Here is a 56,617-nt window from a genome sequence, read left to right on the forward strand (position 1 = left end):
CGCGGTGATCACGATGTACTTCATGCCGGCGTTCTTGGCCAGTTCGGCGATGGTGGCGGCGTTGAACTGGGTCGGGTTGAAGTTCGCGGTGACCTGCGTCTGGTAGTCCGACTTGCTCCACTGCTGGCTGTCGAACGCCCACTCGCCCTGGCCGCGGTACGAGTACGACCCGAAGTGGATGAACATCCCGAACCTGGCCTGGTACCACCAGTCCATCTTCGAGGGGACGGTGTACGCCTCGGCGACGGAGGGCCAGAGGACCTGCGGCAGCCCGAAGGCCGCCACTCCTCCGGCGAGGGCGGCGGCCTTCATCAAAGAGCGTCTGCTGAGGGAGGCAGAGGACACGGTGCGGCTCCATGTGTCGAGAGTCGGGATGACAGGACGTCAGGAACGGCACGTCGACGTGATCGGCCGTGCTTCCCGTCGCCCTGAACTAGACATCGGATGGATTTATAGGAGCCTGAAGGTGGTTGCGTCTATAGCTGGGACGAGATTCAACCAAAACAGCACAGTAAACGGACGTTTCTAGAGGGGAGTCGAGCCTAGAAGGTCACCTTCCAAATCAGACGCCTGCTATACATCGGATCTATCGGTAGCTCACTGCCCCGTGACCCCCGCCTGGAGGGCGGCTTCGACGAACGCCGAAGCGAGCGGGTGACGGGAGCGGCCGTCACTGACCGCCAACGGCCCGTCCGCGCCGTGGAAATCGTCCGCGCCTCGTCGTTCCCTTCGGCACGGAGGAAGTACGGCAGGACGTCGGCGTACGACCAGCCGTGCGGCCCGGCGGCGGCCCAGCCGTCGTAATCGGCCTGGCTGCCACGGATGTACACCATCGCGTTGATGGAACTGGAACCACTGCCCCTGGCCGCCCGCACATACCGCCTCGCCCCGCCACACCCGAGACGGACAGGATCCTCCCCACTTCCAGCTCCTGACCCGCACGGCATGAAGGGCCGCAGCTGTGATCGACAGCGGCGGCCCTTCCCCATCTGGCCTGCTCCGTGGGCCGTGAGCAGCAGCAGGGAGCGAGCACTCGGCTCGCCCTCAGTCGGAGCCCGCGGAAGGGCTGGAGGTAGAGCCGCCGGACTCGACGTGCTCCCGCAACCACCGTTCGGTACTGCTGACGTGCAGCAGTGCGGCCGCCTGGCTGAGCGAGGCGTCGCGGACGGCCAGGGCCTCGAAGATCGCCTCGTGCTCCGTGATGGTCCTGACCGCGGCCCAGCCGTCGACCTGGCCCCGCCAGATCCGGGCCCGCAGCGTGCGGCCCGAGACACCTTCGAGCAAGGCCAAGAGGGACTCGTTGCCCGTGGCCGCGACTACGGCGCGATGGAACGCCGCGTCGTGTGCGTTGAGCAGTTCGACGTCGTCCCTGGCCTCCCTCATCGCGTCGAGGTGGTGCCTGACCTCGGCGAGCTGCTCGTCGGTGATACGGGTCGCGGCGAGCCCGGTGGCGACGGGTTCGAGCAGCCGCCGCACCTCCATCAGGTCCAGCAGCGCGCCGGCGTCGGCCTGGAGCAGTTCCACGGCACCGCCCAGGCCCTCCAGCAGAACACTCGCCTGCAGGCTGGTGACATACGTGCCGTCACCGCGCTTGACCTCCAGCACACGGGCGACCGCCAGCGCCTTGACCGCCTCGCGCGCCAGATTGCGGGACAGTCCCAGCTGGGCCGCCAGCTCCGATTCCGGCGGCAGCTTCGAACCGGGAGCCAGGGCGCCGGTCCGGATCAGCTCACGGATCTGCTCGATGGCCTTGTCCGTCAGGGACACCGTGCCCCCTCTTCATACGTGTGCGTTTCAGGCACGTCCGGTCTGATGAGCCCCCGGGCACGCAGATCGGCCCAGAGACCACCGGGAACGGGCCGACTGTGAAGTCCGGCGTTCCGCGCGACCTGGTCCCCGTCGCGCATGCCAAGGGTGACGTTGATGATACGGGGATGCGTGAAGGGGAAAGCGATCGCCGCCGCGGGCAGGGTCGTACCGTGCTCCTCACACACGTCCGCGATGGCCCGCGCCCGCGCGACGAGGTCGACCGGAGCGTCCTGGTAGTCGTACTTCATGCCCTCGGCCGGTCGGTCGCGGGAGAGCAGTCCCGAGTTGAACACGCCGACCGCGACGACGCTCTTGCCGTGCTCCGTCGCCGCCGGCAGGACGTCGTCCAGTGCCGACTGGTCGAGGAGGCTGTACCTCCCGGCCAGCATGACCACGTCGGCGGCGGTCTCGCGCAGGAACCGGGCCGGCATGGCCGACTGGTTCATGCCGGCCCCGATGGCCCCGACGACTCCTTGGTCCCGCAGGTCCGCCAGGGCGGGCATGGCCTCCTCAGCGGCCTGCTGCCAGTGGTCGTCGGCATCGTGCAGGTACACGACGTCCAGCCGGTCCAGCCCGGTGCGCTCGAGAGTGTCCTCGATGGACCGGAGTACTCCGTCCCGGCTGAAGTCCCACTCCCGCCGCAGATCGTCCCGTACGACGAAGCCCTCGCTGTCGACGCCCTGCGGCCGCTCGTTGGGGACCAGGAGACGCCCGACCTTCGAGGAGATGACGTACTCGTCGCGAGGACGGTCTCGCAGGGCCATCCCCAGTCGGCGCTCGGAGAGACCGAGGCCGTAGTGGGGGGCGGTGTCGAAGTACCGGATGCCCGAGTCCCAGGCGGCGTCGACGGCGGCCCTCGCGTCGTGGGCCGGGGTGACCCGGTAGAGGTTGCCGACGACTGCGGCCCCGAAACCGAGCTCGGTGAGCTCGACGGGCGTGTCGGCGATCTTCCTGCGGTGCAAGGTGCCCTCCTCGGGACGTCGGTGGCGTGTTGGTGATGTGTTGCCGGTCAGCGGCGGACGTGGGCGGAGCCGCCGCCCACCAGTGCCTCGACCTCGGCGAGGGACGCCATGGAGACGTCGCCGGGGGTGGTCATGGTGAGCGCGCCGTGGGCGGTGCCGTAGGCGAGGGCACGCTCAAGGCCGGTCCCGGTGTGCAGGCCGTAGATCAGGCCGGCGGCGAACCCGTCACCGGATCCGATGCGGTCCAGCACGTGCAGGCCGGGCATCTCGGGGCCCGCGACGAACCCTGTCCGCGCCGACCAGGCCGCCGAGGCCCAGTCGTTGACCCCGGCCGAGGGCACGCCCCGCAGGGTCGTCGCCAGCACGCTCACCTCGGGCAGCCGGGCAGCCACCTCGGACAGCACCTCTGAGACCTCGTCGGCACCGACACGTACCGCTCCGGGATGTTCGCCCGCCAGACCCAGCGCGCCCACCACGACGTCGGCGTGCCGGGCCAGTCGGAGGTCGACCTCGCGTGCCCGCTGCGGGCCGCCCCGGCCGGACCACAGGCTCGGGCGGTAGTTGGGGTCGTAGGAGACGGTCACACCGTGCCGGCGGGCGGCGGTCATCGCCTCCTCGGCGGCCGTGACCGTGGTGTCCGACAGCCCCGCGAAGATGCCGCCGGTGTGGAACCAGCGCGCGCCCGTGGAGAAGACGGAGTCCCAGTCAATGTCGCCCGGCCGCAGCTGGGACACCGCGGTGTTCGCGCGGTCGCTGACTCCGAGGGCTCCCCGGATACCGAAGCCGCGTTTCACGAAGTTGAGGCCGTTGCGGGCGGTGCGGCCGATGCCGTCGGCGGGAACCCAGCGGATGAGTGAGTTGTCGACCCCGCCCTGCAGGACGAGGTCCTCGGTGAGGCGGCCCACCTCGTTGTCCACGAGAGCGGTGACGACTGCCGTCCGCAGTCCGAAGCAGCGGCGCAGGCCACGTACGACGTTGTACTCGCCGCCTCCCTCCCAGACCTGGAAGGTGCGGGCGGTGCGGATCCGGCCCTCACCCGGGTCGAAGCGCAGCATCACCTCGCCGAGGGCGACCACCTCGGGTCCCCGCCCGGTCATGCCGCGCTCCTGTCCACGGCCTCTGCCGTCAGCCTCTGGATCTCCGCGTAGTTGCCGCGCTCCAGGTGGCCGGCGGCGGCCATCCAGCTGCCGCCGACCGCGAGGACCGCCGGATGGGAGAGGTACCGGGGCAGGTGCTCGGGCCCGATACCACCCGTCGGCACGAACCGGGCCTGTGGGAACGGCGCCGCGAGAGCCTGGAGCAGCCTGGTGCCGCCCAGAGGTTCGGCCGGGAACAGCTTCACGGTGGTGAGTCCGGCGCGCAGGGCCCGCATCAGTTCCGTGGCGGTGGCGATACCCGGCACGACCGGAACACCCAGCTCCCGGCAGGTGTCCACGACTTCGGCGTCGAAGCCCGGCGACAGCACGAATCGGGCACCGGCCGCGACCGCCCGCTTCGCCTGCTCGGAGGTGAGGACCGTGCCGGCGCCCACGGTGAGCCCACCGTGGGCCGCCATCGCCCGCAGCGCCTGTTCGGCGTCCGGGGTGCGGAAGGTGACCTCGGCGCACCGGGCGCCGCCCGCGGCGAGCGCCTCGGCCAGCGGAGCCGCCGTGGCGACGTCGGGCACAGTCAGCACGGGCAGGATCCGGGCGCCGGACAGGACCTCGGTCGCATCGGTGCTCATCTGCCGAGCCATCCGCCGTCGACGGGCAGGACGGTGCCGTGGACATAGGCGGCGGCGTCCGAGGCGAGGAAGACGGTGGCGCCCGCCAGATCGTCCGCGCTTCCCCACCGGCCGGCCGGGATGCGGTCCAGGATCGCCCCGCTGCGCTGCGGATCGTCGCGCAGGGCCTGGGTGTTGTCGGTGGCGATGTAGCCCGGCGCGATGGCGTTGACGTTGACGCCGTGCGGGGCCCACTCGTTGGCGAGCGCCTTGGTCAGCCCGGCGATCCCGTGCTTGGCGGCGGTGTAGCCGGGCACGGTGATCCCGCCCTGGAAGCTGAGCAGCGACGCGGTGAAGACGACCTTTCCCCTGCCCCGGGCCACCATCGCCGCGCCGACGGCCCGCGTCAGCGCGAACTGCGCGCTGAGGTTGACCTGGAGGACCAGGTCCCAGTCGGCGTCGGGGTGTTCGGCGGCCGGGGCGCGACGGATGGTGCCCGCGTTGTTGACCAGGATGTCGACCGGGCGTTCCCGTCCGGCCAGGTCGGCGCCCAGGGCGCGGACGGCGTCGGGGTCGGCGAAGTCGGTGCGGATGGCCTCGAAGGTACGGCCCGTGGCGACGACGTCCTTCTCGACGTCGCTGCCGGACTCCTCCAGCGAGGCGCTGACGCCGATGACGTCGGCGCCTGCCTCGGCGAGCGCGCGGGCCATGGCCCTTCCGATGCCGCGCCGGGCGCCGGTGACGACGGCGAGTCTGCCGGTCAGGTCGAAGGTCTTCACGCCTGGGCTCCCTCGGTGCCGTTGCCGCAGTCGACGAGTATCTTCATGACGTCTCCGCCGCCCTCCAGGGCCGTGAACGCCGAAGGCGCCTCGGTGAGAGGTACGACCTTGCTGATCAGCCGGTCGGCGGGGATGGTGCCGTCCGCGACCAGGGTCACCGCCCGCTCGAAGTCGGAGCGGTCGTACAACCGGGCGCCGACGAGCGTGAGTTCACGCCAGAAGAAGCGGTGCAGGTTGATCTCGCGGGGCCGGGGGTGGATGGCGACCAGGCACAGTCGGCCCCGCACGCCGAGCACGTCGACGGCGGTGTCCACCCCGCCCGCCGCGCCGGACACCTCGAACGCGACGTCGGCGCCGGCGTCGTCGGTCCACTGCCGGACGAGGTCGGGCACGTCGACGGCGGCCGGGTCCCAGGCGGTCAGCCCCAACTCCTCGGCGAGCAGCCGTCGGTGGGCGCTGAGCTCGACCACTCGGACATCGGCACCCGCGGCCTGCGCGACCAGGGCGATGAGGACGCCCACCGGTCCGCCGCCGACGACCACGACCCGTTCGCCGCCGCGCACTTCGGCCCGGCCCACGTCGTGCACGGCGACCGCCGTCGGTTCGACGAGTGCGGCCCGGTCAAGGGCGACCGAGTCCGGCAGCCGCAGGAGGGTGGCGGCGGGTACGGTCCAGCGCTGCTGCATAGCGCCGGGTGAGTCGATGCCGATGAAGTCGAGGTGCTGGCAGATGTGCCGATGGCCGGCTCGGCAAGCGGGACAGCTGTCGTCCCAGCGCAGCGGCATCACGGTCACCGCGTCGCCGGGCTGCCAGCCCTCGACCTCGGGTCCCACTCGTACGATCCGGCCGGACATCTCGTGTCCGAGGACGGCCGGCGCCTGGACCCGTGCGTCCATGTCGCCGTGGAAGATGTGCAGGTCGGTGCCGCAGATGCCGACGTAGGCGGGGGCCACTTCGACCTCGCCGGGGCCGGGCGGCGAACTCTCCGTGGGGGCCGTGTCCAGGGTGCGGGCCGCGGTGTAGCGGACTGCGAGTGTCATCGTCGTGAAGGTCCTTTCGGCGCGGGTGCCGGTGAGGGGCGGGCTACGACTGCGGGGCGGGGCGTGTCCGGTCCGTTGCCGGACGGTGTGCTCAGCCGGGCCGTAGCCGGTAGAAGTCGGTCGCGGTGTCGGCGAGGATCGCCTGGGTCTCGCTCGCGGAGCAGTCGGCGAGAAGTTCCTCGACGGTGGCGGCCCAGAGATTCCAGCCGCCCGCGAGCACGCAGACCGGCCAGTCGGAGCCGAACATGAGCCGCTGCGGGCCGAAGGCGGAGAGCAGCACGTCCCACACCGGCCGGATGTCGGCGATGGTCCACTTCTCGTGGTCGGCCTCGGTGACGAGGCCTGACAACTTGCAACGCACCTGCGGATGTCCGGCCAGGCGGCGGATCTGCCGTTCCCAGTCGGTCAGGTCGCCGCCGGCCAGGGGTGGTTTCCCGGCGTGGTCGAGGACGATCGGCAGGTCGGGGATCTGCTCGGCGAGCCGGATCGCCTGGGGCAGCTGGTGGCTTCGGATCAGGACGTCGTACCCGAGCCCGTGGTCGCGCACCGCACGCAGCCCGGCCTCCACGACGGGGCGCTGCAGCCAGTCGGGGTCCGGCTCCGCCTGCACGATGTGCCGGACGGCTCGCAGGCGGGTGCCGCCGGGACCAGTGCGCAGCCCGTCGAGGATGTCGTTGATGGCGAGGCAGGTCAGATCCACCCACCCGACGACCGCGCCGATCAGCGGATCGACGTCGGCCAGGGCCAGCAGCTCACGGGTCTCGGGCGCGGAGGCCAGGCACTGGACGACCACGGTCTGCTCCAGAGCGCGTCCCACGATCGTCCGGGTGGCGGTCCTGCGCAGGTTCCCGGTGCCGAAGGAGCGGCGGATCGGTGCGTGCCCCAGGTCGTCCAGCCAGGGCTGACGGCGTCGGTCGAGGTTCCACACGTGGTGATGGGCATCGACGAGACCGGGGCGCACGGTGTCAGACACGGGCCGCCCAGACGGGGCCGTCGGGGTAGGTGTACTCCTTGAGCGACTCGGGGTGCATCTGCGCGCTCAGTCCCGGGAGGGTGGGCGCGAGGTAGTGGCCGTCGGCGATGCGGACCGGGTCGACGAAGTGCTCGTGCAGGTGGTCGACGTACTCGATGACCCGGTCCTCGGTGGTGCCGGAGACGGCGACGTAGTCGAACATCGACAGGTGTTGCACCATCTCGCACAGGCCGACGCCGCCGGCGTGCGGGCAGACCGGGACGCCGAACTTCGCGGCGAGCAGCAGGATGGCGATGTTCTCGTTGACGCCGCCGACGCGCGCGGAGTCGATCTGCACGATGTCCACCGCGCCCGCCTGCAACAGCTGCTTGAAGACGACCCGGTTGGCGATGTGCTCGCCGGTGGCGACCTTGATGGGGCTGACGGCCTTGCGGACGGCGGCGTGGCCGAGGATGTCGTCGGGGGAGGTGGGCTCCTCGATCCAGTACGGCTGGTAGGGGGCGAGCTCGCGCATCCAGTCGATGGCGGGCTGGACGTCCCATCTCTGGTTGGCGTCGACGGCGATGCGGATGCCGTCTCCGACGGTCTCGCGGGCGGTGCGCATCCGCCGTACGTCGTCCTCCAGGGACGCGCCGACCTTCAGTTTGATCTGGGTGAAGCCGTCCGCGACGGCCTCGCGGGCGAGGCGGGCGAGCTTGTCGTCGGAGTATCCGAGCCAGCCGGGAGTGGTGGTGTAGGCCGGGTACCCGCGCTCCAGCAGACGGGCGATCCGCTCCTCGCGGCCCGGCTCCGCGCGCTTGAAGATCTCCAGAGCCTCGTCGGGGGTCAGCGCGTCGCTCAGCCAACGGAAGTCGACCTGGGCGACGAGTTCATCGGGCGACATCTCGGCCAGGAAGCGCCAGACGGGCTTGCCCGCCCGCTTGGCGGCGAGGTCCCAGGCGGCGTTGACGACGGCGCCGGTCGCCATGTGGATGGCGCCCTTCTCCGGTCCCAGCCAGCGCAGTTGGGGGTCGTGGACCAGGGTGCGCGCGAAGGTGCCGAGGTTCGCGCAGACCTCCTCGACGGACAGACCGACCACGTGCGGGGCGAGCGTCGCGATGGCGGCTGCCTGCGCGTCGTTGCCGCGCCCGGTGGTGAAGGCCAGGGCGTGGCCCTCCAGACCGTCGCCGGCGTCGGTGCGCAGGACGACATAGGCGGCCGAGTAGTCGGGCTCGGGGTTCATGGCGTCCGACCCGTCCAGGTGCTCGGACGTCGGGAAACGGACGTCCAGGACGTCCAAGGCGGTGATGCGGGGAGGTGAGGATGCGGCGGACGACATGACAGCAACTCCTGTGAAGGGGCGAGCGGGAACGAAGACCGTCTGTGGGGCGAGCGGCGGCGGACGGTGTCCAGTCGGCATGACACTAGATCGAGAGACATCCTATGTCTAGGCGCTTATCTGCTGAGATTCGGGTAAATTTGCCAGGATTCTCACGCTAGAGATTGGATGTCTATGGGTGCGCTCGGCGCATGGAGAGGCGAGCTACCCGTACGACGGGCTCACAACTGCCAGACCACGGGGAGCGAGGCATCGGCGCCGTCCGCCGAATAGTCGTGCGCGACGGCCAGCAGCTCGCCCATCCGTGCCTGCCAGGCGATGTTGACCGGAAGCTTCTCCAACTCGGCGATCATCGCCCCGTAGTCAGGAACCTCCAGCACGTGGAAGAGGTCCGTGCCGCTGCGCCAGATCGTCCACTCGCTCACCCCTGCGGCCCGGATGGCGTCGGTCAGCTCCTCCGGGACTTCACGGTGCGCGGCCTCGTACTCCTCGATGCGGTCGGGGCGCACCGTGGTGTGCAGGGCGATTCTCATGTGGGCTCCTTCTTCGGCATACATGGGATGACTGATGCCACGGGCGACTGTAGGCACCCAGCCCTGCATCTGGCAATGCATTGCTGGGATGTATGAGACCCAAGACCTGACCTATATGTGCGATTTCTAGTGACTCATGCTGATATTGCAAGACGTCTTGATGGCCAGAACATCTACTTCCTCAGGCAGGTCATGGGATCGATCTGATGCTTTTTGTCAATGGCGTTGCCGAATCGTAAGACGCTCCCGCTGACATCCCAGCGGCTGCCGATTCCCCTAAACAGGCAGGTCAGGCGGGTGTACCCGCGCCTCTGCACGCCGTTGGGGACGCTCGTCTGCCGCCCCGCCGACCTATATCGCGTGAATCACTGCGAAAGGACTCTTGTCATCGTCGGCAACAGCGCCGTAACGTCCTCACCGCTCGGGAGACATAGGAGCAATCCGCAGCGCCCGATACCCCAGCGCGTTCATGAATCCGTTGCGGCGACCTGCAGGCGCTCCGCCTGGAAGGCGAGAGCCGTCTCCCACCACCTCCCCGCCCCTCCCCCGGCTCGCGCCCCCGGCGAAGAAGAGAGATCCAGGCCATGAAGCTTCCCTCTACCCGTGCCACCGCCACCGCCACCACCGTTCTCGCCCTGCTGGCCCTCTCCACCGCCTGCAACCGGGAGAGCGGCGACTCCACCTCGGCGGCCGGCAACGACAAGCCCGCCATCGGTATCGACCTGCCCCGGTCGGACACCGACTTCTGGAACTCCTACGCCCAGTACCTCAAGAAGGACATCAAGACCGACGGCCTCAACGCCCTGCCGATCAGCAACTCGCAGAACGACGTCACCAAGCTGGTGGCCAACGTCCAGGTGTTTGAGAACACCGGGGCCAAGGCTGTCGTCATGGCCCCGCAGGACACCGGCGCCATCGTGTCCACCCTCGACGCCCTCGCGGCGAAGAAGATCCCCGTGGTCAGCGTCGACACCCGCCCCGACAAGGGCGACGTCTACATGGTCGTGCGCGCCGACAACCGGGCCTACGGCACGAAGGCCTGCGAGTTCCTGGGCAAGCAGCTCGGCGGCAAGGGCAAGGTCGCGGAGTTCCAGGGCGCGCTGGACTCGATCAACGGCCGCGACCGCTCCGAGGCCTTCGCGGACTGCATGAAGACGAAGTTCCCCAAGATCAAGATTTTCGAGCTGCCCACCGACTGGAAGGGCGACGTGGCCTCCGCCAAGCTGCAGAGCCTCCTCGCCCAGCACCCGGACCTGAACGGCATCTACATGCAGGCCGGCGGGGCGTTCCTGCAGCCCACCCTGGCCCTGCTGGAGCAGAAGGGCCTGCTCAAGCCGGCCGGCGAGAAGGGCCACATCTCGATCGTCTCCAACGACGGCATCCCGCAGGAGTTCGACGCCATCCGCAAGGGCCAGATCGACGCCACCGTCTCCCAGCCCGCCGACCTCTACGCCAAGTACGCGCTCTACTACGCCCAGGCCGCCGCCGAGGGCAAGACGTTCAAGCCGGGCCCGACCGACCACGACTCCACCATCATCAAGCTCCCCAACGGCCTGGAGGACCAGCTGGCGGCGCCGCTGGTCACCAAGGAGAACGTGGACGACAAGACCCTGTGGGGCAACAGCGTCAGCCAGTGACCGAGCGGTCGCCAGACGCGCGGCGGCCCGGGGACGGCCCGTCCTTCCCGCCGCGCGCGCCCTCCCCCTTCCGCACGCAAAGGACGGTACCCACCATGGCGGACACCGCGGCCGCCCCGGCGAACGACGCCCCAGGCCCGGCCCCAGTGGCCGAGGCGATCGGCGTCTCCAAGCAATTCGGCGCGACCGTGGCGCTGCGCGACGCCCGCATCTCCATCGCGGCGGGCGAGTCACACGCCCTGGTCGGACGCAACGGCGCCGGCAAGTCCACGCTCGTCTCCATCCTGACCGGGATCCAGCAGGCCGACACCGGAACACTCACGTTCTCCGGAGAAGGGGCCCCGGCGTTCGGCGACATCGACGCCTGGCGCTCCCGCGTCGCCTGTGTCTACCAGCGCTCCACGATCATCGGTGACCTGACCGTCGCCGAGAACCTCTTCCTCAACCGGCAGAGCCCGACCGCCCTGAGCCCCATCCGCTGGAAGAACCTGCGCCGCAGGGCCGAGGAACTGCTCGGCGAGTACGGCGTGGACGTCGACGCCGCGGCCGCCGCCAAAGACCTCACGGTCGAGCAGCGCCAGTTCGTCGAGATCGCGCGTGCCCTGTCCTTCGGAGCCCGGTTCATCATCCTGGACGAGCCGACCGCGAAGCTCGACGCGCGCGGCATCGACCGGCTCTTCGACAAGCTCCGCGACCTCCAACGCCAGGGCGTCGCCTTCCTCTTCATCTCCCACCACCTGCAGGAGGTCTACGACCTCTGCACCACCGTCACCGTCTACCGCGACGCCACCCACATCCTCACCGCTCCCGTCGCCGAACTCGGCCATCAGGCGCTCGTCGAGGCCATGACCGGCGAGTCCGTGACCGGCACCGTGGCGACCCCGTCCGACCGGGCCGCCGCGGCCGGTACGGGCGAGGAGCTGCTGGCGGTCGAAGAGCTGAACCTGCCGGGCAGCATCGAGAGCCTGTCCCTCTCGGTCCGCGCCGGGGAGGTGGTCGGGCTCGCCGGAGCCGCCGCCAGCGGCAACGTCCAGGTCGGCGAGACGCTGGCCGGCCTGCACCGCCCGCAGAGCGGGACCGTCACCATCGGTGGCCGGCCCTTGCGCACCGGCAGCGTCCCGGCGGCGCTCGCCGCGGGCATCGGCTTCGTGCCCGAGGACCGCCACCTCCAGGGGCTGGTGGCCGACCGCAGCGTCGCCGAGAACGCGACGCTCACCGTCACCGACCAGCTCGGCCCGTACGGCACCGTCCTTCCCTCCCGCACGAAAACCTTCGCCGGACGGATGATCCACAACCTGGACATCAAGACGCCCGGCCCGTCCACCCCGGTCTCGGCCCTGTCCGGCGGCAACCAGCAGAAGGTCGTCATCGCCCGGGCCCTGGCCACCGACCCGCACGTCCTCGTGGCCATCCGGCCCACCAACGGTGTCGACGTCAAGTCCAAGGAGTTCCTGCTCGGCACGATCCGGCACGTCGCCGATGGCGGCAAGGCCGCCGTGATCGTCTCCGACGAGCTCGACGACCTCAAGGTGTGCGACCGGGTGGTCGTCATGTTCCACGGACGCGCGGTCGCCGAGTTCGATCGCGGCTGGAGCGACCAGGACGTGGTCGCCGCCATGGAGGGCGTCTCGAAGTCGTCGCCGACATCCCCCACCGAACAGACCGAAGAGCACGGAAGGTAGTCATGTCCGCCACTACAGAAGTCACCGACACCGCAGTGACAGCGGCGGAGGCACCGGCCGGCAAAGCCCGCCGTGGCCTCGATATGGGCCGCTTCCGTGACCTGTCCCTGATCCCCGCCATCCTCGTGCTCGGCGTGATCGGCTTCATCGTCTCGCCGGCCTTCCTCACCGCCGACAACCTCATCGGGGTGGCACAGCAGTCCACCGAGCTCAGCCTGCTCGTCCTGGCCACCACCCTGATCCTCGTCGCCGGCCGGATGGACCTGTCGCTCGAGTCGACCATCGGCGTGGCCCCCGTCATCGCCGTCTGGCTCGTCCTGCCCACCAGCGGCGGCCGGTTCAACGGCCTCGGTCTGTTCCCCGAGTGGGCGGCCGTGCCCCTCTGCCTGGCCGTCGGAGCGGTCATCGGCCTCGTCAACGGCTTCCTCATCCTGAAGCTGCGGCTCAACGGATTCATCGTCACGCTCGGCGCCCTCACCATGCTGCGCGGTCTGCAGGTCGCCCTCTCCGAGGGTCAGTCCATCGTCGAACTGCCCTCCTCCTTCACCTACCTGGGCCGCGCGTCCTGGCTCGGCATGCCGGCGGCGATCTGGATCTGCGCGATGCTCTTCACGCTCGGCGGCGGGGCGCTGGCCTGGCTGCGGCACGGCCGCGCGCTGTACGCGATCGGCGGCAACTCCGAGGCCGCCCGCACCGCGGGGATCCGCGTCGACCGCATCGTCTGGATCGTCCTCGTCCTCGGCAGCCTGCTCGCCGCGTTCGCCGGCATCCTCTACAGCGGTCACTACGGCTCGATCTCCGCCACCCAGGGCAGCGGCTGGATCTTCCAGGTCTTCGCCGCAACCGTCATCGGCGGGGTCAGCCTCAACGGCGGCAAGGGTTCCGTCTTCGGCGCGCTCACCGGCGTCCTCACCCTGCAACTGGTGGTCAACGTGATGACGCTGGCCGGCGTTCCCCCGCTGTGGAACCAGTTCCTCAACGGTCTCATCATCATCGTCGCCCTGATCATCTCCCGCTTCGCCTCCGGCGAGAAGCAGGAGTAGGCAGCGGACGGCAGTACACCGCGCGGCTCACGCGCTGCTCACGGTCAATCATCGGAACACTTCAGCTGCCTTGGAGGCCTCTCAATGTCGAGAGCGATCAACAGACGACAGTTCCTGGCCGGTTCCACGGCCATAGCGGCGGCCGCGGTCGCCGGCGGACTCTTCGGTGCGAGCCCCGCCCTGGCCGCCGGTCCGGCCATCTACACACCCACCTGGAACTCGGTCAACCAGCACCCGGCGTCTCCCGAGTGGTTCATGGACGCCAAATTCGGAATCTACTTCCACTGGGGTGTCTTCAGCGTCCCCGCCTACGACAGCGAGTGGTACCCGCGGAACATGTACTTCGGCGGCAGCAAGGTGAATCAGCACCACGTCGCCACGTACGGCGACCCCTCGGTGTGGCCGTACCACAACTTCATCAACGGGGCGAACGACAAGGCGGGCAACTTCACCCAGTTCAAGCCCAAGCTGAAGTCCGCCGGCGGCAACTTCGACCCCGACGAGTGGGCGCAGCTGTTCGTGGACGCCGGGGCGCGGTTCGCCGGGCCGGTCGCCGAGCACCACGACGGCTTCTCCATGTGGGACAGCCAGGTCAACGAGTGGAACTCGGTCGACAAGGGCCCACAGCTGAACCTGCTGAAGCTGTTCACCGACGCGGTCCGTGCGAAGAACCTCAAGCTGCTGGTGTCGATGCACCACGCCTACAACTACCTCGGCTACTTCCAGGGCGTACCGGCGCAGTCGGACCCCAGTCTGAAGAAGCTCTACGGGCAGCTGGACAAGGCCACCGAGGACCAGCTCTGGTACGACAAGCTCAAGGAGGTCATCGACCTGGCCGAGCCGGACATCGTCTACCAGGACGTCCACCTGGACGAGATCGCCGAGCCGCAGCTGCTGAACTTCCTCTCCTACTACTACAACCAGGCCAACTCCTGGGGCCGTGAGGTCGTCGCCACCTACAAGGACGCCTTCAACGGCCACGGCGAGGTCTTCGACTACGAGCGCGGCGGCCCGGCCGACATCACCTCCCCCTACTGGCTGACCGACGACAGCGTCTCCAGCTCGAGCTGGTGCTACACCGAGGGCATCGGTTACTACACGGCCCAGTTGCTGCTGCACGCCATGATCGACCGGATCAGCAAGAACGGAACCGTCCTGCTCAACATCGCGCCGAAGGCCGACGGCACCATCCCCCAGGGCCAGCGCGACATCCTGCTCGGTATCGGCGACTACCTGAAGCGCTTCGGTGAGTCGGTGTACTCGACCCGTGCCTGGACCGAGTACGGGGAAGGGCCGACCAAGATGGGCGGCGGCACCTTCATGAACCCCAGCGCCGGCACCGCACAGGACATCCGCTTCACCCGCAACAAGGCGAACACCGTCCTGTACGCCACGGTGCTCGGCTACCCCGGCAGTTCGCTGACCGTCAAGACGCTCAGTTCCAGCCGTATCAACCTGGGCTCGCTGACCTCGGTGAAGCTCCTGGACAGTACGGCCGGTACCTACATCGATCTCCCGAACCGCACCCAGGACGCGTCCGGCCTCAAGGTGACCCTGCCGTCGTCGGCGCCGTACTCCGCGCCCATGTACGTGCTGAAGCTGACCTTCTCCGGCCAGATCCCCACGCTGCGGCCGGTCGACGGCGCCCTGGTCTTCACGGACGTCAACTACAGCGGTACCTCCGCCGCGCTCGGCCTGGGCGACTACACCGCCGACCAGTTGGACCTGCACGGGATGCCCGCGCTCTCCATCTCCTCGCTGAAGCTCGCACCGGGCCAGCAGATCGTCGCCTACTCCGGCGACAACTTCACCGGCACCCAGTGGACCTTCACCGCCGACAACACCGACCTGCGGGTCACCGGCCAGAACGACAAGATCACCTCACTGAAGGTGCAGTTCAACCCCACGACCTACCTCAAGGTCATCAACTACACGGACGGGCTGGCCCTGGACAGCGGCGGCAACGTCGCCGACGGATCCGCCCTCAAGCAGTGGCACTGGTTCGACAGCGCCAACCTCCAGTGGCAGGCGGTCGAGGTCGGAGGCGGCTACTACAAGCTGGTCAACAGGGCCAACGGCATGGTCGCCGACAGCTGGGGCGCCACCACCAACGGCGCCGCCTGCAAGCAACTGGCCTGGAACGGCCACACCAACCAGCAGTGGAAGATCACGCACCGCGGCGACGGCCAGTACAACATCGTCAACCGCACCACGGGCAAGCTCCTGGACGGCGGCGGAAACGTGTCCGAGGGCTCCGTCACCAAGATGTGGGCCTGGGGCAACAGCACCAACATGCAGTGGACCATCAGCCCCGTCTGATCCCTCCCCCTCATGACTCGGCGCGGCGTCGAACTCCGGCCCGCGCCGAAGGCAGACGACCCCATGACAAGTGAACAGGGATACCTCCATGACCATGAGACAACCACTGCGCGGACTCAGCGCTCAGGCCGTCGCACTGACGCTGGCCGTCACGGGCGGGGTGGCGGTCCTCGCCGCGTCGCCCGCGCAGGCCGCGAGCAGCACGATCGGCGTGACCCTGACGACGTCCGACCTGAGCCAGGCACTGACTCCGCAACCGGGCATCGCCCTCGGCCCGGTGTCGTCGGGCAGTGTGAACCTGAAGGTGGACGACACCCAGTCGTTCCAGACCATCGACGGCTTCGGCGCCGCCTTCACCGACACCTCCGCGTACCTCCTGCAGAACAAGCTCAACGCCACCACCCGCGACCGGGTGATGCGTGATCTGTTCACCCGCGGCTCCGGCATCGGCCTGTCCCTCATGCGGACACCGATGGGCTCCTCCGACTACACGGCCACACCCGCGAGCAGCCCCGGCACCTACTCCTACGACGACAACGGCGGCGTGGCCGACCCGACTCTGGCGAACTTCTCCACCGCGCACGACGACGCCTACGTCATCCCCATCATCAAGCAGGCCCAGGCGCTCAACCCGTCGATGAAGCTCTTCGCCAACAACTGGAGCCCGCCGGCCTGGATGAAGACCACGAACACGATGCTCGGCCAGGGCAACGGCACCCTGCGCTCGGACATGTACGGCCCGCTCGCGCAGTACTACGTGAAGTTCCTCCAGGAGTACAAGGCCAAGGGCGTCGACGTCTGGGGCATCACCCCGCAGAACGAGCCGACGATCTCACCGTCCACGTACTCGGCGATGCTGTGGTCCGCGAGCAACGAGGCGACCTTCATCGCCGACAACCTCGCCCCGGCACTCCAGCAGGCCGGCTTCGCAGACACCAAGATCCTCGGTGGGGACGCCGACCACGTGGACACCAACTACGCCAACACGCTGATGGGCAACCAGGCGGCCCGCAACGCGATGTACGGCACCGCGTGGCACTGCTACCAGAACGACCTCGGCAAGATGACCACCATCCACAACTCCTACCCGGACAAGCGGCTCTACGAGAGCGAGTGCTCCACCGGCCCCGGCATCGCGCCGATGAACGCCGCCCAGCTCGCCCTGGAATCCACCTTCAACTGGGCCAACGGCGCCCTGCTGTGGAACCTGGCCCTCGACACCGACGGCGGCCCGAAGATGGGCGTCGGCTGCACCAACTGCACCGGACTGGTCACCGTCGACCAGGCCACCGGCAAGGCCACGTACACCGACAACTACTACCAGCTCGGCCAGTTCTCGAAGTTCGTCGTCCCCGGCGCGACCCGGATCGGCTACAGCGACGGCGGCGGCGTCTGGGCGCAGGCCTACAAGAACCCCGACGGCGGCGAGGTGCTGGTCGCCTACAACAACAACTCCTCCGCCACCACGTTCACCACCACCTGGAACAACGCCGGATCGTTCTCCTACACGCTGCCCTCGCACGCCACCGTCACCTTCACCCGGGGCGCGCAGACGGCCGCCGGCCAGATCGTCGGCCAGGGCTCGAACCGGTGCCTGGACGACACCGGCAACCCGGCCAACGGCATCCAGCAGTACATCTGGGACTGCACGTCGGGCAGCGCCAACCAGCAGTACACGTACTCGGCGAGCCGTGAGCTCCAGGTCGCCGGCAAGTGCCTCGGCGCGAACGGCAACGGCACCACCAACGGCACCAAGGTCATCACCTGGGACTGCAACGGCGGCGCCAGCCAGAAGTGGACCTTCCACGCGGACGGCAGCGTCACCAACGACCTCTCCGGCCTCTGCCTCGACGTGACCGGCACGGCCACGGCGAACGGCTCCAAGGTCCAACTGTGGACCTGCACCGGCGCCTCCAACCAGAAGTGGTCGTCCTCCAGCGGAGGCTGACAGCACCGGCCGACCCCTCACTCGCCGCCCTGGCAGTCAGTAGAACTACGCAATCCATTAAGGGCTTTCACCCAACGGGGTAGGCAGTGCATGCGTGCGTCAATCGGTGTGTGTGACCCTGTGGCGGGCGGCAAGGTCGACGCAAGCGGGGGAACTCATGGGCAGGGCACGCACGTTCTTCGTACCGGCCGCGGCCGTAGCAGCGCTGCTCACCGTCTCGGGGTGTTCGGAGGACCAGCCGGCTGCCCAGGCGACTCGAACCGCTTCCCCGTCCGAGCTGGCTCGCTACACGGCCGCTCCCGACCTGGCCACTCCGGAGCAGAGCCCGACGTCATCCGCGCCTGCGGAGTGTGTGAAGACCACCGCCATGAGCCTCGAGAAGCTGACCGGCTATCTCAAGGAACTACCCAGCAGCAGTGGCGCATACAAGTCCAGGGGCTTGACCCTGGACTCCTCCGGCGTGAAGTTCGCCCCGGAGGCGATCCAGAGGCCGTGCAAGGCAGTCAAGGTCAAGCTCGCCCGCTACTGGGTCGAGGTCGAGAAGACGAGGGAGGAGACTGCCGTCAGCCCAGCCTCCTACGAGTACGAGTACAAGCGGATCAGCGTCACCTCCCACAAGGTCGGCCCGCAGGACGGCACAGTCCCCGATACCGCGCCCCCGGGCGGTTCCGACTGCCAGGGCTCCCTTTCGGTGCTCTACGTCGGCGAAGACATTCCGCTGCGGTACCTCCCCTCCAACCTGGAGCTGATCGATACGACAGCCCCCGCCCCGGTCGAGGTGGCCGGGGACGGGGTGCTGTCCGCGCTCTACGTCTCGCCCATCAGCGTCGTGTCCTGCTGACACCGTCGGCCACTGCCCATTGCGGCACCTTGATCGTCCGACGGCGGCGTGAAGGCGACGTCCAAGCGGGTGAGCCCGCGGAAGTTGAGGCTGCGCTGCCACTGCGGGGCGGCGCCGTCGAGCCGTAGGCCGGGGAGCCGGGTCAGGAGTGTCTCCAGGACGATCGCGCCTTCCAGCCGGGCCAGGGCCGCGCCGAGGCAGAAGTGCGGGCCGTGCCCGAACGCCATGTGCCGTCCTCCGGGCCGCTCGAAATCCAGCACGTGAGGGTCGGGGAACACGGCCGGATCGCGGTTGGCAGCGCCACCCACCAGGAGCACCGTCTGGCCTTCGGAGATGGTGCGACCCGCCAGCTCCAGATCACGACGTGCCCGGCGCAGCATCAGCTGTACCGGGGCGTCGTAGCGCAGGAGTTCCTCGACCGCGGCGGGCATCAGATCGGCCCGGCCGCGCAGTTGGTCGGCCGCGTGCGGGTGGCGGAGCAGCGCGAGGGTGGCGTTGCCGATGAAGTGGGTGGTGGTCTCGTGGCCGGCGATCAGGAGCAGGGCGCAGTTGGCGAGGAGCTCGTCGAGGTCCTGGTCGGTGTTCTCGGCCTGTGCGCTCACCAGGGCGCGCAGCGTGTGGGGGGCCGGCGGGGTGTCGCGGCGGGTGAGGAGTTCGCGGAAGTAGGCGAGCATGTCCGTCATGCTCTGCGAAGCCTCGCGGTTGCGGTCGTCATCCAGCCGGGAGTTGCCGATGGCTTCGGCGATCGGCTCGGACCAGGCCGCGAGGGCGGGGCGGTCCTGCTCCGGTACGTCGAGGAGGTCGCAGATGATGGTGAGAGGCAGAGGGCGCGCGAGGTCCGCGACGATGTCCATCCGCCCGGTCGGCGCCGCGTGGGTGATGATCCGGTCGACGGCCTCGACGATCCGGCCGCGCAGTGTCCGCACTGCGCGGGGAGTGAAGGCCTTGCTGATCAGTGCCCGTAGCCGGGGGTGGTCGGGGGCGTCGTTGTAGAGCATCTGCCTGCTCAGAACCTCGGCCAGCGGCCGCAGTTCCTCGGGGACGTCCTCCATGTCGGGATAGCGCACCGAGGACAGGCCCGGGTCGTCCACCGCTTCGCTGACCACTGCGTGCCCGGTCGCGACCCACGCGCGCAGGGTGCGGTCCCAGAACAGGTCGTCGGCGCTCCGCAGCTCATCGTAGAAGTCGTAGAGACGCTCTTGGACTTGAGGCCGAAAGGCCCGCAACAGCGAGGGGGGAGTGCTCATCGGCCCAGGCTAGACGGTCTGCGGATCCCGACCGCGGCCAAGGAGTCTCCCGCTCACGAGTTGGGTAGGCGATGTCGTCAGGAGGGTGACGTCGATCGGCATGCCGTCTTCAGGCGTTCTCCGAGGTGGGCCCGGTAGCCCCGGTGGTCCCGGTCGTGGCGTCGTTCAGTTCGAGCCTGGTCTGGAGGACGGCGAGGGCGGCTCTCGAAGTGACTCCGGTCTTGCGGTAGATGCGGCTGAGATGGGATTCGACCGTGCGGGGGCTGAGGAAGAGACGGGCGGCGATGGCCGGGGTGGTCAGGCCGGCGGCGACCAGGGCGGTGATCTCGCGTTCGCGGGCGGAGAGGCCCGGGACCGGCACCGGAGGCTGGGCCGGGGGCGGCGCGGTGTGGACGAGGGAGTGGATCGCGTCGGCCAGGCCTGTCAGTTGATGCGCGCCGCCGGCCACGGCGAGCTGCCGGGCGCGCGTCCACATGGCGCGGCCGCGGTCCGGGTCGCCGACGGCGACCAGGGGTGCGCCGAGCAGCAGACTGAACGCTTCCCACAGCACCGCTCCCCCACGGGCCGTCCTGTCCACGGCCTCCTCGAAGAGCTCAGCGGCCGCTGCCGTGTCGCCACCGGCGGACAGACAGTGGGCGGTGCTGCGCAGCGCTGAGGCCTGCTGCGAAGGCAGGTCCAGCTGTTCCGCTTCCTTACGGGCCCGCTCCGCCCACGTCGCGGCGGCAGGCGTGTCCCCGGTCAGGATGGCGGAGTTGACGAGGATCTCCAGGATGAGCGGACGCATGGACGGGTGAAGTCCGTTCAGGTCGTCGCCTCCGCCACGCAGGACCGCGGCCCGGGCACGCTGCGCATCGCCTGCGTGCATCGCCGCCTGAGCGAGCACGCACCAGGCGATGGACGCCCACCAGTTGGTACGCGAACCTGCCGCGGCGACGGCCTCCTCGGCCACCGTCAGTGCGGCCTTGTCGCCGGGCGGGAAGGCGAACATCTGGGCATACGCCTTGTTGGTGAGGACGAAGGCCAGCAGTTCGTCGCTGCCGATGCCGCGCGCGATCGTCTCGGCCTCGTCCGCGAGTTCCATCGCCGAGTGCAGTCGCAGGGTCTGGTGATGGACGTAGGACTTGCACAGCAACAGGTGGGGCAGGACGTAGAGTTGGCCGCCGCGCCGGGCGATGGCCAGGCCTCGGTCGGCGTGCCGTTCGGCATCGGCGTACCGTTCCAGGAACGCCGCGGCCCAGCCGAGCCGGGCCAGCGGCTCGCACAGACCCGCGAGGTCGTGATCGGTCAGGGCGTCGACCAGCGCGGCGGCCCGGTCGGTGGCCTCCCGCGCGGCGCCCATGTTGCCTTCGTACGTCTCCCCGAGGGCCGCGATCGAAAGGGCGCCCGCCTGAGCGACCTCGTCGCCCAGCGACCGGGCGAGGTCGAGGGTCGCGGCCACGTCGGCACGCAGCTGAGGGTAGGCGGTGGCGTGCGGCGCGGACGAGCCCAGCTCCAGGCCGAGTTCCACCCTGTCGGCGTCGGACGGGCCCGGTGTCCGGGAGAGTTCGCGGCGCAGCAGAGCAACTGCCTCGGTGTACCGCCCGAGGTGACGCTCCATCACCGCGCACAGTGTCACGGCGGCCGCCCGCACGCTTCGCTCCGACCCCCTCTCGTCGGGCGGCGACATGGCGATCACCTCGTGCAGCAGGTCGCGGCTCTCCTGCAGTCCTCCGCACACGCCCAGGGCTCGCGCCCGTCGCAGCATCAGATCGCGGCGTAGCGTGGCGTGTTGTGGCTCGTCGGGCAGGTGGGTCAGTGCGACACCCAGCCAATGCGCGCTGCTCGCGGGAGCGGTGGAGACGGAGCGCTCGGCCGCTTCTGACAATACGGCGACGGCCTGCGGGTCCCAGCCGGTCAGCGATTGCTCGACGTGGTGGGCGCGTTCGCCGGCGGGAGCACCTGCGTCAGCCAGTGCGGCGGCGGCGAGGCGGTGCATCCGTGCGCGTTCCAGAGGGTGGGTGCTCTCGTGCACGACAGCTCGTAGCACCGGATGGCGCAGTGCCCACCGCCCGGCCGGCCCGGGACGCAGGAGATCACGGTCGGCCAGTGCCCCGAGGTCCGCGTCGACTTCGGCCTCCTCCCGGCCGGTCACCACTGCCAGCAGGGCAGCGCTGCCCCGCTCCCCCAGGACGGCCACCGCCTCGGCGGTACGGCGCTGCGCCATGGTCAGCGGGGTCAGTTCGTCCAGGAGGACGGAGCCGAGGCCGACTGAGTGCGGCTGTGTGTTCTGTCCGGCATTCTGCTCGGCGTTCCACCCGGCTTTCTGCCCGGCGTTGCGTCCTGTCTGTCCGGCCTGAAGGAGGGCGAGGAAGTACAGCGGATTGCCGTCGCTGGCGGCGTACAGCTCGGCGACCTGGCCAGGATGCATGTGGGGTGCCAGCTCGGGGGCCAGGACCTCGACGCACGCCTGCTCGGCGAGGGGTCCGAGGTTCAGCCGCAGCACCGTCCCCATGTCGATGCCCCGGGTGAGCGCGGCGTCCAGGGAGGTCGTGGTCTGACGGTCGCGTCGGGCCACGACGATCACGACGGGGGCGTTCGGGGGGTGGCGGACGATGTGGTCGAGGAGTTCCAGGGACGCCGGGTCCGCCCAGTGCAGATCGTCCAACGCCACGACGAGCCCGGTTCCGGGGCTGCTCCGGGCGATCCGCACGAGCAGCTTCGCGATGGAGCGCTGCAGCCCGAACCGGTCGCCGCGCACGTCCGTGACGCCCTGACCCGTCAACTCCACGTCATGGTCGGCGAGGGCGTCGCTGAACGGCTGGTAGGGGATGTGCTGTTCGTACTCGGTGGCCCGGCCGCGCAGTACCGTCATCCCCCGGGCCTGCGCCCGTCGGCAGAACTCGGCCAGCAGACGGCTCTTGCCGATTCCCGCGGCCCCGGCGAGGTCCACGACGGAGCAACCGCCGTGCTCCCCGAGCGTCCGGTCGAGCACCGCGTCCAGAAGTTCCAGCTCTGTCGCCCGGCTCACCAGCGGAGTCACATCGCCACCTAACTGCCCATGGCCGCGCGGCCGTCGGGGACAATTCCCTGACGATCTTACGTATGCCTTGCCCGGCTCGGCTTTCGTGTTTGATCGTTTCCCGCTCTACCAGGGGTCGTGCCGGTGCGTGACACAGGTAACAGGAACTCCTCCCGTGTCGCGGAGAGAAGTGGTCGTGAGGGACTCAGAGAACGATGTGCGTCGCCGTGTGCGCGAGGGGGACCGAGAGGCGTTCGCCCTGCTGTACGAGCAGTTCGCCGGCGCCGTCTACAACCACGGGCTGCGATTGACGGGCGACTGGTCGACAGCCGAAGAGATCATGTCCGAAACGTTCCTGACCGCGTGGCGGACTCGCGCGCGCGTGCAGGAGGACGGCGGCTCCCTGCTGCCCTGGCTGCTGGGCATCGCCACCCACAAGGCGGACAACGCCCGTCGGGGAGTACGCAGACGGCAGTTGTTCCTGGCGCGTCAGCCCAGGCCACGCGTGGAGGAGGACTTCGCGCCCCGGACGATCGGGCGCATCGACGACGCACGGTACTTGCGTGCCGTGCAGACCGCGTTGGGGCGGCTGCGGCGCCATGAGCGGGAGGTTCTGGCCCTGTGCGTGTGGTCCGGCCTGGACTACCAGCAGACGGCCGAAGCGCTGGGCATCGCCGTCGGAACCGTACGGTCCCGCCTTTCACGTGCCCGCAAGAAGCTCGCTCACCTCGCGGAAGAGGACCGGGAACCACCCACCGCCCGCGGAGAGATGACAAGTGCGGCCGCGATCGCGGCCCTGCCCGTACGGGAGGAGCTCACATGAACGACAGCGCAACCGGCGCTTCCCCTGAGCGGCACGGCGATCGCGAGGAGATCGCCCGTCTGCTCCCGGCCCCGGCCGACTGGGACCTTCCGCGCGAGCAGCACCTTCGTCACAAGGATCTTCTGATGCACCACATCGACCACGACCAGGTCGCCCGTACCCGGCCGGCCCGCCGGCTGCTGCGACCCGCGGTCCTGGCGCCGGCGACCGCTCTCGCCCTGGCCTGCGCGGTGACCGCGGGTATCACGCTGACCGGCGGTGACCGGGCGCCCGCCGGTACCGCCTCGCACGGCGCGGCCACGGACATGCAGCCCGCCGCCGCGCTTCTGGACCGGATCTCCGACGCCACGGAGACGCGCGCCGACCTCAAGGTGCGCGACGACCAGTTCGTCTACACCAGGGAGAAGACCCGCGGGGCTGACCTGACCAGCGGGAAGGCAGTCCTCAGCCCGCTGATGGACCGTGAGGTGTGGGCCGCGCAGGAGCCGGGGCCCCAGCGCAAGCTCGGCCTGATCCGGGAGGACGGCGAGACGTTCCCCATCAACGCCGAACTCGGTGACACCGAAGGCACACCGGCCGGTATCAACCGGCCCACCTACGGCTGGCTCAGCTCGCTGCCCACCGACCCCGACAAGTTGCTGACGTATCTGTACGCCAAGACCCCGCAGGCCGACGGACGGGAACGTGACCAGGCTGTGTTCGAGCAGATCGGATCTTTGCTCGGCGGGGTGATGCCGCCCCGTACCGCCGCCGCCCTCTACCGGGCCGCGGCGAAGATCCCGGGTGTCACCCCGGCGCCTCAGGCCCGCGACGCGATCGGTCGCAAGGGCCTCGGTATCGCCCGCGACGACACGCGGTACGGCATCCGGACCGAGTGGGTCTTCGACAAGCAGGACTACGCCTTCCTGGGCTCCCGCAGCTATCTGACCAAGGACGCCCCGTACGGAAAGGCCGGGACCCTGCTGTCCGGCGTGGCCGAGCTGGAACACGCCATCGTCGACGAAGCCGGCCGACAGCCCACCGACACGCAGCGAACACAGACCACGCGCCAGAGCTGACCGGCGGGGGTGGTGCTGCGGCCCAGGGCGCGCGCCGCAGAACCACCCCAGGTCGATCAGGTCGACATCACTTCATCGACTCCAGAATGCGGTCGAGCGTCTGGCGCCCCATTGCACTCATCGTCGGATTGCTCTCGGCGTAGTACCAGACAACACCCACCGCCTGTTCGAACGCCCATGCCTTGCCGCGCTCCCACTCCAGATCATCACAGTCCAGTGCGCGCCGGAGCACTTCGCGGGGACCTGGCTGCAAGAGGTGCCAGGCGCTGACCAGATCCAGCGCGGGGTCGGCCGGGCCGAAGCCGCCGGTGTCGAGTACGCCGCTGAGCCGGTCGCCCATGACCAGTACGTTGCCGGGGATCAAGTCACCGTGACTCATCACATCGGCGCCCGTGCGGGGCAACTCCCTGAAGTGGCTCCACAGTTGACGCAGCCGGGGCACGTCGAGCAGCCCCTCGCTCTCCTGGAAGCACTCCGCCATCCAGTCGTCGTGGCGGTCGAGAACACCACCGCGATTGTCGCCGTTGAAAATCCGCCCCCGCGTGTCGACCGCCCGCAGAGCCGCGATGAAGGCCGCGAGATCCTCGGCGAAGACATCCGACCCACTCGGGTCTGCGTCGAAGACGACCGTTCCCGGCAGCCATGTCTGGACCGACCACGGCATGGGGTAACCCGCTCCGGGCACTCCCAAGGCGACAGGTTCCGGGACAGGGATCCGAGACACCTGTGCCAGTTCCGCGCTCGCTCGAGCTTCCCGTTCCAGAACCGCCAGCGCCTCGTCGGCGTCGGTCAGACGCAGCGGGAAACGCGCCGAAAGGTCCTCGCCGATACGGAAGATGGCGTTGACCGTCCCGGTCGACGCCAGGGGTCGGATCGCCTTGCCGCTCCACTGAGGGAACTGTTCCCGGATCAAAGCCGCAACGATTTCGGCGGTCACATCCACCTGGTCATCGTGCATGGTCATTCTCGAGAGCCCTTCCACTTCCACCAGTCCAATTCCGAACAATCGAGGCTGGTATCCCTCCGTGCACGCACTGTGGCGCTGCACCCCCTCGGGGCGCAGCGCCGCAGCTGTCGTGCAGAGCCTCGCGAGGTCAGCCGTACAGCGCCACGCGCGGCTGGACGGTACCCGTGGCGCCCGGAGTGATCGCGGAGACCCGGTACCGCTCCGTGAGCGTCTCGCCCGGACGGAGGGTGCGCTGCGCGGCCACGAGATCGGTGAACAGCGTGCCCGTCTGGCTCGCGACGGGTACCACCTCACGGGCACCGTCGGCGTCGCGCCGCTCGACCCGTATGTCAGCAGCCGCCAGGAAGGGCCCTGCGTCAGGGGATTCGACCAGGATCTGCGGGGCCACGACCTGGTCCGCGGACGAGTTGTTGCGGTAGGACACGACGAACGTGTGCGACTCCCCGGCCGCCGGGAGAGCCCTCGTGGGGAGGTTCACGAAGTCGACAGGAAACAGGGCTGCCCCCGTCTCGTCGACCGTCGCGGCGCTTGCCGCCGTGGCTGTGCTCGCCATGGCGGTGCCCGCACCGGCCACACCCACAAGCGCGGTGGTGAGGGCCAAGGCTGCCGCCGCCAGGCGGTAGTTGGTCAATGACACGCAATGCTCCTCTTGCTACAAAGCGTTGGATTGCTGTTCCGCCGAAGAGGCTTACCAGAAAGCGCTCTCAGCGATATTGCACATGCTACGCCCATATCCCCTTCCGCCCTTCCCTGTTCGAAGCCTGACATTCCCGATGGAAAGCCATGACACCCAACACCACTGCGCCTTGACGCATTCCAAGAGGAAATGGTTGAGCAAGAATTCGGAAACTTCATGTGAAGAAACGGTGCTCGACCGTAGGATGGAAGAACCCCCCGAAGACAGATCGAGGACCAGCGAATGAGTGGTGGCATACCCCCGCTGCGGGACCGTCGCCTGGCCGCGGGCTTCATCGTCGTCATGTACCTGTTGCTCGGAGCTCTGTTGGCCGGTCTGGCGGTGGCAGGATTCTCGGGCAGCGACGCGGGTGTGGGCGTGGCAGCCGGCGCGGGCGCGGTCCTGGGGGCCGTTTTCGGCGGTTGGCGCATCCACCGCACCCCCGAGGGTGAGCGCGCTGACGACAACACTCCCTAGCGCAGCCATCGGCAACCCAGTCGTGCTCTTGTCGGCAACCGGCCCTCACATTGCCCGGGCCTGGTCACCGCTTCGCAACGGACGGCGCCGGGGTGATCAAAAGCGCCGCGGTGTGGCTGAATATGGTCTCTCCAGCTCACGCGGTTACGCAGGTAGCCGCTGCCACCACCTTGGGGGACTCATCATGACGATCACGCGTCGCCGCAGACAGATCGCGTTCCGGACGCTCGCCGTGAGCGCCTGCGCGGCCGGTGTCCTGGCGCTCACCGCCTGCTCCGCCACCTCCTCGGATTCGGACACCACGGCGGCGGCCGTCACCCCCTCGCCGGCCAAGGACGAGAACGGCACCAAGGGGACGGCGCCCGCCGAGGCGCTGCCCGCCGGGAAGGTCTCGCCGTCGCCCGACGGCAAGGTGGCCTCTCCCCCGGAGTCCACGAAGGCACCGGCGGCGTCGGCCGAGGGCTCCCCGGCCGCAGCCGGGTCCGGCGGCGAGGACGACGGCTGCGACCACAAGATGCCCATCTCACCGGACGAGATCGCCGTCTACCGCTACACGCCCGAGGGCGGGTCCCTCAGCCTGATCTTCCGGCACGGCAACTGGGGCTGTGGCACACCGGATTCCGACGGCGCACCGTTCGAGACAGTCGGCAAGGAAACCTATCTGCCGCTGGACCAGGCCGCGTACATCACCGTCACCAACCCCATCGTGACCAGCACCGAGAACCAGCCCATCGGTGTCCAGGAGTTCCTCGACTGGCTGGAAGCACACCCCGACAGCGGCCTCGTCTTCCAGTACCACCGAGGCGCGGACGGAGCCATCGACCGCCTCGAGCAGATCTTCACTCCCTGACACATACACACAGCACCGCAAGTCGGTCAGGAAGGAGTGTCGGCTCCACTCCGGCCGCCCACAGGGTCAGTGAACGCGACGCCACCCGTTCTGTTGCAGCAGGGACGCTCCCAGGGGTGTCAGGGCATGCAGCACGGTGTTGGCGTGGCGGTGGCTGGTGATCAGGCCGGCGTCGCGCAGGACCGTCGTGTGGTGGCTCGCGGTCGTGGGGGTGACGCCGGCGTGCCGGGCGGCCTCGGTGGTGGTGGCGCCGGTGGCCGCGGCCCGCAGGATGTCGGTGCGGGTGGTGCCGAGCAGGGCGTGCAGCGGTGCGTGGGCGCCGGTCTGCTGGGTGGCTGCGGGCGAGTGGTGCAGGGGATAGAGCAGTACGGGTGGCAGGTCGGGGTCGGCCAGTGAGACCGGGGTGTTCCAGCAGAAGTACGACGGGATGAGGAGCAGCCCGCGGCCGTTGAGGTGGATGTCGCACTCGGTCGGGTACTTGCCGAGTTCCAGCACGGGAGGGCGCCACCGGATGGAGGGCGCCAGGGTGTTCAGGACGCCTTCGATTCCGGTGCCGCACAGCGTGCGGGTCTGGCGGGTGCGCTCGGCGTGCAGACGTCCGTGGATGCGTTCCTCGAACGGAGCGATCACGGCGTGGTGGTAGGCGCGTAACGCACGGACGAGCTGTTCCCGCATGCCGCCGTCGGTGAGCTTGCGGGTCCAGGCAGGAGCGCCGACGATCTCCCGGAGCTTGGTGACCTCCCGGGCGACCTGTCGTTCCGGTGCCGCCAGGATGGATTCGAGTCCGGCGTCGAGGCCTACGGCGCCGTCCGCCGGGGTGAGGAAGTCGGGAAAGTAGCTCGCCCGCGGAAAGAGGGGCAGCAGCACGGTCCGTACCGTGCGTTCGAGTCCGGTGCTGCACAGCGTGGAGCGGGCGGTGCGGTACCAGGGCGCGTAGGCCCACCGCCCTTCATGGGTCTGGAAACGGTGCAGGCTCGCTGCGATCTCCCACAGCGGGTGCGGTGCGGTGGCGATCCTGAGTCTGGTCAGGTCCTCAGGCGTGAAATGAAAGCGGAGCAACGCGGTCCCCCCTGTCATCAGGTCTCTCATCTGCGATGTTTCAGCAGGGTCGCATGAGCATGACAGGAGCGGTTGTGGCCCGGGAACATGAGTTCGCGCCAACCGGGACGTGTGCCACAGGGCCACGTCCGGCTCTGGCCTCCAGCAAGGAGGAGAAGTGATGGGACGAATTCTCGCGGGCAAACGGCTTTCGAAGGTGGCGGCGACCGGAGTCCTCGCCATCCTGCTCTCGACCCTCGCGGCGCCGTCCGCGGAGGCACTCGGCAACAACCGGGCGGTGAACCGCTCCTGTGGGACGAACTACGTCTCGAGCGGGTTCACCGGCAGCTACAACTGGGCCCAGACCCGCAAGCAGAGCGGCGACTGCAGCGGCCGGCTGAGCTCGGCCATCGAGTACGGCACCGGCTGGTGGACGCCTCGCGCCTACGGGTCGAGCGAGAACGCCTACACCTCGCACACGTCCACCACCAGGGCCGCCAACGGGCTGCACTGGGGCTGCGACTCGTGCAACGTGACCAGGAGCTGACGGGTGCGCTTCCGCCTCCTCGCCACCGCGCTGCTGACGGCAGTCGCGGTGGCGGCCTGCTCCCCCGGCACCACCGACAGCGGTGCGCAAGGGGCGAACGAAGACGTGCCCCTTCCGGGCCAGCAGTGGGCACTGCGGGACCACCGGGTGACGGCGGCCGAGTACCGCACCGCGATCAAGCGCTTCCTCGCCTGCATCGAGGACAGCGGCTACCGCACCGGCGATCCGGTGATCAGCCCGATCGACGGACTGAGCCTGCTGTACGACATCACGCCGTCGGGAGACCCTGCGACGTACAACGACCGGGTCCAGCGCTGCAACCTCGGCCATCTGTCGATGATCGAGCCCACGTACGTGGAGTCGCACCGCAAGGTCATGGACCGGCCGCTGAGACGAGCCGTCGGCGCGTGCCTCGAGGGCCGCGGGGTGCATGTGTCGGGCACCGAGCACAACGCCACGGACTTCGCCGCCACCGCCCGCGACGAGCCGGTCGTCGTGGAGTGTGTGACCGAGACCAGGCAGCAGCTCTACCCCGACCTGCCCGACTTCGCCGTCGTACGCATCTGAGCCCGGCCGGCGTCCCGAGCCCGGTGTCGTTTCTGTCCAAGACGTCTGTCCGGCCTCGATCTAGCCTGATCCCAGGAGCTCGGCCTGGGATGAGGAGACAGCAGATGCGAAACTTGGTCTACACCGGATTCATGTCGCTCGACGGTGTTCTGGACTCGCCCGGCGGGCCCGAGGAAGGGCATCGCAGTGGTGGCTGGGTGGTGCGGGACCTGGAGTTCGTCCCGGAGGCCTGGTCGCTGAAGGGCGAGGAGCTTTCCGACACGACGGCGCTGATGTTCGGCCGCCGCAGTTACGAGGCCTTCGCATCGGTCTGGCCCGCCTCGGAGGATCACGCCTCCTACAAGGAGCTGCCCAAGTACGTGGTGTCGAGCACTCTGTCGGACGACGCCCTCGTCGACGGGTGGGGGCCGACGACGATCCTGCGCACGACGGAGGACATCGCGAAGCTCAAGGAGAGCGAGGGCGGCTCCATCTACATCCACGGAAGCGCGGAGCTGGCACGGCGGCTGTCGGAGGCGGGCCTGATCGACCAGTACAACCTGCTCGTCTTCCCCGTCCTGCTCGGTGCCGGCAAGAGCCTGTTCCACCGGGCCGACAGTGACAAGCAGATGCTGTCGCTGCGGGAGTCGGAGAGCTACTCCAACGGGATCCTGAAGCTGATCTACGACGTCAAGCGCTGATCCAGGTCGAGCGCGATCGCGCCGCCCGTGGCTTCCCGCAGTTGCCCGACGGTACGTCCCACGTACGTGCGCAACGCCCGGGCGAGGTGCGGCTCGTCGAAGTACTCGAGCTTGGCTACGACGTCCACGGCCGTGTCTCCGGCCGCCAGCAGCTCCGCCGCCGTGCGGGCCCTCTCGATCTGCCGGACGGCGCCCCGCGTCAGGCCGGTGGCGGCTCGGAAACGGCGTTCGACGGTCCGCCCCGACACGGCCGGGTCATGGCCTCGCAGGACCTCGGCGACGAGCGGGTCACGCACCACGATCCCGGCCTGGACCAGTCGCTCCACCAGAGCCTCGGCGTCATCGGAGCCCGGGGTCTGCCAGCGCGCACCGTCCAGCCGGAACGTCCGGCGCGTGGTGTCGGGGAGCTCGACGCCGCCGTCGACCAGCTCCGGTGTGGGCAGGGCCCGCAGCGAGGTGCCCACGGCGAAGTCGATGCCGGTGAAGACAGCGCCCTCCGGGACCGGTGCCGTGCTCGTCCGGGTCTCGGGGCCGGTGACGGCCGCGTAGGACCGGCCGTCCTGCTCCCAGAACACCAGGCCCCAGCGCACCGCCGCGACGGACGTCATCGTCGTGACCTGCTCGCTGGTGCAGGTCCACACGCTGTCGACCCACGGCGAGTCTGACCGGCGTATCTCGAAGCGCAGCTGCACGAGCGCAGGATACGCCGCGCGAGGCCGTGGGCACCGGCGTGCTCGACGGCATCGGCGTCAGCGCCTGCGGCCGCCGCGCGACCAGCCGCTGCCGATGCCCGCGAGGTGCAGGGCGAGCGCGGTCAGTCCGAGAAGCATCACGTTGGTCGAGCTGAAGGTGTCGTTGGTCGAGATGTCAGCGGCATTGATCAGGAAAGCGATGAAGAACAGGACTGCGGAGACGATGGCCAACATAGGGAGTTTCCCTTCGGGTCAGGGCTCGTCGCCCGTGTTCTGTGCGAATGCCCCCCAGCCGCCGCAACACGCCCGACCCTTGTCGAAAGGTCGGCTGTGCCGGCCTGCCGGAGGGCGCCGCTTCCGGTCAGGCGAGGTTCTTGGTGAAGAACTCGTCGAGCTTGCCGAAGGGGATGATGTCCTTGCGGTCGTACAGGTCGACGTGGTCCGCGCCGGGGACGACCAGGAGGTCGATGGTGCCGGGCGCCATCTTCTGGACGTCCTCGGAGTAGTAGCGGGAGTGCGCCTCGGAACCGGTCACCAGAAGGGCCTTGCGGGGCGCGAGCAGGTCGATGTTCGTCATCTGCTGGAAGGCGAAGAACGACATCGGCGTGGTCCCGGTCCATGCGGTGGTGGAATTGACCGAGCGCGGGTGGTAACCGCGCCTGGTGCGGTAGTAGTTGAAGAACATCGTCGTGATCGGGTCGGCGTCCGCCGGGAGGGTCTCGGGCAGACCGCGGTCGGAGGGGGCGACGTTGCCGTTCTCGTCGAACGGGACCTCTGCGGAGAGCCGCGCGTAGGTGCCGTTCTCCGCGTCGATCCAGCGCTGCCGGCTGAGGTGGTCCACGACCTTCTGGCGCTGCTCACGCGTGTAGTAGTCCTGGTAACCGCGGGACATGGCGCGCGACATGTCGTACATCGCGGCCGTGGCGACCGCCTTGATACGGCTGTCGGCGGCCGCCGCGGTGAGTGCCATACCGCTCAGGCCGCAGATGCCCTGCGCGCCGATCCGCTCACGGTCGACCATCTTCTGCAGGCCGAGGAAGTCGACGGCGGCACTCCAGTCCTCGGTGTTGATGTCGGGCGAACCCACGTCACGCACCCGGCCGCCGCTCTCCCCGGTGAAGGAGGGGTCGAACGCGAGGGCGATGTAGCCGCGACGGGCGAACTCGTTGGCGTAGAGACCCGAGACCTGTTCCTTGACCGCGCCGAACGGGCCGCTGACCGCCAGGGCGGGCAGCTTGCCCCTGACGTTCCTCGGTACGTAGAGGTCGGCTGCGAGTTCGATGCCGTAGCGGTTCCTGAACCGCACCGAAGTCCGCCTGACGCTCTTGTCCAGCGCGAAGGTGTAGCCGCCCTGACCGGTCGAACGGCCGGCCTCCGCGCCGAAGGCGGGCGTAGCCGTGAAGGAGGCGGCAGCGGCGCCGGTGGCCGCGATCAGGCCGAGCGCTTTGCGACGTTCCATGGAGTTGACCTCATATCCGGTCGGTGCGGGAAGATGCGCGACGGTCGGTAGTGTCGTGACCGAGTCGCGATTCCAGACAACCGCTCCTGCGCCAGGCGTGACAGGTCGGGCTTATGGGGGGTACAAGCTCAACCCCCCACCTCGCGGGGCGCGCCGCACGAAGTCCCACGGATCAAAGTTGCCGTTCTCCAGGTGTGAACGGGCCGGTCGCGGGGGCTACGCACTTGTCGACGACGGTCTGCTCGCCGGCCGCCGAGCCGTCCAGGCAGAGCCGGCCGCCTTGGTCGCGCAGGTCGAGAAAGAACCGCGTGGTCGTGCCGGACTGCTTGACGTCGTGGATCCGCTCGTCGATGTAACCGAGGTCGTTCAGGATCTTCCTGACCTTGGTGGGGGTGGGATCCGCCAGATCCCAGAGCGCCTGGGTGATGCGCTCTTCATGGAGGTTGCTCGCGCACCAGTCGCGAGCGTTCAACTCCACCTCCGGCCCTGCCGTGGGGGCGATCGGCTCGATCGCATCACTCGGCGCTGTCGCCCCGGACGGCAACGGCTCCGCCGGACCGGACGGCGGCGGCTCTGGCGCGGCGCTCGGGGGGCACTGCTGCGCGACCTGGTTCAGCATCTTCGTGAAGGCGGCGCCGGACTGGGCTTCGGCGGAGTCGGCGGAGTTGCTTCGCGATCCGCCGGCGCCCGTCTCCTCGGTGCCACAGGCGGCGAGCGCCAGCACTGCGAAGGCTGCTATCGCAAGGGTGGGCCCCGGGCGACGCGGGGAGCGGGCAGCCATGCCGGTGAGTGCAGCGGTTGGTCTCATGCCCCGAGTCTTTCGAGCAAGCCACCGCCTCCACGTGAGTGCGCGTACTCAAGTGAGTAGGGGTACTTGCTCAGACCTCCCTACGCAGAGCCGAGCGCTCAAGGCTCATCAGCGGCATCGGCTAGGACGGCTACGGCCGTGACAGTGTGCTCAGGGTGCGTCGATGAGGGTCCGACCGTCAGTGAGTGCCAGTGCGGCGACGCCGCCGGCGTAGGCGGACTGTACGCGGGACCGCTCGGTCGCGTTGGGTACGGCGTTGGTGCAGGCCGTGCCGGCGCTCGACCCCGACATCAGTTGAGAGCAGGGGCCGGGTTTGGTGTCCGGCAGGCCGAGGCTGTGACCCAGCTCGTGGGCGGCGATCCGGGTCTTGTCGTAGCCCTGGCTCACGGCCTGGCTGCCGAGTTCCACGCGGACCTGACGGCCCGGACGAACGGGGCCGAGTGTGGCCTGCGGCCAGCCGGTGGTGGCGACGATCACGATTTCGGCCCCGGCGCCGGGTGCCGCTTCCACCAGTCTGACGTTGCTCACGTTGGCGTTCCATGAGGCGACTCCGGCCGCGATCGCGGCTTCCCAGCCTCCGGCTCGGCTGTCGTCGTAGCGAAGGGTCACCGCTGCCGCCTGTGCGCTGGGCGGTTCGCTCGTGGGGGCGGCGGTCGCGGCGCTCGCCATGGCGAGGACGAGCGCCGCGGCGGACGTGCCTGCCTTGAGCCATGTGCCGAGGGGCATTGCTGCTCCTTCATCCGTGGGGGGATTCCGGCCCCGGCGGGGCCGGGTACGCGAAGGAGCGGCACGGGTGGTCCGGTGGGGCCGGACGCACCGTCAACCACCCCTCCGGGGCCTTGCGATGGTATGCCCCGGAAGCCCCGCACGTCATGTACCTGCCACACTCATTTTCCGTCATATCCCCACCCCTCAAAGGGGGTTGGACGGATCACCTACCTCCGCGGACCTCCCCACCCTGACTCTGGCCTCGTACCTCACACACGGACGGAGTGGCGGTCCAAGAGGGCACGCAGCCGGTCGACGTCCTCGGGCGTGCTCAGCCCGTGCTTGGGCAGGACCTCGAGGCACAGGATGTTGGGGTCCCGACTGAGCAGGACGAAATGGCCTGGCGCTTCTCGGTAGCCCCGCAGGACGGACCACTTCTGGATGAGCGTGCTGTGGTCGTTGGTGGTGCTGATGCCGGCGTCGGACACGACCGTGCGGTACTCGCCCTGTCCTCCGACGATGCGCTGCACCTGCGCGGCCTGCAGACGCGGATAGCCGCCCACCAGCAGAACGACCAGCAGGAACAGAACGGTGGAGATCACATCCACACTGCCGCGACTGAGGGTGACCAGCAGCCACTGTCCCACCCACAGCACGAGAAACACGCTCCGCAGCACCAGCCCCCACCGCTTGATCCGCTGCCGGACCCGCAGGCCGACCAAGGTGTCGGCGGGTTGCGGGCGGTACACCAGTTGCACCGCCGCCTCGGTCCCGATACCGGCGGCACTCTCCCCGCCGTTGTCGATCGTGTTCCGACCTTCGGTCATGGTCCCTCCCCGTTGAGACAACCCGCGGATCCTACCGGTGACTCACGTGCCTGGGACATCGACGAGACGACATCGAGGTCGGTGCCGCCGGCAATCGGGTCGGTCAGGATTCGAGAAGCGTCGGGCGGGGGGCCGCACCTAACGTCATCAGCATGACTTCCATCGCTTCCATCACCCTTGAAGTGGCCGACCTCGCCGCCGCCGACGAGTTCTACACCAAGGCCTTCGGCCTGGGCGGCCAGATCCGCCTGCGGGCCTCGCAGGCGCCGACGACCGGCTTCCGCGGGTTCACGCTGTCGCTCGTGGTGGCCCAGCCGGCCAACGTCAACGCCCTCGTCGATGCCGCCGTGGACGCCGGTGCCACGACGCTCAAGCCCGCCGCCAAGTCGCTCTGGGGCTACGGGGGCGTCGTACAGGCTCCGGACGGCACGATCTGGCAGATCGCCTCGTCGTCGAAGAAGGACACCGGCCCGGCCACCCGGCAGGTCGACGAGATCGTGCTGCTGCTGGGAGTCGAGGACATGGCTCAGAGCAAGCGGTTCTACGTCGATCACGGACTCGCCGTGGCGAAGAGCTTCGGCAGCAAGTACGTCGAGTTCGCCACCGGGTCGGGAGCGGTCAAGCTGGCGCTGTACAAGCGCCGGGGCCTGGCCAAGGTCGCCGGAGTCTCTCCCGACGGCACCGGCTCCCACCGGCTCACCGTCGACGCCGACGCCGGGTCCTTCACCGACCCGGACGGGTTCGCGTGGACGACCGCTCCGGACAGTGAGTCGCTGGGGGCGCGGTAACGCAGGTGCTGTGTCCTACGGGGCCTCTCCGGACGGGGCGGCGAGTCCGAGGATCCAGGCGCTCCAGGCTGTGTCGGCGCGTAGGTCGGGCAGCTCGAGCAGGAGGGTGACCGTCAGGACCAGTCCGGTCGCGAAGAAGGTACGCACCTGGAGCATGTCCGCGCCCGACAGCCGGGCGACCAACTGCTGGAGTTCCAGGTGCCGTCGGCCCACCGCCTCGCGTACGGCCTCGTCCGCCGAGGCGGCGTAGCCCTGCATGACGACGAGTCCCACGGTGCGTTCGCTCTGGAGCAGCCGCCCGTAGGCGTCACCGAGGGCGATGAGTGACGGTTCGGCGTCTTCGAAGGTCGCCTCGATCCTGTCGAACGCGGCGTGCACGACCTCCAGGAACAGGCTCCGCTTGGTGCCGAACATCTGCACGATGCGCGGGTGCGATACACCTACCCGCGCGGCGATGGCTTCCAGCCGGGCTCCCGCCAGGCCGTTCGCGGCGAACTCCGTGTCGGCGGCTCGGAGGATCTCCGCGCGCCGCTGCGCGGCAGGCTTGCGCGGGGCGGCGGGCCCCGTCACGCTGCGGTCACCTCGCCGTTGATCTGCCTCACGACGAAGCGGTTGTCGTACAGGCACCGATACGCCTCGATCAGCCCGTCCTCGCCCAGTTCCAGGCGGTCGTCGCCATGGAATTCGACGCGACGGCCGGTCCCCGCGTGGGTGCCCGAGAAGCGCCACGCGACCAGCACCGCGCGCCGGGTCACTTCGCCGTACAACCCCGTGCGCGTGAACGAGTAGTCGGGGAAGGTCTGCGCCATCTGTCCCACGAAGGCACGGATGGCGTCCGGGCCGTACGCCGTCCGGCCCAGCGCGGGCTCGTCGTAGACGAGGCCCTGCGCGCACATCGCCGCCACGGCGTCACCGTCGTGTGTGTTCCAGGCCTGCTCCCAGCGGGCGCTGAACTCCTCCAACGCGCGGATGTCGGCAGCGGCCGGGTCGATCACGTGTGTCGTCATGCTTCTAACTTACAAGTTAGTAAGATGACGCCACAAGACCGCACGGGCGACAACCCGCCGGAGTGGGCATCGCGTTCCACAACGTGGGACGCCTGTTGGTGCGACGCCTGGTCATCGACCTGTGCCGACGCGCGGGCTCGTGTTGTCTTTGATCCGAGTCTCCTGACACGCCCTTCCCCGCGGTGAATCCACCCGCGTGAGGGCGGTTGTCGCGCCCTCACGCGGGTGCGCCCCTTCCCCGTTCGGTATCGCCTCGCGCTCGCGGCCGACCCGCTCCTGTCGGCCGGCCACTGCCGCTCGCGCCCAGGCACCCTGGAAGGACGCCTGTGTCGACCACTTCCGCTCAGACCACCCCGGCACGGAGCTCGTGGAGCCGTCTGCGCCATGGCGCTTTGCCGTTCGGTTCGCTCCTCGTCTTCCTCGTCCTGTGGCAGCTGCTCGCGGCGAGCGGGACATGGAGCGCGACCCTGGTGCCGCCACCGGCCAAGGTGTGGGAGGCGTTCATCGACGTGTCCACCACGCATGACGGCGTGCGCGGCTACAACGGCACCACTCTCATCGAGCATCTGGGCATCAGCCTGCGGCGCATCGCGCTCGGTGCCGGTATCGGCATCGCCACCGGCGTGGTCTTCGGCCTGCTCATGGGCACCGTCGGCTGGATGCGTTCGCTCTTCGAGCCCTGGATCACCTTCCTGCGCACGCTGCCGCCACTGGCCTACTTCTCCCTGCTCATCATCTGGCTGGGCATCGACGAGTCACCGAAGATCACGTTGCTGGCCGTGGCCGCCTTCCCGCCCGTGGCGGTGTCCACCACCACGGCCGTCGCGGCGGTACCGAAGCACCTGATCGAAGCCGCCCGCGCGCTGGGCGCGTCACGGTGGGACGTGGTCCGCGACGTCGTCGTCCCCTCCGCCCTGCCGGAGACCCTCACCGGGATCCGGCTCGCCGTGGGCGTGGCCTACTCCTCCCTGGTCGCAGCCGAGTTGGTCAACGGTCTGCCGGGCATCGGCGGCATGGTCAAGGACGCCGCCAACTACAACAACACCCCGGTCGTCGTCGTAGGCATCATCGCCATCGGTGCCTCCGGCCTGATCATCGACGGCCTGCTGCTGCGCCTGGAACGTGTGGCCGTGCCGTGGCGCGGTCGCGCGTAAGCCCTCGGGCGCACGTCCGTCTCCAACTCGCGTAGTCAGTCCCGCTTCCACTCCTCGCACAGAAACGGCACCGCCATGTCCCGTGTCCCCCAAGGCCCCTCCCGTCGTCTGCTCCTCGCCGGCGCCCTGGCCGGTCTGTCCGCGGCCGTAACCGGCTGCTCCGCCGACAGTGCGGCCTCGACCTCCGGCGGTTCCAAGCAGCTGCGCATCGGCTACTTCGCCTTCCCCAGCGGCGACTTGATCGTGAAGGACAGAAAGCTGCTCGAGAAGGCACTGCCGGAGTACACGATCAAATGGATCAAGTTCGACTCCGGTGCCAGCGTCAACCAGGCCTTCATCGGCAAGTCCCTCGACATCGCCGCGCTCGGCTCCAGCCCGTTCGCCCGCGGTGTCTCCGGCAGTTCACCCATCCCGTACAAGGTGGCGTGGATCCTCGACGTCGCGGGCGAGAACGAGGCCCTCGTGGCACGCAAGGCCACCGGGATCACCGACGTGGCCGGGCTCAAGGGCAAGAAGATCGCCACCCCGTTCGCCTCGACCTCCCACTACAGTCTGCTGGCGGCACTGGAAGCGGCGGGTCTCTCCGCGTCCAACGTGCAGCTCATCGACCTCCAGCCGCAGCCGATCCTCGCCGCCTGGCAGCGAGGTGACATCGATGCCGCCTACGTCTGGCTGCCCACCCTGGACGAGCTGCGCAAGACCGGCAACCAGCTCACCAGCAGCAAGGAGATCGGCGCCGCGGGCAAGCCGACCCTCGACCTGGCCGTCGTGTCGGACGAGCTGATCGCCCGCGACCCGAAGGCGATCGCCGCCTGGCGCAAGGCGCAGGCCGAGGCGCTGCGGCTACTCAAGTCCGATCCGCAGGGTTCGGTCGAGGCGGTCGCGGCCGAGATCAACATCAGTGCGGCCGATGCCAAGGCGCAGCTCGCGCAAGGTGTCTTCCTCACCCCCGAACAGGTCGTCTCCGCCGACTGGTTGGGCAGCGACAGCGGCCCGGGCAAGCTGCTCACCTACGTCACCGACACCGCCGCCTTCCTCGCCGACCAGAAGCAGATCGAGGCCGCGCCGTCCAAGGACGCCGTCCGCAAGGCGTTCTACCTGGAGGGGCTGTCCGATGTCCTCAAGTGAGATCACCGCAGCCGCGCGGGAGCCGGGCACCGAGCGCGCCGGCGCCGTCCGCGTCGACCAGGTCACCCACCAATACGGGCGCGGCGACGCGACCTTCACCGCGGTCGGTCCGGTCGATCTGACCGTCCCGGCCGGGGAGTTCCTGGTCCTGGTGGGCGCCTCCGGCTGCGGCAAGAGCACGCTACTGCGGCTGATCGCCGGCTTCGAACGCCCCACGCAGGGCTCGGTACTGGTGTCCGGCACCGCGCCCCGGCCCGGCGAGTCGGCCGGTGTGGTCTTCCAGTCGCCTCGGCTCTTCCCGTGGCAAACCGTGCGCGGCAACATCGACCTGGCGCTGCGGTACGCGGGTGTCGAGCGCGCCCAATGGCCCGAGCGCCGGGCGGAGTTGCTGGCCCGGGTCGGCCTGGAGGGCACCGAGAAGCGGCGCACCTGGGAGATCTCCGGCGGTCAGCAGCAACGCGTCGCCATCGCCCGGGCCCTGGCCGCCGAGAACCCGCTCCTGCTGCTGGACGAGCCGTTCGCCGCGCTGGACGCCCTGACCAGGGAGCGGCTCCAGGAGGACGTGCGCCGGTCACCGAACGCACCGGCCGGACCGCGGTGTTCGTGACCCACTCCGCCGAGGAGGCGGTGTTCCTCGGCTCCCGCATCGTGGTGCTGACCAAGAGCCCCGGAACCGTGGCCCTGGACCTGCCGATCACCCTGCCGCGCGGCGACATCGACGCCGAAGAGCTGCGCAACTCCCCCGAGTTCGCCGAACTGCGCGCTCAGGTGTCCCACGCCGTCAAGGCCGCCGCGGCGGCCTGAACCCTCTACTCCCGTGCCCGGAAAGGAACTTGTCCGTGAGCATCCTCAGCGACCGTCCGGCCGTGACCGGACTGCCGATCGTCCCCCTCGGCCCGAGCTTCGGAGCCGAGCTCCACGACATCGACCTCGCCACGCTCGACGACGGCCAGGTGCTGGCGCTGCGCGAGGCTCTGGTGACGTACAAGGTGCTGTTCGTACGCGGCCAGCACGGTCTGGACGACCGGGCTCAGATCGAGTTCGGCCGCCGCCTGGGCGAGGTCACCGTCGGGCATCCGGTCCACGACTCCGGCGCCGTGGCCCCCGAGGTGTACTCGCTGGACAGCCAGGACAACGGGTTCGCCGACGTGTGGCACACGGACGTGACGTTCGTGCGGCGGCCGCCGGCCATCTCGGTCCTGCGAGCCGTCGTCCTGCCGCCCACCGGCGCTGACACCAACTGGGCCGACAGCCAGCTCGCCTACGAGTCCCTGTCCCCCGGGCTGCGGGCGCACATCGACACGTTGACCGCCGTCCATGACGGCAGCCGCGAGTTCGGCTACTACCTGGCCCAGCGCAGACAGGGCAAGGGCAACCTCTGGGAGGGCGAGGTGTTCACCGAACTGACGCCGGTGGAGCACCCGGTGGTGCGGGTGCACCCGGAGAGCGGCCGCAAGGGCCTGTTCGTGAACCCGGGGTTCACCTCGCACATCGTCGGCGTCTCGGAACACGAGAGCCGCGGTCTCCTCGACATCCTACGCCCACCTCACCAAGCCGGAGCACGTCGTACGGCATCGCTGGCGGGCGGGTGACGTCGCCCTGTGGGACAACCGCAGCACGGCGCACTACGCCAACCGTGACTACGGCGACCAGCACCGTGTGATGCACCGCATCACCCTGCGCGGAGACACCCCGCTCGGCCCGGACTCCGGCGCGCCCTCCCCGCGCCGGTTCGCGGAGTGAGAAGCCTGCCCGGATGTTGCTCACGACGACGGGGCGCTCCCCGAGGGGGGCGCCCCGCCGTGCTGTCGTCGCCGGTCAGTCCTCCGGCGTCAGAGCGACCTCAGCGCTGCCCGAGAGGGACGGCAGGCCCTCCGGGGGCGTGTCCTTGTAGGTGGCGTTGAAGACCGCCTTGAGGTTATCGGACCCGCTGTGACCGCCGTCCAAGAAGGTCACGAACGATCCGGAGCAGCCGCTGCTCGTGGAGAGCGGGTGGCCGTGCGAGTCGTGGCCGAGGATGAACGAGACGGAGACCTTGGAGCAGTCCACAGGCTGGTCGTCGGTGACCGTGACCTGCCAGGTGACCGTGTCGCCCCAGTGGAACGGCGTGCCGCCGTGCGGAGCGGGGTCGGTGGTGAGGGAGACGACCGGCGCCTTGTTGCCGACCACGACGGGTACGGACGCGGAGGCCGAACGGCCGGTGCTGTCGGTGACCTTCAGCGTGGCGTCGTAGACGGCGTTGTCGGTGAAGGTGTGCTTCGGGTTGGCCTCCCGGGAGTCGACGGTGCCGTCGGCGTCGAAGTCCCAGGCGTAGCGCAGGGCGTCACCGTCGGCGTCCTTGGTGCCGGCGCTGGAGAACTGGACCGTCAGCGGGTTGGTGCCGTTGACGACGTCGGCGGCGACCTTGGGCTCCGGGGTGCGGTTGCCCCGGGTGAAGTCGATGCGGGAGAGCTGGGCCTCGGGCAGTTCCGCGAAGTAGCCGGTGCCGTACTCCAGGACGTACAGGGCGCCGTCGGGGCCGAACTCGACGTCGATCGGGCCGTCCGTCTTGATCGAGGGAATGGCGTCCTCGATCTTCAGGACCTCGTTCTTCTTGCCGAGGGTGATGGCCTTCATCTGGTCGCGGGTCCACTCGTAGAAGAGCGGCTTGCCGTCGAAGTACTGGGGCCAGCGGTTCTGGGCCTTGTTGTGCTTGTCGTAGCGGTACGCCGGGCCGCCCATGGGGCCGATTCCGCCGGTGCCGAGTTCGGGGAACTCCGCGGAGGCTCCGTAGCCGTAGACGATCTCGGAGTCCTCGACCGGGGGCAGCTGGCTGCGGCCGGTGTTGTGGCGCGAGTCGTTGACGGGCTTGGCGCAGTCGAAGGCGCCGCTGGAGGTCTGGGTGGCGAAGTCGTAGTCCTGGTAGGGCATGTCCGGGGTCACGCAGAACGGCCAGCCGTAGTTGGCGGGGCGGTCGATGACCATCCAGCGGCCCTGGCCTGCGGGGCCGCGGCCCGGGTTGGCGGTGTTGGCGTCGGGTGAGTAGTCGCCGACGTAGATCTCGCCGGTCTTGTCGTCCACTCCGAAGCGGAACGGGTTGCGCAGGCCCATGGCGTAGATCTCGGGGCGGGTCTTCGCGGTGCCGGGTGCGAAGAGGTTGCCCTTCGGTATGGAATAGCCGCCGTTGGACTTGGCCTTGATGCGCAGGACCTTGCCGCGCAGGTCGTTGGTGTTGCCGGCGGTGCGCCGCGCGTCGTAGGCGGGGTTGCGGTCGGCGCGGTCGTCGATCGGGGCGTAGCCGTCGGAGGAGAACGGGTTGGAGTCGTCACCGGTCGACAGGAACAGGTTGCCCTTGCCATCGAAGTCGATCTTGCCGCCGACGTGGCAGCAGATGCCCCGGTCGGCCGGCACGTCGAGGATCTTCTGTTCGCTGGCGTAGTTGAGCTTGTTGCCCTCGAGCTTGAACCGCGACAGCCGGGTGACGCCCTTGTACTTGGCGAAGTCGGCTGCCGTGCCGAACTGCGGGGCGTCGCCTTCGTTGACGCCCGGGGTGGCCGGGTCGTCCATGGGGGTGTCCAGGCGGGGCGAGTAGTAGAGGTAGACCCAGTGGTTCTTGGCGAAGGCGGGGTCGATGGCGATGCCCTGCACGCCCTCTTCGTCGTGCTGGTAGAGCCCGGCGGGGCTCTTCTTCATGTCGGCGGCGAGGAAGTTCACGCCGCTCTTGGGGTCGTGGATGCGGACCTCGCCGGTGCGCGCGGTGTGCAGCACCCGCCGGTCGGGCAGGACGGCCAGGGCCATGGGCTCGCCCGGGCGGTCGTTGAGGGTGACCTTCTGGAAGTCCGACGCCGCCGGCGGTGCGGGGTCCGACTTGGCGGCCTGGGCTGGGGAGAGCGGCGTGAGCCCGATGGCTCCGGCCAGCGCAGCCGCCCCCACGAGGGTGACGATCCGTCTGTTGCGCACTCAGAACTCCTTCGGTCTGGCCAGCGGGTGAACAGCCGGGCGAAATGCGTGAGTTGGACGCTAGGGCGCCCACTTTCAACTCGTCAAGGACAAAGTTTCAATCTTTTCGAGGAAAGATTGTCCCGGAGTTTTTGCTCTTTTCGGGCATACCGGGGGACCCGCCCGACGCCAGAGCGCCGGGCGGGCACTACGGGTGACGCTCCGTCAGTGGCGGGCGCGCAGGGCCGCGAGGTTGTCGTAGCCGATGCGGGCGAAGTCCAGGGACTGGCCGGGAACGCTCGCGCTGGGCGCGTTGTCCTGCTCGACCATCGGGTTGTGGTAGTTCTTCGCCCCCACCCGGGTGAAGAACTTCCGGTAGTCGATGTCGCCCGTGCCGAACGGCACCATGTCGTAGCCCAGCCCGCTCTGGAGGTTGACGACACCGTCCTTGGCGTGGAAGAGCGGGAAGCGGTTGGTGTTGCGGACCACGAGTGCGGCCGGGTCGAAGACGTCCTCACGCTGCGAGCCGTCGTGGGCGGTGTACGTGTGGAACTTGTACTGGGCCACGTGCGCCCAGAAGACGTCCAGTTCCAGATAGACGTTCTTGCGGTCCGTCGTCTTCAGGAAGTACTCCAGCTTGCGGATGCCGGAGCTGCGGGTCGGCCGGCCCTGGGCGTCGAGCGGGCCGCCGTCGAGCAGGAAGTCGTAGGCGCTGTCGTGGTTGTGGGTGTAGAGCTTGATGCCCTCGCGGCGGGCGATGGCGCCCAGGGTGTTCCACTTCTGCGCGGCGACGTCCCAGTCGGCCCGGTAGGGGGTGTTGACGGGGTCGGCGCCGGTGCCCATGTGCTCCATGCCGAGGATGTTGGATATCTCCAGCCAGCGCTTGAAGGTATCCAGGTCGGTCGGCGTCAGGGGCCAGGACGGCGGGATGAAGCCGTGGCTGCCCTGCGCCCGCAGCCCGTACATGTCGAGCCAGGAGCGCAGCAGCTTCGCGCCCTTGACGGTGCCCAGATCGGCGCCGCCGGGCGCGTTGGCGTGCTGGCCGTAGCCGGCGAACTCCACCTGGCGGTAGCCGAAGCGCGACAGCTGCTTGAACACCTCGCGGAACCCGGAGGGCAGGTCGGAGGCGAGCGGGTCGCGGCCGACGGCGTCACGGACGGTGTAGAGGATGATGCCGCGCTTGTGCGGCGGGACCAGAGCGGAGCGGCCTCGGTCACCGCCGGAGGCTGCTGATCTGTCCTGCGCCAGGGCCGGCGCGGCGCCGAAGACCGGGGCGGCGATCGCCGCCCCGGTGACGGCCGTGCAGGTGGAGAGGAAACGGCGGCGGCTGACGCCGAGCGTGCGGCGCAGGGCGTCGCTGGTGACGGCTTCGTCCTTGAACGCGGTCACAGGGTTCTCTCTTTCGTTGTCGCGGTGCTGCGGATGCCTGACGGCTGCGGTCTCGGGCGAGGCCGACGAGCCGCGGGAGAAGGGACTTCACTTCAGTGGCCGCGACGCGGCCGGGCACTGCGCGGGGGGTGGGGATCAGGGGCGAGCGGACGTTCGCCGTCGCTCGGCGGGGTCGGACGGAAGGTCACGGCAGCTCCTTCAGTCCGAGGTCTGTCAACAGATCGCGGGCGAGGGTCAGTTCGGCGGCGATGCCGTCGACGAGCTGGTTCCTGGTACGGGGGCGCAGCTCGGGCGGGAGGGCCTGCCAGGTGTAGGTCTCGACCTCGAGATGGCGGGTGCGTGGCTCAGCGCCTCCCACCAGGTGGGCCAGGGCCTCCTGGAGCACGTGCAGGGTGGAGGTGAGCGGTGGGGCGGGTGGAGCGTGCAGGGGGACGTGGAAGTGGGCGCGCCAGGGGGCGTCGTCGGGCAGGGCGGCGCCGGCCAGTGCCTCGCCGAGGTCGTCGGTGCCGTGCACTCCCCCGGGCGTCAGGGTGCGGGTCTGGTGCAGGAAGCGCGGTTCGGCGAAGGCGGCGAGAGCGTCGCGGACCTCGGGTCGCCACGGTTCCTCGGCGTGCAGGGCCGCCGACAGCTGCGCCTTGGGGATGGTGACGCCGGCTTCCTTGAGCGCGGTCAGCGCCGTTGCCGGGTCCTCGAAGGACGTGGCGAGGTGGCACGTGTCGACGCATACGCCGATACGGTCGCCGGGCAGGCCGGCCAGCGGTCCGATCGCGTCCGCGGTGGTCTCCACCGTGCACCCGGGCTCCGGCTCGAGGGCGATACGGATCGATTTTCCGGTCAGCTCCTCCAGCGCGTCGAGCCGTCCCGACAGCATGCTCAGGGCCGCGCCGGCGGTGGCGGCTGCGTGCTCGTCGAAGTCGGTGCGCCAGGCGAGCGGCAGGGTGGAGATGGTCCCCTCGGTGACGTCGTCCGGCAGGAGCGCGGTCAGGAGCCGGGCCAGGTCGGTGGTGTGCGCGAGGCGTTCGGGGTCGGCCCAGTCGGGCTTGTAGACGCGGTACTTGACCTCCTCGGCGCCGAACCCCTCGTAGGGAAAGCCGTTGAGGGTGACGACTTCGAGGCCGCGCCGGTCCAGTTCGGCGCGCAGTCCGCGGAGCGCCACCGGATCGGTGATCAGGGCGTGGGCGGCGTCCTTGGCGAGCCACAGGCCGATGCCGAGGCCGTCGCGTCCCAGGCTCTTGCGCACCGGCTCGCAGTGGTCGCGCAGTTGGGCGAGGACGCCGTCGAGGGTTTCGGCGGGGTGGACGTTGGTGCAGTAGGCGAGGTGGACGGTGGAGCCGTCGGGGTGGCGGAAGCGCATGGTCTACTCGCCTCCGCGCAGGGTGGAGTTGCCCTCGGGCTCGGTGAACGGCGAGCAGGCGCCAGGCGGTTCGGTTCGGTCCGACGCTCGTTTTCGTCGGGTCACTGCGCCTCCCGCAGGCGGTCGGCGAACGACAGCAGCGCGGTGAACTGCTCCGAGAGGCCGGAGGGGCCCGCGTCGGGGTCCTTGAAGTAGAAACCCAGTTCCGGCAACGGCCCGGACAGGCCCGCCTCGTGGGCGCGGGCGACCAGGCGGGCCAGGTCCAGTACGAGCGGTGCGGCCAGGGCCGAGTCGCAGCCCTGCCAGATGGTCTGGAGGATCATGCGCGAGCCGAGGAAGCCGTCGAAGGCGATGTGGTCCCAGGCGGTCTTCCAGTCGCCGAGTACCGGCACGTCGTCGATGTGCACCTCGCCCTGCGGGGTGTGTCCGAGGGTTTCGGCCAGGACGCGTTCCTTGCCGGCGTTCTTCGCCGCGGCCGCGCCCGGGTCGGCCAGTGCCGCCCCGTCGCCGCCGCCCAGCAGATTGGTACCCGACCAGGCCCGTACCTCCAGGGCGCGTTGGACGAACATCGGTGCGAGCGCGGCCCGCAGCAGCGTCTGGCCGGTCTTGCCGTCCCGTCCCGCGTGGGGGAGTCCCTTGGCCGCGGCGGCGTCCGTGAGGGCCGGGGTGCGCAGCCCGGTGGACGGCGTGAAGTTGACGTAGGGGCAGCCGGCGCGCACGGCGGCGGCCGCGTAGAGGGAGCTGGGCGGCAGTCGTACGGCGTCGGGTGCGGGCAGCGGTTCCGTGGAGGAGACGTTGACGACGACGACCCGTGTCAGTGCGTTGCGTACGCGGAAGTCGGTGAGGTCGGCGGCGAAGTCCGTGATGAGTTCCTCGTCGCCGCGGGGGTCGTCCGGGAGCGGGCCGCCCGGCCGTATCTCCTCGTCCGCGGCCTGGAGTTCGGCGCGTACGGCGGGGGCGAGGCCGTGCGGCAGGACGCCCGCGTCGGTGAGGTGTTCGGCGCGCTTGGGCAGCGGGCAGTGGGCGGTGTCGTGGCCGCCGAAGACGAGGGAGGCCAGGGGCGGCAGACCGGTGCCGTCGAACGGTGGCGTCTCGGTGACCATGCCGGTCGGCGGATGCAGTCGGGCGGTGACCGCCGCGCATCCGGCGACGGCGGTGGTGGCCACCGATCCGCGGGCTCCGACGAACCAGACGCCGGTGCGCGCGGTCCGCCCGCCGGTCTGGGGCTCCGATGTCTGCTGGTCGTTGTTCACGGGCTGCCTCCCTGCCATGTCGAGGTGCCGATGTGGTGTGGAGGACGGCGGGCGGGGGCACGGGGCCTCCCGCCCACCGCCGGCATTGGGGCGGCTTCGGCCGCGGCCTCGGAGGGCTCCTCCGTGTTCGGCGCGGCTGCGGGGTGCGCGTGGGCGGCCTTGGGCCGCCAGTGAGAAGTGCGGGATGTCTGGGGGCTGGTGACCCTGCGCCCTGCAGGGACGTCCTCCGTGGCCGGTCGCACGAACCGTGCGCCGTGCGACCTGAATGCGCCGTCAGTCTCGTCGGTCTCGAACCACTGTGTGGTTCCTGTGCACGAAGGGACCGTAGCCCCGTTCGTCCTTGACCGGAACCCTTTGCGCACCGAAGACGGCCAACTTTTTCCTTGATCAGGACAAAGTGGAGTTGGGTAACCCCTTCGATCGGCCGACGGCACGTCACACCCTCGCCGTGGAGCGCTAGTTGTCGCCGCCCGCGAAGGCGGCGTCGAAGGACGCCGACGGCGGGTCGAAGTCGAACCGCTTCAGATGGGCGAGCGCACGCGGCGCGCCGACGAGGCGGTCCATGCCGGCGTCCTCCCACTCCACGGAGATCGGCCCGCCGTAATCGATCGAACGCAGCATCCGGAACACGTCCTCCCAGGGGACGTCACCGTGTCCGGCGGAGACGAAGTCCCAGCCGCGCCGCGGGTCGCCCCAGGGCAGATGGGAGCCCAGGCGGCCGTTGCGGCCGTCCAGACGCTTGCGGGCCTCCTTGCAGTCCACGTGGTAGATCCGGTCCCGGAAGTCGTAGAGGAAGCCGACCGGGTCCAGGTCCTGCCAGACGAAGTGGCTGGGGTCGAAGTTGAGCCCGAAGGCAGGACGGTGGTCCACCGCCTCCAGGGCGCGCTGCGTGGTCCAGTAGTCGTAGGCGATCTCACTCGGGTGGACCTCGTGGGCGAAACGGACGCCCTCGCTGTCGAACACGTCCAGGATCGGGTTCCAGCGCTCGGCGAAGTCCTCGTAGCCGCGCTCGATCATCCGCTCCGGTACCGGAGGGAACATCGCCACCAGATGCCAGATCGACGATCCGGTGAACCCGACGACCGTGTCGACGCCGAAGGCGGCCGCGGCCCGTGCCGTGTCCTTGATGTCGGCCGCGGCCCTACGGCGTACCCCCTCCGGCTCCCCGTCGCCCCAGATGCGGGCGGGCAGGATCCCCTGGTGCCGTTCGTCGATGGGGTGGTCGCACACGGCCTGGCCGACGAGATGGTTGGAGATCGCCCAGCACTTCAGGCCGTACTTCTCCAGGAGTTGGTGGCGGGACCTGACGTACGTCGGGTCGGCGAGGGCCTTGTCGACCTCGAAGTGGTCGCCCCAGCAGGCGAGTTCGAGCCCGTCGTAGCCGAACTCGGCGGCCAGCCGGCAGACCTCCTCCAGCGGCAGGTCGGCCCATTGACCGGTGAACAGGGTGAACGGACGTGGCATGGTGCCTCCGAAGGGGTTCCTGACGGCTCGGGGTTCTGCCGGCTCGCTACCGGACTTCGGCCTCGTCGGCCTGGACGGGGGTGTAGACGGAGTTCTTCTGTGCGCTCTCCTCCACCGCGGCGAGCACCCGCTGCACCTGGAGACCGTCGGCGAAGGACGGCATCGGGTCGGTGCCGGAGGCGATGGCCTCGACCAGGTCGCGGGCCTGGTGGGCGAAGGTGTGCTCGTAGCCCAGGCCGTGGCCCGGCGGCCACCAGGCCTCCAGATAGGGGTGCTCGGCCTCGGTGACGAGGATCCTGCGGAATCCCGCCGTGGCGGTGGGCTCCCGGTGGTCGTGGAAGGACAGTTCGTTGAGCCGCTCGAGGTCGAAGGCGAGCGAGCCGGACTCGCCGTTGATCTCAAGGCGTAGGGCGTTCTTGCGTCCCGTGGCCATCCGGCTCGCCTCGAACATGGCGAGCGCGCCCGACACGAGCCGACCGGTGAAGACGGCCGCGTCGTCGACCGTCACCGGACCGTGCTGGGCGCCGCCGGAAGCAGTCAGGCCGGAGGAGGCACCGTCGAGGCGGGGACGCTGCTTGACGAAGGTCTCCATCTGGGCGGAGACACCGACCAGCACCTCACCCGTCAGGTACTGCGCGAGGTCGACGATGTGTGCGCCGAGGTCGCCGAGCGCCCCCGACCCCGCGTGCTCCCGCTGCAACCGCCAGGTCAGCGGGAAGTCGGGGTCGACCAGCCAGTCCTGGAGGTAGCTGACCCGGACGTGGCGCAGCGTGCCGAGCCGGCCGTCGGCGATGAGCCTGCGGGCGAACGCGAGGGCGGGCACCCGCCGGTAGTTGAAGCCCACCATGGCCAACTGCCCGCGCGCGCGGGCCGCTTCGGCGGCCGCGGTCATGGCCTCCGCCTCGGCGACCGAGTTGGCCAGCGGCTTCTCGCACAGCACGTGCTTGCCCGCCTCCAGCGCGGCGATCGCGATCTCCGCATGGCTGTCGCCCGGTGTGCAGATGTCGACGAGCTGTACGTCGTCGCGGACTATGAGGGCGCGCCAGTCGGTCTCCGTCGCGGCCCAGCCGTGCTTGTCGGCCGCCGCCCGCACGGCGTGCGCGTCGCGGCCGGCGATCGCGGCCATGACCGGCCGCAGCGGCAGGTCGAACACGTGCCCAGCGGTGCGCCACCCCTGTGAGTGCGCGGCGCCCATGAACGCGTAGCCGACCATGCCCACGCCGAGTACCGGCGGTGCGGTCCGACTGTCCCTCTGTTCCATACGGATTCCTCCTGATCGGAGTGTCGGTGACTCATCGCTGTGTGGGCGGGGCGCGCGGCCCGGCCCGGTCAGATGAAGCCGGTCGGCAGGTACTGGTCGACGTTGTCCTTGGTGACCACGGCCGAGTAGAGGGTCAGTGAGGACGGGATCTCGAACTCGGCGAGGCCGCCGACGCCCTTGCCCTGGCCGAGGGCCCGGGCGAGATCGATGGCGGAGGCGGCCATCGTCGGTGGGTACAGGACGGTCGCCTTGAGCACGCTGTCGCCGGACTTGATGGCGTCCATCGCGGACTTGGCGCCCGCGCCGCCGACCATCAGGAAGTCGTCGCGGCCGGCCTGCTCGATGGCGCGCAGCGCGCCCACGCCCTGGTCGTCGTCGTGGTTCCACAGCGCGTCGAACTTCGACTGTGCCTGGAGCAGTTGGGCCATCTTGGCCTGCCCGGACTCCACCGTGAAGTCGGCCGCTTGGCGGGCCACCTTCTTGATGTTCGGGTAGTTCTTCAGCGCGTCGTCGAAGCCCTTGGTGCGCTGCTGGGTCAGTTCGAGATTGTCGAGCCCCGCGAGTTCGACGACCTTGGCGTTCTTGGTGTCCTTGAGCTGTTCGCCGATGTAGTGGCCCGCGTTCAGGCCCATGCCGTAGTTGTCGCCGCCGATCCAGCAGCGGTACGCCTGCGGGGAGGCGAAGACACGGTCCAGGTTGACCACGGGTATGCCCGCCCTCATGGCCTGGAGGCCGACCTGGGTGAGGGCCTTGCCGTCGGCCGGCAGGATCACCAGGACGTCGACCTTCTTGTTGATCAGGGTCTGGATCTGGCCGATCTGCTGGGCGGTGTCGTTGGACCCCTCGGTGATCTCCAGCGTGACGTCGGAGTACTTCTTCGCACGGGACTTGGCGTTGTCGTTGATGGCGTTGAGCCAGCCGTGGTCGGCCTGCGGTCCGGCGAAGCCGATGGTGACGGCCTTGCCCGGCTTGTCGTCCGCGACCGGGGCGGCGTTGTCCGCGGCCTTCTCCTGGTTCTTGGGCTCATTGCTGGTGCAGGCCGTCAGCAGCGCGCCGGCGGAAACGGCTGCGGTGCCGAACAGGAGTGCTCTGCGGCTGGTGGCGGGGGTTCTTGCCATGGCGGATCGACCCTTCGACTGGGCGGTGTGCGTCGGTTGGGGAGGTGGGGGCCGGACGGCGGTGTCAGGGGCCGCCGTCCGGCGGTGTGCGGTACGGCGTCCGGCGGCGTGCGGCGCGCTGTGCCGCGTCAGGTGTCGCCGTGCATCGAGCGGCGCTGGACCAGGACGGCGGCGACGATGATGGCGCCCTTCGCGATCTGCTGGACAGCCGTCTCGAGGTTGTTCAGGGCGAAGATGTTGGTGATCGTGGTGAAGACCAGGACACCGAGGACGGAGCCGATGATGGTGCCGCGGCCGCCGCTGAGCAGGGTGCCGCCGATGATGGCCGCGGCGATCGCGTCGAGCTCGTAGAGGTTGCCGTTGGTGTTCTGGCCGGAGCCGGCGAGCACGATCAGCATGAACGCGGCGATACCGCAGCACAGTCCGGACAGCAGGTACAGGTACAGGCGCTGGCGGCGTACGTCGATGCCTGCGAGGCGCGCCGCCTCCGCGTTGCCGCCGACGGCGACGGTGCGGCGGCCGAAGGTGGTGCGGTTGAGGACCAGCCAGCCGATGACGGTGACGGCGGCGAAGATCAGGACCAGGGGCGGAATGCCGAGGATGTAGGCGTCCCGGGCGCCGAGATCGAGCACGGAGTCGACGGTCACGATCTGGGTGCTGCCGTCCGTGATCTGCAACGCCAGGCCTCGGGCGGAGGCGAGCATGGCCAGCGTCGCGATGAACGGCACCATCCTGCCGTAGGCGATCAGCAGCCCGTTCACGAGGCCGCAGCCCACACCGACGATCACGGCGGTGAACAGGATCCCGGCGAAGCCGAACTCCTGGGTCGCCACGGTCGTCGCCCACACCGAGGCGAGCGCCACCATCGCGCCGACCGACAGGTCGATGCCGCCGCTGGTGATGACGAAGGTCATGCCGACGGTGACGACGCCGATCACGGACGCCTGGGTGAGGACGAGTTGGAGATTGCTCGTCGCCAGGAACTCGTCCGGTGCGGTGATCCCGCCGACCGCGACGAGGGCGGCGAGGACTCCGAGCAGGGACAGCGTCCGCACGTCCCACCGCAGAACGGGGCGGCGTGAACTGTCCTGATCCCCCGCGGACTTGGCGGCGGACGTGGGCGCTTCCTTCTGGGGCGCGGTGGCCGGCTGCGTCATGGTGTCGGGCTCCCTTCCATCACAAGATCGAGTACGCGGTGCTCGTCGAGCTCCCGGGCGTCCGCCGTGTGCACGACGCTGCCTTCACGGAGCACGAGCACCCGGTCGGCGAGCCCCAGGACCTCGGGCACCTCACTGGACACGAGCAGTACGGCCAGGCCCTCGTCGGCCAGCCGGCGAATCACGGCGTAGAGCTCCGCCCGGGCGCCGATGTCGACGCCCCTGGTCGGCTCGTCCAGCAGCAGCACCTTGCAGCCCCGCAGCAGCCAGCGGGCGAGGACCGCCTTCTGCTGGTTGCCGCCGGACAGGGTCCGGATCGCGGCGTCGGGGTTGTCCGGGCGCAGGGACAGTTCCCGCACCGCCTGGTGCGTCGCGGTCCGCTCGGTACGCCGGTCGATCCAGCCCGCGCGGGCGAACCTGGACAGGGTGGAGACCGAGACGTTGCTGCTGACGGACTCCAGCATCAGCAGGCCCTGCGCCTTGCGTTCCTCGGGCGCCAGACCGATGCCGGCGCGGACGGCGGCACGGACGCTTCCCGGACGCAGGGGTGTGCCCTCGACGAGGACCCGGCCGCCGTCCGGCCTGCGAGCCCCGTAGATCGTCTCCAGGATCTCGCTGCGCCCGGACCCGACCAGCCCGGCCAGACCGACGATCTCGCCGGGCCGCAGCTCCAGATCGACGGGCGCGAACTCCCCTCGCCGGGTGAGCCCTTCGACCTTCAGCACCGGTTCCTTCCCCGTGGCGAACCCTGCCTCGGGGCGCTCGGGGAAGACGTACTCCACGTTCCGCCCGGTCATCAGGGACACGACCTCATGGGTCGGCGTCGACTCGGCGGGCAGACCACCCGCGACCGAGCGGCCCTCCTTCAGGACCGTGACCCGGTCACCGATGCGCCGGATCTCCTCGAGGCGGTGGGAGATGTAGATGACGGCGACCCCGTCATCCGTCAGGTCACCCACGATCCGGAAGAGGTTGTCCACCTCTTCGGGGTCGAGCGCCGCGGACGGCTCGTCCATCACGATCAACCGGACCTCGTGGGACAGCGCGCGGGCCATGGAGACGATCTGCTGCTGTGCCGCGGACAGGTCACCGACGAGTCGCGTCGGGTCGATCTCCGCGTGCCCCAGTCGTTCCAGCAACTCGGCGGTCGCCGTACGGGCGGCGGAGCCGCGCACGACGAAACCGGCGGTGGTCGGCTCGTGCCCGAGGAAGACGTTCTCCGCGACGGACAGCCCCTCGATCAGGTCGAGTTCCTGGTAGATGGTGGCGATGCCGAGGCGCATGGCGACGATCGGCGACCCCAGGGTCACGGTCTCGCCCTGCCAGGTGATCTCACCGCTGTCGGGCTGGTGAGCTCCGGCGAGCACTTTGATCAGAGTGGACTTTCCGGCTCCGTTCTGCCCGAGGAGGCAATGGACTTCCCCGGCCTGGACCTCGAGATCCACACCGTCCAAGGCGCGGACGCCCGGGAACGACTTGGTGATACCGGACATGGTGAGCAGGGGTGATGGTGGTGCCATGAGAAATCCCCTCGGCGGGTGCGGGCCGTGAGCGAGCGGAGCTGGGCAGGGCAGGCCTACGGGCCTGGGAACCAGGTAGGGGTGGGAGCCGGCCGTCGGCGCTTCATGCGGTGCGTACGGCCGGGCGATGGTGTTGCGGTGGTTCTACGGGAGTCGCGGTGGTTCTACGGGAGTCGCGACGGCGCCACTCGGTTGCCAAGGCGCCATGGGGTTGCCGAGGCACACTCGTTGCGCGGTGACGCCGGTGCGGTCGCAGTGACGTTGCAGTGGTGCCACGGGGGTGTAGTGGCACCCGGGGTGGTCCGTTGCCGACGGGGTCGGGCAGCGGTCAGGCGGGCGAGAAGACGTGGTCGCTGATGAGCCGTGCCGCGCCGATCGCTCCGGCCGCCGGCCCCAACTCCCCCAGCACGATCGGCAGGTTGCCCGTGGCGAGCGGCAACGACTGCCGGTACACCTGGGTCCGGACGCTGGCCAGCAACGTGTGTCCGAGTCCGGTCACACCGCCGCCGATCACCACCAGTCCCGGGTTGAAGAAACTGACAAGCCCGGCGATGACCTGGCCCAGACGCCTCCCGCCCTCCCGAATCAGCTCCAGAGCCACCGCATCCCCTGCCGCAGCGGCAGCGGACACGTCCTCGGCGGTGAGGCGCCCGGCCGTCTCCAGCCGGGCAGCGAGGTGTGCGGACCGGCCCTCCCGCGCGGCCTGCTCCGCGTCGCCGGCCAACGCGGCGCCGCTGAAGTGGGCTTCCAGGCAACCCTGGTTGCCGCAGGCGCAGGGCCGGCCGTCGGGCACGGCTTGAATATGTCCGATGTCGCCGGCACTGCCCGTCGTACCACGGTAGACCTCACCGCCGACGACGATGCCGCACCCGATACCGGTGCCGATCTTGACGCAGAGGAAGTCACCCACGGAACGTGCGACGCCCGCGTGCTGCTCCCCCATCGCCATCAGGTTCACGTCGTTGTCGACCATGACCGGGCAGCCCAGTTCCTGACTGAGCGCCTCGCGCACCGGGAACCCGTCCCAGCCCGGCATGATCGGCGGCGCGACCGGCACGCCCTCGGGGAAACGGACCGGTCCCGGGACGCCGATACCGGCGCCGTCGAAACCCTCCGCGACACCGGAGGCCTTGAGCTTGGCAGCCATCGACAGGACCTGCTCGAAGACGGCCACCGGGCCCTCGCGGACATCCATCGGTTGATTCAGATGCCCCAGAACCTCCAACTCCGCATTCGTCACGACGACGTCGATGGACGTGGCGCCGATGTCGACACCGAGGAAACACAGCGTCGGCGCGAGCCGGATGTTGTGCGAGCGCCGACCGCCGCGGGACGGTGCCAGCCCGTCCGCGACGACCAGCCCCGTCTCGAGCAGCCGGTCCACTTCGACCGCCAGCTTCGAGCGGGACAGGTCCACCAGATCACCCAGCTGGGCACGAGAGTTGGACCCGTTGTCACGCAGCAGACGAAGCAGCCGCGCCTGATGCGCGTTCTCAGGTCGAGCGGTCATCCGTCGCACGATCCCTCCTCTCCCCTCACCCACGACCGGGGATCCAGACACCTGTCTCCACCGACTTCACCGTCAGGTTGTTGAAGAGGAACGTAACAACCATTTTCCAGACTGGGAAGTACTTACGCATGAGTAGGGCGCTTCTTTTTCCACACACAGGACAAAGTCTGGATGACGGGCCTTCGAGAGGTGTTCGGACACTCGCCCCCCGTCGACCGGCCCTCCTCAGTACTGTGACTTCGCATGACCGACACCGAGATCGAGATCACCGCAGACCTGGTCCGCGACCTCCTGCGGGAGCAACATCCAGACCTTGCGGGGCTGGCCGTCCGTGAGGTGCCGGGCGGTTGGGGGAACCAAATGTGGCGTCTCGGGGACGAGTTGGCCGTACGGATGCAGCGTATGGACCCCACCCCGGAGCTCCAGCTCAAGGAGCGGCGGTGGCTCCCTGTGCTGGCCCCGCGCCTGCCGCTCCCGGTGCCGACCCCGGTGCGGTTCGGCGAACCGTCGGAGCGCTTCCCGAAGCACTGGACCGTGATGACGTGGGTTCCCGGTGAGCCGCTGGACCACGGCTCGATCAGCCGCGGCACCCACGCGGCCGACACGCTGGCGAGTTTCCTCCGGGCGCTCCATGTTGAGGCGCCCGCCGATGCTCCGATCGCAACGGACCGAGGTGCGCACCCCAAGAACTACACGGACGGCTTCGAGTACTTCCTCGGGGCCGTCTCCCCGGACGACATCGCCGCCGACGTCCGGGCCGTCTGGGACGACGCCGTTTCGGCCCGGGCATGGGAGGGCCCGCCGGTGTGGGTACACGGCGACCTCCACCCCGCGAACGTCGTCGTCTCCGACGGAACACTCTCGGGCATCGTCGACTTCGGCGACATGTTCGCCGGCGACCCGGCATGGGACCTTGCCGCCGCATGGGTACTGCTGCCCGCGGGAACGGCCTCACGGTTCTTCGACACCTACGCCCACGCAGACGAGGAGGCGATCCGGCGCGCCCGCGGGCTGGCCGCGATGAAGTGCCTCTTCCTGATGCTCATGGGCCAGAACGGAGACCGAGGCCTTCCCGGAGGCAAGCCGCACTGGGGGCCCGTGGGACGGGCGGCACTTGAGCGCGTCCTGAAGGGGGTTTGATCCCCACTCCTCCACTTGACCTCGCTTGACTCCACTGGACGTCCATGGCCCGGCGTCGAAGTTCGTCTCGCACGCGGCCCGAGGGTCCCATAGGGTCGCGGTGCCTCCGTCGGTACGGAGGCAGCGCGGTCCTCACGGCTCGACCGGTCAGGAGTCCCCATGTCAGGTCAGTTCGAAGCGGTGGTTGAGATCGACCGGTCCATCGAGGAGGTGTTCGCCTACCTCGCCGACGGACGCAACGATCCCGAGTTCAGCCCCCGGGTACTCAAGATCGAACGGGTCCCCGACACCCCCACCACTGTGGGGACGGTCTTCAGGAGCACGGTCAAGGACGCCGGAATGAAGACCGCCAGGGAGTTCCGCATCACCGAACTCCAGGCCCCGGTACGGATCCGCTGGTCCGAGGTGTCGAAGAACAGCGTGGCCGTCCGCGAAGGCGGCTACGACC

At 69.4% G+C, this 56,617-nt stretch carries 52 protein-coding genes and 2 pseudogenes (2 of these 54 running past the window's edge); 20 read left to right on the forward strand and 34 right to left on the reverse strand.

What is annotated here, in order from left to right:
- From ABKA17_RS35505 to ABKA17_RS35555, 11 genes are all read right to left on the reverse strand, one after another.
- Nucleotides 1-345 carry the 5' end (the start) of an alpha-L-fucosidase gene (locus ABKA17_RS35505; RefSeq protein WP_353696463.1) on the reverse strand. 1,710 nt of this gene lie to the left of the window's left edge, so 345 of the gene's 2,055 nt are visible here — the first part of the coding sequence; the start codon lies at nt 343-345; its stop codon lies off the left edge, out of view.
- Nucleotides 346-542: 197 nt separating this feature from the next.
- Nucleotides 543-989, reverse strand: a complete 447-nt coding sequence (locus ABKA17_RS35510) for a GMC family oxidoreductase N-terminal domain-containing protein (RefSeq protein WP_353696464.1) — start codon at nt 987-989, stop codon at nt 543-545.
- A 55-nt stretch (nt 990-1,044) separates the two neighbouring features.
- Entirely contained in the window at nt 1,045-1,767 is a 723-nt protein-coding gene (locus tag ABKA17_RS35515; protein WP_353696465.1) for a FadR/GntR family transcriptional regulator, read from the reverse strand.
- Nucleotides 1,758-2,771, reverse strand: a complete 1,014-nt coding sequence (locus ABKA17_RS35520) for an aldo/keto reductase (RefSeq protein WP_353696466.1) — start codon at nt 2,769-2,771, stop codon at nt 1,758-1,760. Before ABKA17_RS35520 ends, ABKA17_RS35515 begins: the two co-directional genes overlap by 10 nt.
- 47 nt (nt 2,772-2,818) lie before the next feature.
- A complete protein-coding gene (locus ABKA17_RS35525; RefSeq protein ID WP_353696467.1) occupies nt 2,819-3,868 on the reverse strand; it encodes a PfkB family carbohydrate kinase in 1,050 nt (349 codons plus the stop codon).
- Nucleotides 3,865-4,494, reverse strand: coding sequence for a bifunctional 4-hydroxy-2-oxoglutarate aldolase/2-dehydro-3-deoxy-phosphogluconate aldolase (gene eda / locus ABKA17_RS35530; RefSeq protein WP_353696468.1), 630 nt, complete (start codon nt 4,492-4,494; stop codon nt 3,865-3,867). Before eda ends, ABKA17_RS35525 begins: the two co-directional genes overlap by 4 nt.
- Complete coding sequence (locus tag ABKA17_RS35535) at nt 4,491-5,252, reverse strand: SDR family oxidoreductase (RefSeq protein WP_353696469.1); 762 nt, start codon at nt 5,250-5,252, stop codon at nt 4,491-4,493. The genes eda and ABKA17_RS35535 overlap by 4 nt, the downstream gene beginning before the upstream one ends.
- Nucleotides 5,249-6,292 carry a zinc-dependent alcohol dehydrogenase gene (locus tag ABKA17_RS35540; RefSeq protein ID WP_353696470.1) on the reverse strand — a complete coding sequence of 348 codons (1,044 nt, stop codon included), beginning with the start codon at nt 6,290-6,292 and terminating at the stop codon, nt 5,249-5,251. The genes ABKA17_RS35535 and ABKA17_RS35540 overlap by 4 nt, the downstream gene beginning before the upstream one ends.
- A gap of 91 nt (nt 6,293-6,383) precedes the next feature.
- Entirely contained in the window at nt 6,384-7,265 is an 882-nt protein-coding gene (locus ABKA17_RS35545) for an amidohydrolase family protein (RefSeq protein ID WP_353696471.1), read from the reverse strand.
- A complete protein-coding gene (locus tag ABKA17_RS35550) occupies nt 7,258-8,583 on the reverse strand; it encodes an L-fuconate dehydratase (RefSeq protein ID WP_353696472.1) in 1,326 nt (441 codons plus the stop codon). Before ABKA17_RS35550 ends, ABKA17_RS35545 begins: the two co-directional genes overlap by 8 nt.
- Nucleotides 8,584-8,804: 221 nt before the next feature.
- The gene (locus ABKA17_RS35555) at nt 8,805-9,116 is read right to left on the reverse strand and encodes an L-rhamnose mutarotase (protein WP_353696473.1); all 312 of its coding nucleotides are present in this window, start codon (nt 9,114-9,116) and stop codon (nt 8,805-8,807) included.
- A gap of 584 nt (nt 9,117-9,700) precedes the next feature.
- Between ABKA17_RS35555 and ABKA17_RS35560 the strand changes: the two genes are divergently transcribed.
- The 6 genes from ABKA17_RS35560 (at nt 9,701) to ABKA17_RS35585 (ending at nt 18,586) form a co-directional block, all read left to right on the forward strand.
- Complete coding sequence (locus ABKA17_RS35560; RefSeq protein WP_353696474.1) at nt 9,701-10,753, forward strand: sugar ABC transporter substrate-binding protein; 1,053 nt, start codon at nt 9,701-9,703, stop codon at nt 10,751-10,753.
- 95 nt (nt 10,754-10,848) lie between these two features.
- On the forward strand, nt 10,849-12,435 hold the full coding sequence (locus ABKA17_RS35565) for a sugar ABC transporter ATP-binding protein (RefSeq protein WP_353696475.1): 1,587 nt from the start codon (nt 10,849-10,851) through the stop codon (nt 12,433-12,435).
- Nucleotides 12,436-12,437: 2 nt separating this feature from the next.
- Nucleotides 12,438-13,478 carry an ABC transporter permease gene (locus tag ABKA17_RS35570; protein WP_353696476.1) on the forward strand — a complete coding sequence of 347 codons (1,041 nt, stop codon included), beginning with the start codon at nt 12,438-12,440 and terminating at the stop codon, nt 13,476-13,478.
- An 84-nt stretch (nt 13,479-13,562) separates the two neighbouring features.
- Nucleotides 13,563-15,797 carry an alpha-L-fucosidase gene (locus ABKA17_RS35575; RefSeq protein ID WP_353696477.1) on the forward strand — a complete coding sequence of 745 codons (2,235 nt, stop codon included), beginning with the start codon at nt 13,563-13,565 and terminating at the stop codon, nt 15,795-15,797.
- Between the two features lie 88 nt (nt 15,798-15,885).
- Nucleotides 15,886-17,745, forward strand: a complete 1,860-nt coding sequence (locus ABKA17_RS35580; RefSeq protein ID WP_353696478.1) for a ricin-type beta-trefoil lectin domain protein — start codon at nt 15,886-15,888, stop codon at nt 17,743-17,745.
- A 157-nt stretch (nt 17,746-17,902) separates the two neighbouring features.
- Nucleotides 17,903-18,586, forward strand: a complete 684-nt coding sequence (locus tag ABKA17_RS35585) for a hypothetical protein (protein ID WP_353696479.1) — start codon at nt 17,903-17,905, stop codon at nt 18,584-18,586.
- Here ABKA17_RS35585 and ABKA17_RS35590 read toward each other — a convergent pair.
- Together ABKA17_RS35590 and ABKA17_RS35595 are read right to left on the reverse strand one after the other, a co-directional pair.
- Nucleotides 18,553-19,833, reverse strand: coding sequence for a cytochrome P450 (locus tag ABKA17_RS35590; protein WP_353696480.1), 1,281 nt, complete (start codon nt 19,831-19,833; stop codon nt 18,553-18,555). The genes ABKA17_RS35585 and ABKA17_RS35590 overlap by 34 nt on opposite strands.
- Nucleotides 19,834-19,942: 109 nt before the next feature.
- The gene (locus tag ABKA17_RS35595) at nt 19,943-22,852 is read right to left on the reverse strand and encodes an ATP-binding protein (RefSeq protein ID WP_353696481.1); all 2,910 of its coding nucleotides are present in this window, start codon (nt 22,850-22,852) and stop codon (nt 19,943-19,945) included.
- Between the two features lie 196 nt (nt 22,853-23,048).
- On the opposite strand from ABKA17_RS35595, the gene ABKA17_RS35600 reads away from it, so the two are divergent.
- The gene (locus tag ABKA17_RS35600) at nt 23,049-23,654 is read left to right on the forward strand and encodes an RNA polymerase sigma factor (RefSeq protein ID WP_353696638.1); all 606 of its coding nucleotides are present in this window, start codon (nt 23,049-23,051) and stop codon (nt 23,652-23,654) included.
- Nucleotides 23,651-24,712, forward strand: a complete 1,062-nt coding sequence (locus ABKA17_RS35605) for a CU044_5270 family protein (RefSeq protein ID WP_353696482.1) — start codon at nt 23,651-23,653, stop codon at nt 24,710-24,712. Before ABKA17_RS35600 ends, ABKA17_RS35605 begins: the two co-directional genes overlap by 4 nt.
- 67 nt (nt 24,713-24,779) lie before the next feature.
- On the opposite strand, the gene ABKA17_RS35610 is transcribed toward ABKA17_RS35605, so the two are convergent.
- Both ABKA17_RS35610 and ABKA17_RS35615 read right to left on the reverse strand, forming a co-directional pair.
- The gene (locus ABKA17_RS35610; protein WP_353696483.1) at nt 24,780-25,676 is read right to left on the reverse strand and encodes an aminoglycoside phosphotransferase family protein; all 897 of its coding nucleotides are present in this window, start codon (nt 25,674-25,676) and stop codon (nt 24,780-24,782) included.
- Between the two features lie 130 nt (nt 25,677-25,806).
- Nucleotides 25,807-26,316: a signal peptide protein gene (locus tag ABKA17_RS35615; RefSeq protein ID WP_353696484.1), complete on the reverse strand. Its 510-nt coding sequence runs from the start codon at nt 26,314-26,316 to the stop codon at nt 25,807-25,809.
- Between the two features lie 282 nt (nt 26,317-26,598).
- Between ABKA17_RS35615 and ABKA17_RS35620 the strand changes: the two genes are divergently transcribed.
- Together ABKA17_RS35620 and ABKA17_RS35625 are read left to right on the forward strand one after the other, a co-directional pair.
- A complete protein-coding gene (locus ABKA17_RS35620; RefSeq protein ID WP_353696485.1) occupies nt 26,599-26,832 on the forward strand; it encodes a hypothetical protein in 234 nt (77 codons plus the stop codon).
- A 184-nt stretch (nt 26,833-27,016) separates the two neighbouring features.
- Entirely contained in the window at nt 27,017-27,682 is a 666-nt protein-coding gene (locus ABKA17_RS35625) for a hypothetical protein (RefSeq protein ID WP_353696486.1), read from the forward strand.
- 66 nt (nt 27,683-27,748) lie between these two features.
- Here the strand turns inward: ABKA17_RS35625 and ABKA17_RS35630 are convergent, their stop codons facing one another.
- Nucleotides 27,749-28,741 (reverse strand): ArsR/SmtB family transcription factor, encoded by a 993-nt coding sequence (locus ABKA17_RS35630; RefSeq protein ID WP_353696639.1) that lies wholly within the window; start codon nt 28,739-28,741, stop codon nt 27,749-27,751.
- Between the two features lie 160 nt (nt 28,742-28,901).
- Between ABKA17_RS35630 and ABKA17_RS35635 the strand changes: the two genes are divergently transcribed.
- The 3 genes from ABKA17_RS35635 (at nt 28,902) to ABKA17_RS35645 (ending at nt 30,514) form a co-directional block, all read left to right on the forward strand.
- The gene (locus tag ABKA17_RS35635) at nt 28,902-29,267 is read left to right on the forward strand and encodes a hypothetical protein (protein ID WP_353696487.1); all 366 of its coding nucleotides are present in this window, start codon (nt 28,902-28,904) and stop codon (nt 29,265-29,267) included.
- A gap of 3 nt (nt 29,268-29,270) precedes the next feature.
- On the forward strand, nt 29,271-29,834 hold the full coding sequence (locus ABKA17_RS35640) for a hypothetical protein (RefSeq protein ID WP_353696488.1): 564 nt from the start codon (nt 29,271-29,273) through the stop codon (nt 29,832-29,834).
- 104 nt (nt 29,835-29,938) lie between these two features.
- Nucleotides 29,939-30,514, forward strand: coding sequence for a dihydrofolate reductase family protein (locus ABKA17_RS35645; protein ID WP_353696489.1), 576 nt, complete (start codon nt 29,939-29,941; stop codon nt 30,512-30,514).
- Here ABKA17_RS35645 and ABKA17_RS35650 read toward each other — a convergent pair.
- From ABKA17_RS35650 to ABKA17_RS35675, 6 genes are all read right to left on the reverse strand, one after another.
- Complete coding sequence (locus ABKA17_RS35650; RefSeq protein ID WP_353696490.1) at nt 30,496-31,206, reverse strand: helix-turn-helix domain-containing protein; 711 nt, start codon at nt 31,204-31,206, stop codon at nt 30,496-30,498. The genes ABKA17_RS35645 and ABKA17_RS35650 overlap by 19 nt on opposite strands.
- 57 nt (nt 31,207-31,263) lie before the next feature.
- Nucleotides 31,264-31,440 (reverse strand): hypothetical protein, encoded by a 177-nt coding sequence (locus ABKA17_RS35655; RefSeq protein WP_169807990.1) that lies wholly within the window; start codon nt 31,438-31,440, stop codon nt 31,264-31,266.
- A gap of 127 nt (nt 31,441-31,567) precedes the next feature.
- Entirely contained in the window at nt 31,568-32,665 is a 1,098-nt protein-coding gene (locus ABKA17_RS35660; protein WP_353696491.1) for an alpha/beta hydrolase, read from the reverse strand.
- A gap of 172 nt (nt 32,666-32,837) precedes the next feature.
- On the reverse strand, nt 32,838-33,389 hold the full coding sequence (locus tag ABKA17_RS35665) for a hypothetical protein (RefSeq protein WP_353696492.1): 552 nt from the start codon (nt 33,387-33,389) through the stop codon (nt 32,838-32,840).
- Nucleotides 33,390-33,623: 234 nt separating this feature from the next.
- Nucleotides 33,624-34,199 (reverse strand): snapalysin family zinc-dependent metalloprotease, encoded by a 576-nt coding sequence (locus ABKA17_RS35670; RefSeq protein ID WP_353696493.1) that lies wholly within the window; start codon nt 34,197-34,199, stop codon nt 33,624-33,626.
- 251 nt (nt 34,200-34,450) lie between these two features.
- Nucleotides 34,451-35,008, reverse strand: coding sequence for a YcxB family protein (locus ABKA17_RS35675; RefSeq protein WP_353696494.1), 558 nt, complete (start codon nt 35,006-35,008; stop codon nt 34,451-34,453).
- Nucleotides 35,009-35,160: 152 nt separating this feature from the next.
- Here ABKA17_RS35675 and ABKA17_RS35680 point away from each other — a divergent pair, with 152 nt between their 5' ends.
- Nucleotides 35,161-35,796 carry a glyoxalase gene (locus ABKA17_RS35680; RefSeq protein ID WP_353696495.1) on the forward strand — a complete coding sequence of 212 codons (636 nt, stop codon included), beginning with the start codon at nt 35,161-35,163 and terminating at the stop codon, nt 35,794-35,796.
- A 15-nt stretch (nt 35,797-35,811) separates the two neighbouring features.
- Here ABKA17_RS35680 and ABKA17_RS35685 read toward each other — a convergent pair whose 3' ends face one another.
- Entirely contained in the window at nt 35,812-36,366 is a 555-nt protein-coding gene (locus ABKA17_RS35685; protein ID WP_353696496.1) for a TetR/AcrR family transcriptional regulator, read from the reverse strand.
- On the reverse strand, nt 36,363-36,803 hold the full coding sequence (locus ABKA17_RS35690; protein WP_353696497.1) for an ester cyclase: 441 nt from the start codon (nt 36,801-36,803) through the stop codon (nt 36,363-36,365). The genes ABKA17_RS35685 and ABKA17_RS35690 overlap by 4 nt, the downstream gene beginning before the upstream one ends.
- A gap of 326 nt (nt 36,804-37,129) precedes the next feature.
- Between ABKA17_RS35690 and ABKA17_RS35695 the strand changes: the two genes are divergently transcribed.
- From ABKA17_RS35695 to ABKA17_RS35710, 4 genes and pseudogenes are all read left to right on the forward strand, one after another.
- Entirely contained in the window at nt 37,130-37,957 is an 828-nt protein-coding gene (locus ABKA17_RS35695) for an ABC transporter permease (RefSeq protein WP_502994478.1), read from the forward strand.
- A gap of 75 nt (nt 37,958-38,032) precedes the next feature.
- Nucleotides 38,033-39,085 carry a taurine ABC transporter substrate-binding protein gene (locus tag ABKA17_RS35700; RefSeq protein WP_353696498.1) on the forward strand — a complete coding sequence of 351 codons (1,053 nt, stop codon included), beginning with the start codon at nt 38,033-38,035 and terminating at the stop codon, nt 39,083-39,085.
- Nucleotides 39,072-39,889 (forward strand): annotated as a pseudogene (locus ABKA17_RS35705) (ABC transporter ATP-binding protein). Before ABKA17_RS35700 ends, ABKA17_RS35705 begins: the two are co-directional and overlap by 14 nt.
- A gap of 35 nt (nt 39,890-39,924) precedes the next feature.
- Nucleotides 39,925-40,828: pseudogene (locus ABKA17_RS35710) on the forward strand (TauD/TfdA dioxygenase family protein).
- Nucleotides 40,829-40,903: 75 nt separating this feature from the next.
- On the opposite strand, the gene ABKA17_RS35715 reads toward ABKA17_RS35710, so the two are convergent.
- From ABKA17_RS35715 to ABKA17_RS35760, 10 genes are all read right to left on the reverse strand, one after another.
- A complete protein-coding gene (locus tag ABKA17_RS35715) occupies nt 40,904-43,024 on the reverse strand; it encodes a PQQ-dependent sugar dehydrogenase (RefSeq protein ID WP_353696499.1) in 2,121 nt (706 codons plus the stop codon).
- Between the two features lie 204 nt (nt 43,025-43,228).
- Entirely contained in the window at nt 43,229-44,392 is a 1,164-nt protein-coding gene (locus ABKA17_RS35720; RefSeq protein ID WP_353696500.1) for a sugar phosphate isomerase/epimerase family protein, read from the reverse strand.
- 184 nt (nt 44,393-44,576) lie between these two features.
- The gene (gene eboE, locus ABKA17_RS35725; RefSeq protein ID WP_353696501.1) at nt 44,577-45,746 is read right to left on the reverse strand and encodes a metabolite traffic protein EboE; all 1,170 of its coding nucleotides are present in this window, start codon (nt 45,744-45,746) and stop codon (nt 44,577-44,579) included.
- 101 nt (nt 45,747-45,847) lie between these two features.
- Nucleotides 45,848-46,999: an inositol-3-phosphate synthase gene (locus ABKA17_RS35730; RefSeq protein ID WP_353696502.1), complete on the reverse strand. Its 1,152-nt coding sequence runs from the start codon at nt 46,997-46,999 to the stop codon at nt 45,848-45,850.
- A 456-nt stretch (nt 47,000-47,455) separates the two neighbouring features.
- Nucleotides 47,456-48,463 carry a sugar phosphate isomerase/epimerase family protein gene (locus tag ABKA17_RS35735; protein ID WP_353696503.1) on the reverse strand — a complete coding sequence of 336 codons (1,008 nt, stop codon included), beginning with the start codon at nt 48,461-48,463 and terminating at the stop codon, nt 47,456-47,458.
- A 46-nt stretch (nt 48,464-48,509) separates the two neighbouring features.
- The gene (locus ABKA17_RS35740; protein ID WP_353696504.1) at nt 48,510-49,724 is read right to left on the reverse strand and encodes a Gfo/Idh/MocA family protein; all 1,215 of its coding nucleotides are present in this window, start codon (nt 49,722-49,724) and stop codon (nt 48,510-48,512) included.
- Nucleotides 49,725-49,792: 68 nt separating this feature from the next.
- On the reverse strand, nt 49,793-50,842 hold the full coding sequence (locus tag ABKA17_RS35745; RefSeq protein ID WP_353696505.1) for a substrate-binding domain-containing protein: 1,050 nt from the start codon (nt 50,840-50,842) through the stop codon (nt 49,793-49,795).
- Nucleotides 50,843-50,970: 128 nt separating this feature from the next.
- Entirely contained in the window at nt 50,971-51,999 is a 1,029-nt protein-coding gene (locus tag ABKA17_RS35750) for an ABC transporter permease (protein ID WP_353696506.1), read from the reverse strand.
- Complete coding sequence (locus ABKA17_RS35755) at nt 51,996-53,519, reverse strand: sugar ABC transporter ATP-binding protein (RefSeq protein WP_353696507.1); 1,524 nt, start codon at nt 53,517-53,519, stop codon at nt 51,996-51,998. The genes ABKA17_RS35750 and ABKA17_RS35755 overlap by 4 nt, the downstream gene beginning before the upstream one ends.
- Before the next feature lie 328 nt (nt 53,520-53,847).
- A complete protein-coding gene (locus ABKA17_RS35760) occupies nt 53,848-55,029 on the reverse strand; it encodes an ROK family transcriptional regulator (RefSeq protein ID WP_353696508.1) in 1,182 nt (393 codons plus the stop codon).
- 243 nt (nt 55,030-55,272) lie between these two features.
- On the opposite strand from ABKA17_RS35760, the gene ABKA17_RS35765 reads away from it, so the two are divergent.
- Both ABKA17_RS35765 and ABKA17_RS35770 read left to right on the forward strand, forming a co-directional pair.
- Entirely contained in the window at nt 55,273-56,169 is an 897-nt protein-coding gene (locus ABKA17_RS35765; RefSeq protein WP_353696509.1) for an aminoglycoside phosphotransferase family protein, read from the forward strand.
- A gap of 159 nt (nt 56,170-56,328) precedes the next feature.
- On the forward strand, nt 56,329-56,617 hold the 5' portion of the coding sequence (locus ABKA17_RS35770) for an SRPBCC family protein (protein WP_353696510.1). It continues 170 nt past the right edge of the window; 289 of the gene's 459 nt are visible here — the first part of the coding sequence; the start codon lies at nt 56,329-56,331; the stop codon falls past the right edge of the window.

It is taken from the genome of Streptomyces sp. RG80, assembly GCF_040446465.1.
Taxonomy (GTDB): Bacteria; Actinomycetota; Actinomycetes; order Streptomycetales; family Streptomycetaceae; genus Streptomyces.

Excerpts from the sequence above, each read along its gene's own strand:
- ABKA17_RS35625 (WP_353696486.1), top strand. The coding sequence starts at position 27,017 with ATGACGATCACGCGTCGCCGCAGACAGATCGCGTTCCGGACGCTCGCC.
- ABKA17_RS35540 (WP_353696470.1), bottom strand. The coding sequence starts at position 6,292 with ATGACACTCGCAGTCCGCTACACCGCGGCCCGCACCCTGGACACGGCC.
- ABKA17_RS35590 (WP_353696480.1), bottom strand. The coding sequence starts at position 19,833 with ATGAGCACTCCCCCCTCGCTGTTGCGGGCCTTTCGGCCTCAAGTCCAA.
- ABKA17_RS35645 (WP_353696489.1), top strand. The coding sequence starts at position 29,939 with ATGCGAAACTTGGTCTACACCGGATTCATGTCGCTCGACGGTGTTCTG.
- ABKA17_RS35525 (WP_353696467.1), bottom strand. The coding sequence starts at position 3,868 with ATGACCGGGCGGGGACCCGAGGTGGTCGCCCTCGGCGAGGTGATGCTG.
- ABKA17_RS35745 (WP_353696505.1), bottom strand. The coding sequence starts at position 50,842 with ATGGCAAGAACCCCCGCCACCAGCCGCAGAGCACTCCTGTTCGGCACC.
- ABKA17_RS35550 (WP_353696472.1), bottom strand. The coding sequence starts at position 8,583 with ATGTCGTCCGCCGCATCCTCACCTCCCCGCATCACCGCCTTGGACGTC.
- ABKA17_RS35690 (WP_353696497.1), bottom strand. The coding sequence starts at position 36,803 with ATGACGACACACGTGATCGACCCGGCCGCTGCCGACATCCGCGCGTTG.
- ABKA17_RS35660 (WP_353696491.1), bottom strand. The coding sequence starts at position 32,665 with ATGGAACGTCGCAAAGCGCTCGGCCTGATCGCGGCCACCGGCGCCGCT.
- ABKA17_RS35610 (WP_353696483.1), bottom strand. The coding sequence starts at position 25,676 with ATGACCATGCACGATGACCAGGTGGATGTGACCGCCGAAATCGTTGCG.
- ABKA17_RS35570 (WP_353696476.1), top strand. The coding sequence starts at position 12,438 with ATGTCCGCCACTACAGAAGTCACCGACACCGCAGTGACAGCGGCGGAG.
- ABKA17_RS35575 (WP_353696477.1), top strand. The coding sequence starts at position 13,563 with ATGTCGAGAGCGATCAACAGACGACAGTTCCTGGCCGGTTCCACGGCC.
- ABKA17_RS35585 (WP_353696479.1), top strand. The coding sequence starts at position 17,903 with ATGGGCAGGGCACGCACGTTCTTCGTACCGGCCGCGGCCGTAGCAGCG.
- ABKA17_RS35765 (WP_353696509.1), top strand. The coding sequence starts at position 55,273 with ATGACCGACACCGAGATCGAGATCACCGCAGACCTGGTCCGCGACCTC.
- ABKA17_RS35655 (WP_169807990.1), bottom strand. The coding sequence starts at position 31,440 with ATGTTGGCCATCGTCTCCGCAGTCCTGTTCTTCATCGCTTTCCTGATC.
- ABKA17_RS35735 (WP_353696503.1), bottom strand. The coding sequence starts at position 48,463 with ATGCCACGTCCGTTCACCCTGTTCACCGGTCAATGGGCCGACCTGCCG.
- ABKA17_RS35635 (WP_353696487.1), top strand. The coding sequence starts at position 28,902 with ATGGGACGAATTCTCGCGGGCAAACGGCTTTCGAAGGTGGCGGCGACC.
- ABKA17_RS35565 (WP_353696475.1), top strand. The coding sequence starts at position 10,849 with ATGGCGGACACCGCGGCCGCCCCGGCGAACGACGCCCCAGGCCCGGCC.
- ABKA17_RS35700 (WP_353696498.1), top strand. The coding sequence starts at position 38,033 with ATGTCCCGTGTCCCCCAAGGCCCCTCCCGTCGTCTGCTCCTCGCCGGC.
- ABKA17_RS35675 (WP_353696494.1), bottom strand. The coding sequence starts at position 35,008 with ATGACCGAAGGTCGGAACACGATCGACAACGGCGGGGAGAGTGCCGCC.
- ABKA17_RS35620 (WP_353696485.1), top strand. The coding sequence starts at position 26,599 with ATGAGTGGTGGCATACCCCCGCTGCGGGACCGTCGCCTGGCCGCGGGC.
- eboE (WP_353696501.1), bottom strand. The coding sequence starts at position 45,746 with ATGCGCTTCCGCCACCCCGACGGCTCCACCGTCCACCTCGCCTACTGC.
- eda (WP_353696468.1), bottom strand. The coding sequence starts at position 4,494 with ATGAGCACCGATGCGACCGAGGTCCTGTCCGGCGCCCGGATCCTGCCC.
- ABKA17_RS35755 (WP_353696507.1), bottom strand. The coding sequence starts at position 53,519 with ATGGCACCACCATCACCCCTGCTCACCATGTCCGGTATCACCAAGTCG.
- ABKA17_RS35510 (WP_353696464.1), bottom strand. The coding sequence starts at position 989 with ATGGGGAAGGGCCGCCGCTGTCGATCACAGCTGCGGCCCTTCATGCCG.
- ABKA17_RS35760 (WP_353696508.1), bottom strand. The coding sequence starts at position 55,029 with ATGACCGCTCGACCTGAGAACGCGCATCAGGCGCGGCTGCTTCGTCTG.
- ABKA17_RS35680 (WP_353696495.1), top strand. The coding sequence starts at position 35,161 with ATGACTTCCATCGCTTCCATCACCCTTGAAGTGGCCGACCTCGCCGCC.
- ABKA17_RS35740 (WP_353696504.1), bottom strand. The coding sequence starts at position 49,724 with ATGGAACAGAGGGACAGTCGGACCGCACCGCCGGTACTCGGCGTGGGC.
- ABKA17_RS35605 (WP_353696482.1), top strand. The coding sequence starts at position 23,651 with ATGAACGACAGCGCAACCGGCGCTTCCCCTGAGCGGCACGGCGATCGC.
- ABKA17_RS35670 (WP_353696493.1), bottom strand. The coding sequence starts at position 34,199 with ATGCCCCTCGGCACATGGCTCAAGGCAGGCACGTCCGCCGCGGCGCTC.
- ABKA17_RS35580 (WP_353696478.1), top strand. The coding sequence starts at position 15,886 with ATGACCATGAGACAACCACTGCGCGGACTCAGCGCTCAGGCCGTCGCA.
- ABKA17_RS35750 (WP_353696506.1), bottom strand. The coding sequence starts at position 51,999 with ATGACGCAGCCGGCCACCGCGCCCCAGAAGGAAGCGCCCACGTCCGCC.
- ABKA17_RS35555 (WP_353696473.1), bottom strand. The coding sequence starts at position 9,116 with ATGAGAATCGCCCTGCACACCACGGTGCGCCCCGACCGCATCGAGGAG.
- ABKA17_RS35560 (WP_353696474.1), top strand. The coding sequence starts at position 9,701 with ATGAAGCTTCCCTCTACCCGTGCCACCGCCACCGCCACCACCGTTCTC.